54 protein-coding genes and 1 pseudogene are annotated in these 56,647 nt (G+C 63.0%); 29 read left to right on the forward strand and 26 right to left on the reverse strand.

Features of this window, described 5'->3' with window-relative positions:
- Positions 1-924: a ParA family protein gene (locus AC06G6_RS20230; RefSeq protein WP_479828910.1), complete on the forward strand. Its 924-nt coding sequence runs from the start codon at positions 1-3 to the stop codon at positions 922-924.
- Positions 921-1,304 carry a ParB family protein gene (locus AC06G6_RS20235; protein WP_479828912.1) on the forward strand — a complete coding sequence of 128 codons (384 nt, stop codon included), beginning with the start codon at positions 921-923 and terminating at the stop codon, positions 1,302-1,304. Before AC06G6_RS20230 ends, AC06G6_RS20235 begins: the two co-directional genes overlap by 4 nt.
- Before the next feature lie 213 nt (positions 1,305-1,517).
- Here AC06G6_RS20235 and AC06G6_RS20240 read toward each other — a convergent pair whose 3' ends face one another.
- On the reverse strand, positions 1,518-1,841 hold the full coding sequence (locus AC06G6_RS20240; protein ID WP_479828913.1) for a hypothetical protein: 324 nt from the start codon (positions 1,839-1,841) through the stop codon (positions 1,518-1,520).
- Entirely contained in the window at positions 1,842-1,976 is a 135-nt protein-coding gene (locus tag AC06G6_RS20245) for a hypothetical protein (RefSeq protein ID WP_479828914.1), read from the reverse strand.
- Between the two features lie 836 nt (positions 1,977-2,812).
- On the opposite strand from AC06G6_RS20245, the gene AC06G6_RS20250 reads away from it, so the two are divergent.
- Entirely contained in the window at positions 2,813-3,529 is a 717-nt protein-coding gene (locus AC06G6_RS20250) for an SOS response-associated peptidase (protein WP_479828915.1), read from the forward strand.
- Positions 3,530-3,558: 29 nt separating this feature from the next.
- Here the strand turns inward: AC06G6_RS20250 and AC06G6_RS20255 are convergent, their stop codons facing one another.
- From AC06G6_RS20255 to AC06G6_RS20275, 5 genes are read right to left on the reverse strand one after another with little or no spacing between them, the layout of a single operon-like run.
- Entirely contained in the window at positions 3,559-3,705 is a 147-nt protein-coding gene (locus AC06G6_RS20255) for a hypothetical protein (protein WP_479828916.1), read from the reverse strand.
- Between the two features lie 23 nt (positions 3,706-3,728).
- The gene (locus AC06G6_RS20260) at positions 3,729-4,001 is read right to left on the reverse strand and encodes a hypothetical protein (protein WP_479828917.1); all 273 of its coding nucleotides are present in this window, start codon (positions 3,999-4,001) and stop codon (positions 3,729-3,731) included.
- Between the two features lie 43 nt (positions 4,002-4,044).
- Complete coding sequence (locus AC06G6_RS20265; protein WP_479828918.1) at positions 4,045-4,419, reverse strand: hypothetical protein; 375 nt, start codon at positions 4,417-4,419, stop codon at positions 4,045-4,047.
- Positions 4,420-4,424: 5 nt separating this feature from the next.
- Complete coding sequence (locus AC06G6_RS20270; RefSeq protein ID WP_479828920.1) at positions 4,425-4,733, reverse strand: hypothetical protein; 309 nt, start codon at positions 4,731-4,733, stop codon at positions 4,425-4,427.
- The gene (locus AC06G6_RS20275; protein ID WP_479828921.1) at positions 4,714-5,046 is read right to left on the reverse strand and encodes a hypothetical protein; all 333 of its coding nucleotides are present in this window, start codon (positions 5,044-5,046) and stop codon (positions 4,714-4,716) included. Before AC06G6_RS20275 ends, AC06G6_RS20270 begins: the two co-directional genes overlap by 20 nt.
- Before the next feature lie 353 nt (positions 5,047-5,399).
- On the opposite strand from AC06G6_RS20275, the gene AC06G6_RS20280 reads away from it, so the two are divergent.
- Positions 5,400-5,666, forward strand: a complete 267-nt coding sequence (locus tag AC06G6_RS20280; RefSeq protein ID WP_479828922.1) for a hypothetical protein — start codon at positions 5,400-5,402, stop codon at positions 5,664-5,666.
- Here the strand turns inward: AC06G6_RS20280 and AC06G6_RS20285 are convergent.
- Complete coding sequence (locus tag AC06G6_RS20285) at positions 5,663-5,857, reverse strand: hypothetical protein (RefSeq protein WP_479828923.1); 195 nt, start codon at positions 5,855-5,857, stop codon at positions 5,663-5,665. The two genes, AC06G6_RS20280 and AC06G6_RS20285, sit on opposite strands and share 4 nt — an antisense overlap.
- An 848-nt stretch (positions 5,858-6,705) precedes the next feature.
- Between AC06G6_RS20285 and AC06G6_RS20290 the strand changes: the two genes are divergently transcribed.
- The 4 genes from AC06G6_RS20290 to AC06G6_RS20305 all read left to right on the forward strand — a co-directional run bounded on the left by AC06G6_RS20290 (position 6,706) and on the right by AC06G6_RS20305 (position 12,264).
- Positions 6,706-7,938: an IS110 family RNA-guided transposase gene (locus AC06G6_RS20290; RefSeq protein ID WP_479828924.1), complete on the forward strand. Its 1,233-nt coding sequence runs from the start codon at positions 6,706-6,708 to the stop codon at positions 7,936-7,938.
- A gap of 201 nt (positions 7,939-8,139) precedes the next feature.
- A complete protein-coding gene (locus tag AC06G6_RS20295; RefSeq protein ID WP_479828925.1) occupies positions 8,140-8,568 on the forward strand; it encodes a hypothetical protein in 429 nt (142 codons plus the stop codon).
- Positions 8,569-9,486: 918 nt separating this feature from the next.
- Positions 9,487-10,719 (forward strand): IS110 family RNA-guided transposase, encoded by a 1,233-nt coding sequence (locus tag AC06G6_RS20300; protein ID WP_479828924.1) that lies wholly within the window; start codon positions 9,487-9,489, stop codon positions 10,717-10,719.
- Between the two features lie 201 nt (positions 10,720-10,920).
- Entirely contained in the window at positions 10,921-12,264 is a 1,344-nt protein-coding gene (locus tag AC06G6_RS20305) for a ParB/RepB/Spo0J family partition protein (protein WP_479828926.1), read from the forward strand.
- A 253-nt stretch (positions 12,265-12,517) separates the two neighbouring features.
- Here the strand turns inward: AC06G6_RS20305 and AC06G6_RS20310 are convergent, their stop codons facing one another.
- Positions 12,518-13,843, reverse strand: coding sequence for an ISL3-like element ISPfr2 family transposase (locus AC06G6_RS20310; RefSeq protein WP_479828927.1), 1,326 nt, complete (start codon positions 13,841-13,843; stop codon positions 12,518-12,520).
- Between the two features lie 107 nt (positions 13,844-13,950).
- Positions 13,951-14,262, reverse strand: a complete 312-nt coding sequence (locus tag AC06G6_RS20315; protein WP_033107114.1) for a putative quinol monooxygenase — start codon at positions 14,260-14,262, stop codon at positions 13,951-13,953.
- A gap of 107 nt (positions 14,263-14,369) precedes the next feature.
- On the opposite strand from AC06G6_RS20315, the gene AC06G6_RS20320 reads away from it, so the two are divergent.
- Complete coding sequence (locus tag AC06G6_RS20320) at positions 14,370-15,311, forward strand: GlxA family transcriptional regulator (protein ID WP_087136509.1); 942 nt, start codon at positions 14,370-14,372, stop codon at positions 15,309-15,311.
- Between the two features lie 589 nt (positions 15,312-15,900).
- On the opposite strand, the gene AC06G6_RS20325 is transcribed toward AC06G6_RS20320, so the two are convergent.
- The 5 genes from AC06G6_RS20325 to AC06G6_RS20345 form a co-directional block, all read right to left on the reverse strand.
- On the reverse strand, positions 15,901-18,954 hold the full coding sequence (locus AC06G6_RS20325) for a restriction endonuclease (RefSeq protein ID WP_479828953.1): 3,054 nt from the start codon (positions 18,952-18,954) through the stop codon (positions 15,901-15,903).
- A gap of 14 nt (positions 18,955-18,968) precedes the next feature.
- The gene (locus AC06G6_RS20330) at positions 18,969-20,882 is read right to left on the reverse strand and encodes a site-specific DNA-methyltransferase (RefSeq protein WP_479828928.1); all 1,914 of its coding nucleotides are present in this window, start codon (positions 20,880-20,882) and stop codon (positions 18,969-18,971) included.
- Between the two features lie 97 nt (positions 20,883-20,979).
- On the reverse strand, positions 20,980-21,768 hold the full coding sequence (locus AC06G6_RS20335; RefSeq protein WP_479828929.1) for a DUF4391 domain-containing protein: 789 nt from the start codon (positions 21,766-21,768) through the stop codon (positions 20,980-20,982).
- Positions 21,765-25,022, reverse strand: coding sequence for a helicase-related protein (locus tag AC06G6_RS20340; protein WP_479828931.1), 3,258 nt, complete (start codon positions 25,020-25,022; stop codon positions 21,765-21,767). The genes AC06G6_RS20335 and AC06G6_RS20340 overlap by 4 nt, the downstream gene beginning before the upstream one ends.
- 350 nt (positions 25,023-25,372) lie before the next feature.
- Positions 25,373-25,945, reverse strand: a complete 573-nt coding sequence (locus AC06G6_RS20345) for a recombinase family protein (protein WP_479828933.1) — start codon at positions 25,943-25,945, stop codon at positions 25,373-25,375.
- Between the two features lie 294 nt (positions 25,946-26,239).
- On the opposite strand from AC06G6_RS20345, the gene AC06G6_RS20350 reads away from it, so the two are divergent.
- On the forward strand, positions 26,240-26,551 hold the full coding sequence (locus AC06G6_RS20350; RefSeq protein ID WP_479828935.1) for a thioredoxin family protein: 312 nt from the start codon (positions 26,240-26,242) through the stop codon (positions 26,549-26,551).
- Between the two features lie 182 nt (positions 26,552-26,733).
- Here the strand turns inward: AC06G6_RS20350 and AC06G6_RS20355 are convergent, their stop codons facing one another.
- The 5 genes from AC06G6_RS20355 to AC06G6_RS20375 form a co-directional block, all read right to left on the reverse strand.
- Complete coding sequence (locus AC06G6_RS20355; protein WP_479828937.1) at positions 26,734-28,206, reverse strand: multicopper oxidase family protein; 1,473 nt, start codon at positions 28,204-28,206, stop codon at positions 26,734-26,736.
- Positions 28,206-28,478 carry an SHOCT domain-containing protein gene (locus AC06G6_RS20360; protein WP_479828939.1) on the reverse strand — a complete coding sequence of 91 codons (273 nt, stop codon included), beginning with the start codon at positions 28,476-28,478 and terminating at the stop codon, positions 28,206-28,208. The genes AC06G6_RS20355 and AC06G6_RS20360 overlap by 1 nt, the downstream gene beginning before the upstream one ends.
- Before the next feature lie 207 nt (positions 28,479-28,685).
- Entirely contained in the window at positions 28,686-29,567 is an 882-nt protein-coding gene (locus AC06G6_RS20365; RefSeq protein WP_479828941.1) for a F510_1955 family glycosylhydrolase, read from the reverse strand.
- A gap of 83 nt (positions 29,568-29,650) precedes the next feature.
- Positions 29,651-30,295 (reverse strand): DUF305 domain-containing protein, encoded by a 645-nt coding sequence (locus AC06G6_RS20370; RefSeq protein WP_479828942.1) that lies wholly within the window; start codon positions 30,293-30,295, stop codon positions 29,651-29,653.
- Positions 30,296-30,423: 128 nt separating this feature from the next.
- Positions 30,424-30,900: a hypothetical protein gene (locus AC06G6_RS20375; protein ID WP_479828943.1), complete on the reverse strand. Its 477-nt coding sequence runs from the start codon at positions 30,898-30,900 to the stop codon at positions 30,424-30,426.
- A 205-nt stretch (positions 30,901-31,105) separates the two neighbouring features.
- On the opposite strand from AC06G6_RS20375, the gene AC06G6_RS20380 reads away from it, so the two are divergent.
- Together AC06G6_RS20380 and AC06G6_RS20385 are read left to right on the forward strand one after the other, a co-directional pair.
- Positions 31,106-31,558 carry a universal stress protein gene (locus AC06G6_RS20380; RefSeq protein ID WP_479828944.1) on the forward strand — a complete coding sequence of 151 codons (453 nt, stop codon included), beginning with the start codon at positions 31,106-31,108 and terminating at the stop codon, positions 31,556-31,558.
- Between the two features lie 49 nt (positions 31,559-31,607).
- Positions 31,608-32,066 (forward strand): hypothetical protein, encoded by a 459-nt coding sequence (locus AC06G6_RS20385; RefSeq protein WP_479828945.1) that lies wholly within the window; start codon positions 31,608-31,610, stop codon positions 32,064-32,066.
- A gap of 65 nt (positions 32,067-32,131) precedes the next feature.
- Here AC06G6_RS20385 and AC06G6_RS20390 read toward each other — a convergent pair whose 3' ends face one another.
- On the reverse strand, positions 32,132-32,467 hold the full coding sequence (locus AC06G6_RS20390; RefSeq protein WP_479828947.1) for a heavy-metal-associated domain-containing protein: 336 nt from the start codon (positions 32,465-32,467) through the stop codon (positions 32,132-32,134).
- A 737-nt stretch (positions 32,468-33,204) separates the two neighbouring features.
- Between AC06G6_RS20390 and AC06G6_RS20395 the strand changes: the two genes are divergently transcribed.
- From AC06G6_RS20395 to AC06G6_RS20430, 8 genes are all read left to right on the forward strand, one after another.
- On the forward strand, positions 33,205-35,775 hold the full coding sequence (locus AC06G6_RS20395; RefSeq protein WP_479828950.1) for a heavy metal translocating P-type ATPase: 2,571 nt from the start codon (positions 33,205-33,207) through the stop codon (positions 35,773-35,775).
- A gap of 12 nt (positions 35,776-35,787) precedes the next feature.
- Complete coding sequence (locus AC06G6_RS20400) at positions 35,788-37,146, forward strand: phenylacetate--CoA ligase family protein (protein WP_479828951.1); 1,359 nt, start codon at positions 35,788-35,790, stop codon at positions 37,144-37,146.
- A 316-nt stretch (positions 37,147-37,462) separates the two neighbouring features.
- Positions 37,463-38,737, forward strand: coding sequence for an MFS transporter (locus tag AC06G6_RS20405; protein ID WP_479828859.1), 1,275 nt, complete (start codon positions 37,463-37,465; stop codon positions 38,735-38,737).
- On the forward strand, positions 38,709-39,086 hold the full coding sequence (locus tag AC06G6_RS20410; protein ID WP_479828860.1) for an ArsR/SmtB family transcription factor: 378 nt from the start codon (positions 38,709-38,711) through the stop codon (positions 39,084-39,086). Before AC06G6_RS20405 ends, AC06G6_RS20410 begins: the two co-directional genes overlap by 29 nt.
- A gap of 90 nt (positions 39,087-39,176) precedes the next feature.
- Positions 39,177-39,833, forward strand: a complete 657-nt coding sequence (locus tag AC06G6_RS20415; RefSeq protein ID WP_479828861.1) for a hypothetical protein — start codon at positions 39,177-39,179, stop codon at positions 39,831-39,833.
- Positions 39,830-40,417: a recombinase family protein gene (locus AC06G6_RS20420; RefSeq protein ID WP_479828865.1), complete on the forward strand. Its 588-nt coding sequence runs from the start codon at positions 39,830-39,832 to the stop codon at positions 40,415-40,417. The genes AC06G6_RS20415 and AC06G6_RS20420 overlap by 4 nt, the downstream gene beginning before the upstream one ends.
- A 147-nt stretch (positions 40,418-40,564) precedes the next feature.
- The gene (locus AC06G6_RS20425) at positions 40,565-40,876 is read left to right on the forward strand and encodes a hypothetical protein (protein ID WP_479828867.1); all 312 of its coding nucleotides are present in this window, start codon (positions 40,565-40,567) and stop codon (positions 40,874-40,876) included.
- Between the two features lie 209 nt (positions 40,877-41,085).
- The gene (locus AC06G6_RS20430) at positions 41,086-45,981 is read left to right on the forward strand and encodes a helicase (protein WP_479828868.1); all 4,896 of its coding nucleotides are present in this window, start codon (positions 41,086-41,088) and stop codon (positions 45,979-45,981) included.
- A 105-nt stretch (positions 45,982-46,086) separates the two neighbouring features.
- On the opposite strand, the gene AC06G6_RS20435 is transcribed toward AC06G6_RS20430, so the two are convergent.
- Complete coding sequence (locus AC06G6_RS20435; protein ID WP_479828869.1) at positions 46,087-46,485, reverse strand: hypothetical protein; 399 nt, start codon at positions 46,483-46,485, stop codon at positions 46,087-46,089.
- A gap of 350 nt (positions 46,486-46,835) precedes the next feature.
- Here AC06G6_RS20435 and AC06G6_RS20440 point away from each other — a divergent pair, with 350 nt between their 5' ends.
- Both AC06G6_RS20440 and AC06G6_RS20445 read left to right on the forward strand, forming a co-directional pair.
- Positions 46,836-47,108, forward strand: a complete 273-nt coding sequence (locus tag AC06G6_RS20440) for a glutaredoxin family protein (protein WP_253033803.1) — start codon at positions 46,836-46,838, stop codon at positions 47,106-47,108.
- Between the two features lie 26 nt (positions 47,109-47,134).
- Positions 47,135-47,470: pseudogene (locus AC06G6_RS20445) on the forward strand (single-stranded DNA-binding protein); the annotation flags it as partial.
- A 177-nt stretch (positions 47,471-47,647) separates the two neighbouring features.
- Here AC06G6_RS20445 and AC06G6_RS20450 read toward each other — a convergent pair.
- From AC06G6_RS20450 to AC06G6_RS20460, 3 genes are all read right to left on the reverse strand, one after another.
- Complete coding sequence (locus AC06G6_RS20450; RefSeq protein WP_479828871.1) at positions 47,648-48,853, reverse strand: hypothetical protein; 1,206 nt, start codon at positions 48,851-48,853, stop codon at positions 47,648-47,650.
- Between the two features lie 509 nt (positions 48,854-49,362).
- A complete protein-coding gene (locus AC06G6_RS20455; RefSeq protein WP_479828873.1) occupies positions 49,363-49,683 on the reverse strand; it encodes a helix-turn-helix domain-containing protein in 321 nt (106 codons plus the stop codon).
- Positions 49,684-49,687: 4 nt separating this feature from the next.
- A complete protein-coding gene (locus AC06G6_RS20460; RefSeq protein WP_479828876.1) occupies positions 49,688-50,767 on the reverse strand; it encodes a tyrosine-type recombinase/integrase in 1,080 nt (359 codons plus the stop codon).
- Positions 50,768-51,235: 468 nt separating this feature from the next.
- On the opposite strand from AC06G6_RS20460, the gene AC06G6_RS20465 reads away from it, so the two are divergent.
- Genes AC06G6_RS20465 through AC06G6_RS20480 form a run of 4 tightly spaced genes read left to right on the forward strand, consistent with a single transcriptional unit; the run spans position 51,236 to position 52,459 of the window.
- On the forward strand, positions 51,236-51,424 hold the full coding sequence (locus tag AC06G6_RS20465) for a hypothetical protein (protein WP_479828879.1): 189 nt from the start codon (positions 51,236-51,238) through the stop codon (positions 51,422-51,424).
- Positions 51,425-51,457: 33 nt separating this feature from the next.
- Positions 51,458-51,913 carry a hypothetical protein gene (locus AC06G6_RS20470; RefSeq protein WP_479828880.1) on the forward strand — a complete coding sequence of 152 codons (456 nt, stop codon included), beginning with the start codon at positions 51,458-51,460 and terminating at the stop codon, positions 51,911-51,913.
- On the forward strand, positions 51,903-52,166 hold the full coding sequence (locus tag AC06G6_RS20475) for a ParB family protein (protein WP_479828881.1): 264 nt from the start codon (positions 51,903-51,905) through the stop codon (positions 52,164-52,166). The genes AC06G6_RS20470 and AC06G6_RS20475 overlap by 11 nt, the downstream gene beginning before the upstream one ends.
- 23 nt (positions 52,167-52,189) lie before the next feature.
- Positions 52,190-52,459, forward strand: coding sequence for a helix-turn-helix domain-containing protein (locus AC06G6_RS20480; RefSeq protein WP_479828882.1), 270 nt, complete (start codon positions 52,190-52,192; stop codon positions 52,457-52,459).
- 336 nt (positions 52,460-52,795) lie between these two features.
- On the opposite strand, the gene AC06G6_RS20485 is transcribed toward AC06G6_RS20480, so the two are convergent.
- Positions 52,796-53,095: a hypothetical protein gene (locus AC06G6_RS20485; RefSeq protein ID WP_479828884.1), complete on the reverse strand. Its 300-nt coding sequence runs from the start codon at positions 53,093-53,095 to the stop codon at positions 52,796-52,798.
- Between the two features lie 223 nt (positions 53,096-53,318).
- Here AC06G6_RS20485 and mobC point away from each other — a divergent pair, with 223 nt between their 5' ends.
- From mobC to AC06G6_RS20500, 3 genes are read left to right on the forward strand one after another with little or no spacing between them, the layout of a single operon-like run.
- Complete coding sequence (gene mobC, locus AC06G6_RS20490; RefSeq protein ID WP_479828885.1) at positions 53,319-53,711, forward strand: plasmid mobilization relaxosome protein MobC; 393 nt, start codon at positions 53,319-53,321, stop codon at positions 53,709-53,711.
- Between the two features lie 2 nt (positions 53,712-53,713).
- Positions 53,714-55,330, forward strand: a complete 1,617-nt coding sequence (locus AC06G6_RS20495; protein ID WP_479828887.1) for a relaxase/mobilization nuclease domain-containing protein — start codon at positions 53,714-53,716, stop codon at positions 55,328-55,330.
- 28 nt (positions 55,331-55,358) lie between these two features.
- The gene (locus AC06G6_RS20500; RefSeq protein ID WP_479828888.1) at positions 55,359-56,591 is read left to right on the forward strand and encodes a hypothetical protein; all 1,233 of its coding nucleotides are present in this window, start codon (positions 55,359-55,361) and stop codon (positions 56,589-56,591) included.
- The last annotated feature ends 56 nt before the right edge of the window (positions 56,592-56,647 follow it).

Below are 56,647 nucleotides of genomic sequence, written 5' to 3' on the forward strand. Positions count from 1 at the left end.
ATGACAGCAACAACAGCGTTTGACCGGACAGGCATGGACCGTATCTGCGGCTTCGTCAACGGCAAGGGCGGAGTACTCAAGACGACCCTGACGGCCAATGTAGGTGCTCTGCTCGCAGTGTCCGGGTGGAAAGTCCTGCTCGTAGATATGGACCCGCAGGGAAACCTGGGCCTAGATCTTGGTTACAGACACGGCACCCTGGACGACGACGGCAGCGCCCTTGCTCAAAGCCTGATGTTCGGGACTCGGCTGGCGCCACTCAAAGACATTCGCCCTAATCTAGACGTCGTTCCCGGGGGAGCGGAGCTTGACCAGGCAGCTGCCGGCCTTATCGCGCAAAGCAGTAAAGATGGCAGTAAGGCAAAGCTGGCCCTTGCCCGTTCGCTTGCACCGATCGCGGCCGAATACGACATCATCTTCATCGACTGCCCGCCCGGGAACGAACCCCTGCAGGTTGCAGCCCTCGGAGCGGCCTCGTACGTGGTGGTACCGACCAAGACGGACAAAGCTGGCCGCGAAGGACTCATCGGCGTCGCCAAGCGTCTGGACACGGTCATAGACGTCAACCCGAACCTGGACCTGCTCGGCGTCATCATCACTGCCACATCTTCGACCGCTACCAACGTTCACCGGACGACGCGGGATGCCATTGCAGAGACCTTCGGCACAGATGCCGTGCTATTCAACGGAATGGTGCGGCACGCGGAAGCTCCAGCCCAGGCAGCCCGCGATAGGGGAGTGCTGGTCCATGAGCTTGAAGAGCAGGTCAAGGCTGCCCCCAAATGGTACGAGGTCCTGAAGGGTACAGCCGAAGCCGGTCAGAGCCAGCCTCGGTCGGCCGCCAACGTGGCTGAAGACCTCTACCAGATCACCAATGAACTCGTTGCCCGCCTGGAAGCAGCCGAGGAAAGGAACGCATCATGACTGAAAGCAACCGCAAACCCATCGGCCTGCCGCCCCGTCGGAATGCAGACAACCTCGCCGTGCAGAACCTGATGAAGGCAAACAGGGACTCAGCGACCACCGGCAGCGACTCACCTGCGGCCTCCCCGGCACCGCGTCCTAACCCGCTGCCGGATACCGCCTCGAAACAGATCACGTTCTACATGGCCGCGGATGACCTAAAGCGCGCAAAGGCGGCCTACACCGGAACGAGCGGCCAGGAGATGGACCGGAGCTGGTCCGACTTCATTTCCCGTGCAGTCCTCATGGAAGTGGAACGACGCGAACGCCTCTACAACGAAGGAACCCGTTTCGAAGGTGGGACCCGGAAGCTTGCTCCGGGGCGAAAAATTCAGCTTTGACTGTCTTACTGTCTTTGACAGTAAAGCAGTCAAAACGCCAAGTGAAGAGGTCCAGCACAGAACGCCTCTCGCTTCGCTGATGGTGATTTCTGAAGCGTGCGCGGTCGGCCAAGGGCCGGAGCAACATCTAATTTGCTCCGGCCCTTGATCGAGCTCATATGCCGAGGCACCTAGCTCTCAACGGGCCAGCCGAGAGTGCCCCGTCGTATCGATTTAGCCCTTCAGCAGAGACTCTGGGACGTCCGAGTAGCCGGCCTGGTACCCTCCAAATCCAGCAAATCCTGGGTACCCAGGATAGCCAGCGTATCCGGGGTAGCCGGGGTAGCCGGGGTATCCCCGGTAATGCTGAAAGTCCCGTTTGAGCAGACGGTTCCTCACGGTAGTGCCAAGGTATTTTCCCTCTTTGTCGACGGCATCGCTGTCGCCCCAGGGGAACCAACCGATCCAGTTCCCGGTTTTGTCAAAGAGAAATCGGTCATTTTCGGTCCGGCGAAATGCGACGGGGTTACCCGCGCTGCTGAAGTAAAAAATGGCCATCTATTTGCCCTTGCCTTTTTGCGAGAGGGCACTTGCGGCGGCGGTCTTGGAGGCGGCGCTGGTGCGTCCGTCCCTAAGGACTTTGCTGGCCGCTGCCGCAGCTTTGCTGCTGGTTTGCTTTGTGTTCTTAGCCATGGAATTTTCCCTTGCTTGGTTCGTCTAGGTGGTAGGACCGTCAGCGTCGAGTGACCGCTGACGGTCCTGAACTGCCGGCGCCTAGCGCCTTACAGGGGAGATACGGATGGTCCGCTTAATGCGGATCCGTACTACGCGAGTAGCCACGGCTACTCTCCTTCCCGGGACCACCGAGCACAGGGAATGTTCCGCCAGCGTGGATTGACAGGCGGCAGACTCACTCGTAGTCTGTTGAGACGTTCCGACGAGATGGAAACGACACAAAACATACCTTGGACTTTGACGCAAGCTATTTGCCTGCGAGGAATTGGTCCCTATTTTTTTGTAAAAGAAGCGCATGATCGGTTGCACCCGATCGTGCGCTTCGTCGTTGTTGGTACATCATCTGGATGAACCATCAGGTTTAACACTACATGTAGTGCAAGAGCCCGATGTGGACCCCAACATGATGTATTACAAGTATGTCATTTAATGCACCGGCAGTCCACAGGCGGGGTGCCTCAAAATGTCCGGATTTCCGCCCTTTTGCCGGACGAAATCCACAGGCTGTGGAGTACCTTTGCACAATTAACTCCCCTGCGTGTCGCGCGGGAGACGGCGTGTCGCAAAGCACGTCGGGCGAATATAAAGACCTCATTTGATGGCGCGAGGAAAGAATTCCGGACCGAAACGCCTCACGGCAAGAACGAGGCGGCGACCCGTGGGCAGCCCAATTGCAGGGTCAGTGAAAGGACCTTTCCAAGCGGTGGGTATGGAGGTTGGGGACCGTCTACTGGATCTTCTCCCTCGAGTCCCCGGCAGTGGGACGAGTGGGGCCTGTCAGGCAGAATGGCCTCATGTGCGGCAGATACGTGATGTCCAAGGCGACCGGTGACCTTCTTAGCTACTTCGATGCCGAGGAGGTGGAGGGAAATCCGCCGCCGCCCAGCTGGAACGTGGCGCCCACTCAGGATGTGCCCATCGTGGCTGAACGTCTCGAAGAAGGGAGCATCGAGCGGCATCTGCTGGTGGCCCACTGGGGCCTGGTGCCGTCCTGGGCGAAAGACATCAAGATCGGCAACAAGCTGATCAACGCCCGCAGCGAGACCATCCTGGAGAAGCCGTCTTTCCGAAAAGCTGCTGTGAAGCGCCGGGCTATCGTCCCGGCCGACGGATACTTTGAATGGCAGAAGACCGAAGACGGAAAGAAGATCCCCAATTACCTGTACTCGGAGAACGAGCCCGTACTGGGATTTGCCGGGCTGTACGAATGGTGGGCGGATCCGTCTGTACCCGAAGATGACCCCGCACGGTGGATGCTCAGCTGCACTGTGCTGACCACGACCGCCCAGGACGCCCTGGGGCACGTCCATGACAGATCACCGGTCATCATCCCCACGGACAGATTCGCTGAATGGCTCAACCCGGACCTGACCGACAAGAACGACATCCAGCACCTGCTGGACTCCCTGCCCGAGCCGATCCTGACACCACGGATCGTCAGCACGAGGGTAAACAGCGTCCGGAACAACGGTCCTGAACTCATCGAGCCCGCCGCTTCAGTGGCCGAATAACCTCGGCCACGGCCGGAGACACCTAACCGTTAATGATCTGTGCGGATCACAAGGAGCTTGTGTCCCTCCGGGATTTTTCCGTTGAGGACTTCGCGGGCATCCTCATAGCTTTCGCCTTGGACGCTCACGCGCTCGTAGCTGCCGTCGGGGGCTTGGATCGTGCCGGTAATTTCCACCTGAACATTATGCCGGGCCGAACCTAAAAGCCCTCCAGCGCCTCGACCTCCGCGGCGTCTAGCAGGCCTGCGGCGTCTGCCCCGGTGGCCCGGGCCAGGTCGTCCAGGGACTTGAAGTGGACCCGGGCGAGGGTGATGGCCACCAGTTCGAGGTACGCGGTGCCGTTGCGCTGTTCGAGGTCGTCGAGGTAGTTCCGCATTCGCCCTTCCAGGGCGCCGGGGCCTTCGGATTCTTCGGCGGCGAGCCGCGTCAGCGTCAGAGCTGCCAGGTCCGGGCTGTCGTAGATGAGTCCCATGGACCCACGCCACGCACCCCGCCGGTCGCGTCAAGGGCCGGCCTTAGCGCCAGCGGTAGGCTTCGAGCGCCCGGAGCAGGGGAGTGGGGTCCTTCTTCAAGTGGTCGACCGGGCGGGTCCCCGCCAGAGCTCGGCACGGGGTGATCATCCAGAGGGTGAAGTAGTTGTGCGGGATGTCCAGCTCCATGGCTCTGCTGAAGAGTGCTGTGACGGTTGGCTGGAGCTGGCCGCCGGGGAGGAACTGGAAGCCCGGGCAGAAGGTCCCGTCGTCAATGAAGATGCGGACCAGATGGCGCATGCCCGGTTCCGGGTCTTCCATGAGCTGGGAGAGCCGGCGGTGCACCTGCGCGAGGGTCGGCAGCGTGAACTCGTTCCGGATCGCGGCCCAGGTCTGATCGCTGATCGTCTGAGCGGTCACCGGGCCTAGTCGCTGATGCTTTCCAGCACCCACTGGGTGGAGAGCGGATTCCGGCGCAGCATGAAAGTGCGCAGCGACGAGTTGGATCCCAGACGTACCTGCACTCTCCAATACTCGATGCTCACCAAGTCGCCGCTGCCGACGGCCGCGGTACGCCGGGTGGTCCACCAGGCGTCCCGGGTGAACCAGTGCACCGGATCGGCCGCCACGGCCCAGATCCGGTCGTCAAACCGGACGGCCAGGGGAGTGCCGGCCGGGGTGAACCGGACGTCAACGTCAACGTCCAGAGTTGTTTCATTCGCTACTGCTGTCACGGTTTACGCGCTCTCCCAAGTTCCTGTTCATCATTTCTTCCCGGCGGGTTACCGCCGAACTCCATACCCAGGTCCGGCGGGTCAGCGGCCCGTCGCACCACGTCACTTCGACGGCTTTTGTCGTCCAGGCGTACACCTCGCCGTCCACCAGCTCGGCGCAGTTCGGAAACCTGATCCACGCCTTCACCGGGATCCCGGGGAACCCATTTTTGGACGGGAAGTGCTCGAAATCGAGCTCTTCCATCGTCAGCCCAATCGGGGATGCGCGCCGCGCATACTGCGCCTGCAGCCTGCCCGCCTGATCCGGTCCCATACCACCACTTTAGAATATATGTTCGAATCGACACGCCAAGAAAAAGCGCAATCATGCCGAAGTGCATCTGATGCATGATCACGCAGATCTCATTATGCTTTGCGGCTATGACAGTCAGCGACCCGGGCGCCGTCGCGGGCCTCCGGCGGACGGGTTGAACGCCAGTGGGGACAGCCTGAGCCGTGCGGAGGGCTCCACCTGCCCCCCAATGGGCACAACCCGGACCCACCACCCAAGTTCCGCTCGATTCCACGCAGAAACCGGCCCTGCGCTTGCAGATCGGGCCTGTCGCGCCTGGGGGTGTTGACCGACGATCATGCGTCGGTAGCCCCGAGTGTGACAGCATCTATTGCATGGGCATTTTTGACGGGATCAGACGCGCATTTGGCGACCTCAGCGTGAAGTCCGACAAGGAACTTGGAGAAGAGCGTGAGGCGCTGCGGCAACGTTACGTCTCCCACCCAAAAATCGACAACGAGCTGCAACGGATCGACAACGAGAAGGACCGCTACGACAAAGAGCTGCGGCGTCGTGCAGACGAGGCATACGAGCGCGAGAACCCAAACCCACCAGCGCGCGTGCATCGCGAGCATGGCCGGTACCTACCGAACAAGGACTAGGCGTCTGCTGTAGGGAACTCCCGCAGCGTCGCCGCGGCAGCCCGGACTGCTGCCGGGTCCTCAGTCCAAGGCCGGCCGTTGCGGCCACAGGCATGGAAATTCGTCACGTCTGATGCCTCGGCGGCCATCGTCAGCTCCGCCCACGCGGCTTCGAGTTCCACGAGCTGTTCAGCTGTCAGCGGTTCCAACATCTCTGGATCACCCGCTGCTGGTGTGACGCCCGCAGCTGCCGGGCGTTTCCTGAAAAGACTCCATAAACCCATGTGCTGCCCCCATTGATCGAAATGACCCACCCAGAGGTGCTGCTCGGGGGAGAAGTACCTGCAACCGGCGGGGCTCGTCCACCCTAGCAAGGCCCTGGTTTCCGCTGCGCTCCAACCAGGTTGGGGCGTCCGCTGGCGCGGCCGGCTGTTGGGTCCAGTGTGTGCCGTCGCAGGGCTCCGGCCCGCCCTGGCCCTGTCTGTCTACGACGTCTTTTGGTTGCTGTCCTCCGGATTCTAGGCGTCCGCTCCACCCCGTCTAGCCCCTCCTTCGTCGGGGCCTGCGGTGCAGGAAATGTCCCTCCGGCGCTCCTAATTCGTTGTTAAGCGGCTTCTAGGGGCCAGATGGTTGGTCGCTCCGGGGCCGTCTTGGTGGGGTTCTGCGGTGGAGCCATCGGTGGTGACGCCTTCGGCGCTCTTGGATCTTGAATCCTCGACGCAGAGCGGCGCGTAACGGTGCAGATTAGCGCCGCAGGACCCCTGACCGGCCGGCAGATGCCCTCGGGTTCTGCCGGCCAGGTTCCGCCGCCCGCGTGGCAGCGGAACCACCGACTGCTGGCGTGGTACTTGGTTTCTCATGGTGGCGTGCAGGCTGCGGGATGACCCCTTCTTTCTCCGGGAGCTGTGGAGCTCTTGGTTAGACCGGGGCACCCGAAGTGGACTCGTTTCACGAACGGCTGGTGAGATGGCAGACCTTCGAGTCTTGGAATTAGGGCGCTGCGTGATCCGAACTGGCACACCCCGGGAACAGAACACGCCTTGACTGCGAGGAGTACAGATTGGACCTCTACTGCGGGATCGACTGGGCCGAAGGCCACCATGACATTGCCATCGTCAACAGCGCCGGCGAGCTGCTGGCCAAACGCAGGATCACCGACGACGCTGCAGGTTACCGGGCACTGATGGAGCTGCTCGCCGAACACGGGGACACACCCGAGGACCCTGTCCCGGTGGCGATCGAAACCAGCCATGGCCTCCTCGTTGCGGCTCTTCGCGCTGGCACCCGGAAGATTTACGCGGTCAATCCGCTCTCGGCGGCACGCTACCGCGACAGGCACGGGGTCTCGAAGAAGAAGTCCGATCCGGGGGATGCTCTGGTGCTGGCGAACATCCTTCGCACCGACGCCCATGCACATCGCCCTCTCCCTGCGGATACCGATCAGGCTAGGGCGATCACTGTCCTGGCCCGTGCCCAGCAGGATGCGGTCTGGGCGCGTCAGCAGACCGCCAACCAGCTCCGCTCCGTGCTGCGCCAGTTCTACCCGGCGCTCCTTCAAGCCGGCTCGGTATGGCAGAACGGGATCGCCCGCCCCGAAATCAGGGAACTTCTGCGCATCGCACCCACCCCGGGCGCCGCGGCACGGCTCAGCACCGCCCGGATCGAAGCAGCACTGCGCCGCGCGGGCCGCTCCCGTGGCATCGCCGCCCAGGCCCAGCGAATCAAGCTCATCCTTCGTGGTGACCACGCCCGCCAGCCCCAGGCCGTCGAAGACGCTATGGGCCAGCAGGTTTCCGGGCTTTTGCTCATTCTCGATGCTGCCTGCCAAGCCGTCGACCAGCTCAGCGTCGCGGTCGAGGAGGCCTTCCTGGCCCACCCCGACGCCCAAATCCTGCTCAGCTTCCCTGGGGTTGGCACACAGCTCGGTGCCCGGCTCTTGGCTGAAATCGGAGACGACAGGAACCGCTTCGCAGACGCCCGCGCCCTGAAGGCCTACGCCGGCTCCGCACCAATCACAAGAGCCTCGGGCAAGAAAAAGTTCGTCGGCCGCAGATTCGTCAAGAACGACCGCCTTAGCACCGCCGGGTATATGTGGGCGCTGTCCGCCCTTACCGGATCCCCGGGCGCCAGAGCCCACTACCAGCGCCGCCGCGCAGCTGGCGACTGGCATGCAGCGGCCCAGCGCAACCTCTTCAATCGCTTCCTCGGCCAACTCCACCACTGCCTCAACACCGGCACCCATTTCGATGAAGCTACAGCCTTCACCCTGCGGGCAGCAGACCTCGCCGCTTGACTTCTTAAACACGTGAGATGTCTGCGTCGCTGATTTCCTTGAGGGAATTTCCTCCCCCTTGCCCTGCGGGTAGACAGGGCTCCGTCGGCCGCCGAGCAAGCGAGCTTGCCAGCAACCAAAAAACAACGGGGGGAGAGGGGAAGCTGGCCGGTCACCTGAGCCGCCCCACCCGCCGGAATCCTCTGCAAAAGGAGCAACACCATGAACGCAATAACGACTAAGACGGTGACCACCCAGGACACCGGGGAGACCATCGACGGCGTGACCGTGCTGGGCGATTACCACGAGAACGGTGGCTACGACTGGATGGAACTCATCGGCGAACACGGCTGGGCCGTCATCCCCAGCTGGGGCAGTGACGGCTGGGACCTTGGCAACTGGCCCTACGTCATGGTCGCCGCGACCCGCACCGCGGACAGCATCGGGAACCTGTTCGGCGTCGCCACCTACTGCGAGGGTGACGTGAGCTGCACGTTCTACCGGACCAAGGCCCGCCAATGGGACGCGATCAGCGAACAGGCGTTCTTCCACTGGAGGAACGGACAGGCCCACGGCCCGGACGACCTGCCCGAAGCCGCCGCCGAACTGCCCAGCCGCTACCGGATGCCGTACATGGCCAACGTCGCCTAAACCGGTTTGAGGCCTTGCCGGGCGGGACCACCGCCCGGCAAGGTGCCGCCCTCCTCACCAAAGGACGGCCGGAAGGTTCGGGCGGTCCGCCGCCGGTGGTTGGCTGCCGCTGGTGGTCACCGCCGGCGGACCGCCATTTCGGTGAAGGCCGCCGGTGGAACAGCCAGCGGGCCGGCCAGGCTAATAGCGGGGCCGGCATGGGCGGATCCAGGGGAGACGAAGCCAGAGGCATGCTCGCAGGGCTCGCACCCATTGGGGCGTCCGCTGGCGCGGCCGGCTGTTGGGTCCAGGGTGCGCCGTCGCAGGGCTCCGGCCCGCCCTGGCCCTGTCTTGTCTACGACGTCTTTTGGTTGCTGTCCTTCGGATTCTAGGCGTCCGCTCCACCCCGTCTAGCCCCGATTCCGCAAGCTCCACCGGGGCCTGCGGTGCAGGAAATGTCCCTCCGGCGCTCCTAATTCGTTGTTAAGCGGCTTCTAGGGGCCAGATGGTTGGTCGCTCCGGGGCCGTCTTGGTGGGGTTCTGCGGTGGAGCCATCGGTGGTGACGCCTTCGGCGCTCTTGGATCTTGAATCCTCGACGCAGAGCGGCGCGTAACGGTGCAGATTAGCGCCGCAGGACCCCTGACCGGCCGGCAGATGCCCTCGGGTTCTGCCGGCCAGGTTCCGCCGCCCGCGTGGCAGCGGAACCACCGACTGCTGGCGTGGTACTTGGTTTCTCATGGTGGCGTGCAGGCTGCGGGATGACCCCTTCTTTCTCCGGGAGCTGTGGAGCTCTTGGTTAGACCGGGGCACCCGAAGTGGACTCGTTTCACGAACGGCTGGTGAGATGGCAGACCTTCGAGTCTTGGAATTAGGGCGCTGCGTGATCCGAACTGGCACACCCCGGGAACAGAACACGCCTTGACTGCGAGGAGTACAGATTGGACCTCTACTGCGGGATCGACTGGGCCGAAGGCCACCATGACATTGCCATCGTCAACAGCGCCGGCGAGCTGCTGGCCAAACGCAGGATCACCGACGACGCTGCAGGTTACCGGGCACTGATGGAGCTGCTCGCCGAACACGGGGACACACCCGAGGACCCTGTCCCGGTGGCGATCGAAACCAGCCATGGCCTCCTCGTTGCGGCTCTTCGCGCTGGCACCCGGAAGATTTACGCGGTCAATCCGCTCTCGGCGGCACGCTACCGCGACAGGCACGGGGTCTCGAAGAAGAAGTCCGATCCGGGGGATGCTCTGGTGCTGGCGAACATCCTTCGCACCGACGCCCATGCACATCGCCCTCTCCCTGCGGATACCGATCAGGCTAGGGCGATCACTGTCCTGGCCCGTGCCCAGCAGGATGCGGTCTGGGCGCGTCAGCAGACCGCCAACCAGCTCCGCTCCGTGCTGCGCCAGTTCTACCCGGCGCTCCTTCAAGCCGGCTCGGTATGGCAGAACGGGATCGCCCGCCCCGAAATCAGGGAACTTCTGCGCATCGCACCCACCCCGGGCGCCGCGGCACGGCTCAGCACCGCCCGGATCGAAGCAGCACTGCGCCGCGCGGGCCGCTCCCGTGGCATCGCCGCCCAGGCCCAGCGAATCAAGCTCATCCTTCGTGGTGACCACGCCCGCCAGCCCCAGGCCGTCGAAGACGCTATGGGCCAGCAGGTTTCCGGGCTTTTGCTCATTCTCGATGCTGCCTGCCAAGCCGTCGACCAGCTCAGCGTCGCGGTCGAGGAGGCCTTCCTGGCCCACCCCGACGCCCAAATCCTGCTCAGCTTCCCTGGGGTTGGCACACAGCTCGGTGCCCGGCTCTTGGCTGAAATCGGAGACGACAGGAACCGCTTCGCAGACGCCCGCGCCCTGAAGGCCTACGCCGGCTCCGCACCAATCACAAGAGCCTCGGGCAAGAAAAAGTTCGTCGGCCGCAGATTCGTCAAGAACGACCGCCTTAGCACCGCCGGGTATATGTGGGCGCTGTCCGCCCTTACCGGATCCCCGGGCGCCAGAGCCCACTACCAGCGCCGCCGCGCAGCTGGCGACTGGCATGCAGCGGCCCAGCGCAACCTCTTCAATCGCTTCCTCGGCCAACTCCACCACTGCCTCAACACCGGCACCCATTTCGATGAAGCTACAGCCTTCACCCTGCGGGCAGCAGACCTCGCCGCTTGACTTCTTAAACACGTGAGATGTCTGCGTCGCTGATTTCCTTGAGGGAATTTCCTGCCCCTTGCCCTGCGGGTAGACAGGGCTCCGTCGGCCGCCGAGCAAGCGAGCTTGCCAGCAACCAAAAAACAACGGGGGGAGAGGGGAAGCTGGCCGGTCACCTAAGCCGCCCCACCCACCGAAATCCTCTGCAAAAGGAGCAACACCATGAACACCACACCCACCCTCGAAATGCTCGACCCGGCCACCCTGACCGTGGACATCAACGTCCGCAAAGACGCCGCCCTGACCGCCGATTTCATTGCCAGCATCAAAGAGCACGGCGTGATGGAACCCGTCATCGCCCACCGCAAGGACGACGGCGTTGTGCACGTCCTGATGGGACAGCGCCGCACCCGCGCCGCCGTCGAAGCCGGACGCACCAGCATCCCGGTGATGATCATCGAGTCCCCCGAGGAAGCCGAACGGATCGTGACCCAGGTCGTGGAGAACATCCAGCGCGCCGAACTGACCGAAGCGGACGAGGCCGACGCCTACCACCAGCTGTCCCTGATCGGCGTCTCAGCCGCCGCGATCGCCAAGAAGACCGGGCGCACCAAGACCACCGTAGAAGGTGCGCTGAAAGCCAAGTCCTCGAACGCCGGAGCCGCCGCCCTGGGCAAGGGCTACACCATCGACGAAGCGCTCATCATGGCCGAATTTGAAGGGAACCAGGACGCCACGGAGGAGTTAGAGTCCGTCATCGCGGACGAACCCGATCAGCTCCTGCACGTCGCGCAGATGCTCCGGGACCGCCGCGACCGCGCCGCAGCCCTCGCCGAACTCATCGCCGAGCTCGAGGCGCAGGGCAAGACCATCGTGGAGGACGCCGGGCACTACGCGAACGAAGAGAACCTGTACGTCTCGGCCGCGAAGCGGGCCGACGGGGAACCGGCCACCGACGAGGACGCCAACGCCTACCTGATCAGCACCGACTACCGGGGCCAGCGCAACGCCAACCCGGTCATCACCGGCTGGAAGGACCTGGGCTTCACCCCGAAGTACGAACGCTACGACGGCGGCACCCAGGCCCAGAAAGGCCCGATGACCGAGGAACAGAAAGCCGAGCGGAAGACCCTGATCGCGAATAACCGCGAGATGGAGAGCGCAACGAAGGTCAGGCGCGAATTCGTGAAGACCCTGCTTTCCCGGAAGACCGCGCCGAAGGGCTGGCAGTACTTCACCGTCCACGCCATCACCCACGACCCCGAAACCGCCAGCGGCTACGACGGCAAGGTCGCCACCGAGATGATCGGGGCCAAGACCGGAGAGGACACCGACCGGTGGGGCTGGAACCCGTTGCGGGACCACACCGCCAAGACCACCGCCCGGCCCGAGTTCTCCCTCATCGCCCTGATCTGCGCAGGGTATGAAAAGACCATCCAGAAAGACTCCTGGCGGAGTGCCGAGAAGCGGCACTTCCACTACCTGAACCAGCTCACCATCTGGGGTTACACGGCCAGCGCCGTGGAAAAAATCATCATCGACAAGCACACCACCGACACCGAGTAACCGGACAGTGAACCGGGCGGCTGACCCCAAGGCGGCCGCCCGGCCACCCACCCCGTGAGGGCCAGGAACCTTCCGGAGGTCGGGCGGTCCGCCGCCCAGGGGTATCCACAGCAGCCACTCACCAGCGACGGACCGCCATTAACCGCGACAAGGTGACCCGCAGACTTTCCGCCCGCGGACCAGGAACAACGAGGTCCCCGGCCGTGGCAGCACCACAAACCCTTCAGCTAAGCTGAACCACATATTTCCTGGCTCATCCCAATCGGGGGTGTAGGAGTTGGGGTCCGAAGCCGCCGGTCTCGAGCAGGCTTCGGGCGATGTAGTTGGTCAGGTTGCGGAACCCGAGTGCGGAGCCGCGCAGGTGTTCGAGCCGTCCGTTGAGTGCCTCGGTCGGCCCGTTGCTGGTGCCGGGTCGTTCGAAGTAGGCGAGCACGTCGGCGGCTCGCTTCTTCAGGGTCCGGCCCAGGGTGGTGAGCTCGGTGAGCACCTTGGGGACGCCGGCGCTGAGGTCGGTGATCAGCTTCTCCATGAGCTCGCGGCCACGTTGCCGGTCCTCGTGGCGATAGGCGGCGATCATCCGCTGGTAGACACCCCAGGTCGCCTCGACCTCGACGTGAGCGTCATCAACGAACAGCGCGCGTAGCCTGTCGCTCTGCTTGTCGGTGAGCAGGTCCGAGCCGGTGTGCAGCGTGCGCCGCGACTTGTAGAGCGGATCGTCCCTGAACCCACGGTGCCCGTGGATCGCGAGTTGGACCCGGCGCCGGCACCTGTCGAGGGCGTCACCGGCCAGGCGCACGACGTGGAAGGGATCCATCACCGTGACCGCGTCCGGGATCTCCTCCGCAGCGGCGGTCTTGAACCCGGTGAAGCCGTCCATCGCGACCACCTCGACCGCGTCACGGAAGGCGTCGTCGCGGTCGGCGAGCCAGGCCTTGAACGCCGCCTTCGACCGGCCCTCGACCATGTCCAGCAGCCTTGCTGGGCCGGCGCCATCGCGGACCGGGGTGAGGTCGATGATCACGGTGACGTACTTGTCGCCACGCCTGGTGTGGCGCCAGACGTGCTCATCGACGCCAATCACCTTCACGCCCTCGAACCGCGTGGGGTCGTTGATCAGCAGCCGCTTGCCTTCGGCCAGGACCGCGTTGTTGGCGGTGTCCCACGCGACCCCGAGTCCCTCGGCGACACGGGCGACGGTGAGGTGTGCGACCACGATCCCTTCCAGCGCCCACCGCAGCCCGGTGCGCGAGAGCTTCGCGCGTGGCTCCGCCGCGGCGCTGGTGTCTTGGCGCCACACGTGTCCGCAGTCTGCACAGCGGTAGCGGCGCACTACAACTTCCAGCACGGTCGGTCGCCAGCCCAGCGGCTCGTGGGCCAACCGCCGGATCACGGTGTCACGAGCGGCGCCTTCGCTGCCGCACCGTCGGCACCACTGATCTGGTTCCACCACGCGGCACGCGAGGACCGCACGATCCGGTTCAAGTCGTTGCCCGATCACGCTCAGACCGAGGCCGTCGAGTCGAGCGAAGGCGGTCAGGTCAGGGCGGCCGAAGCCGGGCGGCGGGGTAGCGTCGGGCACGTCGAGGTCTTTCCGATGGATGGCGTAGGAACCTCCATCGTCGGGAGACCTCGACGTCTATCTGCGGACCGACTCGGCGGGGCGCGATCGTCTCGTGCGTTGGCGGACTACGGGAGCTTGGACGCGAGGACGTCGGCCGCCAGGATCTCGGGTGCTGCGCCGAGGAGGTGCTGGTTGGCCATCAGGGCTGCGACGATGGCGCCGTTGGCGTGGGCGTCGCGAGCGGCTTCGTCGGGGAATGCATCGAAGATCCAGAAGGTGTCGGCGTGGGTCCTGACCGCGAACCAGACAATCGTTCCTACTTCTTCGTTGGCGAGTGCGACAGCGCCGGCGAGCAGATCGGCGACCGCGTCGTGCTGTCCATCGGCCGCGACGATCTTGGCGACGAAGGCATACGGAAGTGATGCGGGTGTGGACATGAGGGACTCTCCTTGACGTCGGGGTTCTTCGTGGGACGAGTTCAGCGTATGACGAGCGAGGGCCGGTGGGAAGTGGCGTATACGGCAGTATTGCTATTGTTTACGTCATGCGTATCGGACTGATCGCGATCGACGGCTGCTTCGGTTCGGCTATCGCGTCGATCATCGACATCGTGCGGGTGGCCGACGGAGCCCGCGGCGACGTCGACCCGCGGATCGACCCGATCGAACTCGCCATCCTCGGACCGAAACGGCGAGTGACCACGACGGCATCGATGACCCTGTCGGTGGACCACCCGCTGCCGGAGTCCGGAGAGTTCGACGTGGTCGTCGTCCCTGCGCTTGGAACCCTCACGGCCGCCGCGACCCACGACGCCCTCCAGAGTCGAGATGCTCGTTCGGTCATCGCCTCACTCGGGCGCCTCGACGACGCGACCACCCGGATCGCCGCGGCGTGCACCGGCGTGTTCGCCGTCGCCGAGACAGGACGGATGCATCATCGGCGGGCGACGACCAGCTGGTTCCTGGGGCCGGAGTTCCGGAAGCGCTATCCGACCGTCGCCCTCGATCTCGACACCATGGTCGTGGTCGACGGGAACCTCGTCACCGCCGGCGCCGCCTTCGCCCACATCGACCTCGCGCTCTCACTCGTGCGATCGATCAGCCCCGACCTGGCCCAACATGTCGCCAAGCTCCTCATCATCGACGAGCGCCCGTCGCAGGCGGCTTTCGTCGCCTACGAACATCTCCGGCACGAGGACCCGATCGTCGTCGAGTTCGAACGCTTCGTGCGCGCCCGCCTGGACGAACCGTTCAACGTCGCCTTCGTCGCGCAGTCGCTCGGCACCAGCCGGCGCACCCTCGAACGACGAGTCCGTGCGGCGCTCAACCTCACTCCGCTCGGCTTCGTCCAACGGCTTCGCACCGAACGAGCTCGACACCTCTCAGCAACCACGGACCTCACCTCCGCCGAGATCGCGCTACGGGTCGGCTACGCAAACGCCGAGACTCTGCGCTCCCTCCTGCGCAGGGAGCGACGCCGTTCCTGACCTATCGCCATGCCTGTAGCTTGTGTCCTAGCGCTCGGTTGGAACCACCTCTCAGCACGTCGCGTCGACGCTCCTGCGTCGCCCCTGGACTACCCACTCGACACGCCCGCAGCACAGCCCATGTGACGTGCCCCGGCTTCCCGGACGGTCGGGGTTGGGTGGCTGTGATGTCGCTGCGTTCTCGTCGAGAGGGTCAGCAGACCCGATCAGAGCCGATTGGGATGAGCCGCGAAGGCGGTTAGGTCAGGGCGGCCGAAGCCGGCCGGCGGGGTAGCGTCGGGCACGTCGAGGTCTTTCGGATGGATGGCGTAGGAACCTCCATCGTCGGGAGACCTCGACGTCTATCTGCGGACCGACGCGCCCGGCCGACCTACACCTTCATCTGGGAAGAGCCTATTTCCTTTGCAGAGGGAAACCAGGAAGGGCCGGCATCGCCGGCCCTTCCGCTTGTTGGAACCCAGCCACGCCATGGTTCTCCGGCCTCTCGGCCCCTTGTGACGGCCCGGTTCGCCTCGAGTTACCGATGATCCTCGGAAACGCTACAACGCCGATTCGCGAAATTCGACGTCAGAAAGAACATTTGGCGCCGCTAGGACTCACCCCAAGCAGCTTGGAACGTCGGCATGTCTTTCGCTACTGCGTAGTGGACGAAGTCGACTGGTCCGACGCCTTCGTTGATGGCCTCGAAGTGCTTCTTAGCGGCTTGGATCTTGCCGGCCTCCGCACTACGCAGATCGTCGGTGTCGACGGTGCTTTTTGTCTCTGTGACGAAATAGAGCTTCTTTTCGTCGCCACGATCAACGAGTACAGCCCAGTCTGGGTTGTAGGATCCCAAAGGTGTTGGGATCTTGAACCAGGATGGCAGTTTGGCGTAGACCTTAACTTCTTCCTTCTGCTCGAGCCCAGGCAGGTTCTTGGCGGGATCGCCGAACACGAAGTTACGCTCGGTTAAGGAATCAAAAAGTAGATTCTCAAAGACCGACTTATTCAAGGGCAGAGCCGCGCCGGTGTCCTCATCGGTTGCAATGTTACGCATGAGGTAACCGGATAATTCCTCATTAAGGAACAACTCCTGGCTGTATGCCTCACCATCAGGGAGCTTGTGGTACCTGACACCATCCAACACCGCGAACTTTTTGGCCCTGTTGATGATGTCTGATGCTTGCTCAACAAAGGACTGCGGATTCATGACAAACTTGTCCAGTTGGCCGGATTCCAGCAGGATTCCACTAATGGTCTTGCGTGTCAGGCTCGTTCGGTTCTGAAGCTCCGTCAAGATATCGGGGAGCGACTCGGAATCCGTGAACTCTACGTCTTGGGCCTCTCCGTCGCTGATGAGTGATCCGTGCAGGCCCCCTTCGTCAATTCCCGTCACCCGGTGCTTGCCCCAAGATGCGCTGCGCTTTTTAACCTGCAGCTTCGTTTGTAGCCCTTGAATGCACTTGGATTTCAAGTCTTCAACATCAAAATCGAGGCGGTAGGTGGTCTTGCCGCTGATGCGCTTCCAAAGTTCCTGGAATTCCGGGCTGTCCAGGATGGCACGCTTTGGCTTGATCACCCGGTGGTCGCCCTTAGGCACCACATTGAGACGCCCGGCCGCGCGCTTAAGAATCTCAAAGATCTGCGGAGCTGCTGCCGTAAACTCGGGCGGCAATACCAAGGTTCCGTCTTTCAGTGTCGTTCGAAGAGAGTCGTTGACGTCTCCGGACGGCTTGATGTACTGCTGCTCCTTGAGCAGAGTCCACAACTTCGCGGAGGCGGCGGCTCCGAGGTTTTGGAGTTCGCCGGCTTCGTCGTGGAAATTGATGGCAGAGAACGCATCCTTGGCGACGTGCCCAAACTTCACACCAAGATCGTTTTCCATCTCTTTTTGAAGCCCGTCGGCGAAGTCCGCGTAGCTTTCGTCTGCGATGACCGTCAGACGGTTGACCTCGAAGCCACGGACACGGTTACCGTGCTGGTCGACGGCGAGGCGCAGACCGCGACCGATGGTCTGGCGGCGCTGGGCATCCGTTCCCATGGCCCGCAGTGTGCAAATCTGGAACACATTGGGGTTATCCCAGCCTTCGCGCAATGCGGAGTGGGAGAAGATGAAACGCAATTTCGTATCGAAGGATGTCAGGCTTTCCTTGTCTTTCATGATCAACCTGTAGGCCTCTTCAGCCGCGTCCCGGCCGGCCTGGTTGTTCTCAGACGTATCAACCGCACGTTTCTTCTTATCGATGGAGAAGTAGCCCTCATGGGCGGAACGTGCCTCTTGGGCAACGTCCAGCCCTTCAAAGAGGTGCGCGTATTTGGGCGTCTTGGCCAACTTCACGAATGCGTCTTCGAACATCGTTGCGTAAAGACCAGGCGCCGGGTCGCCATTAGCATCGTAAGCACGATATTTCGCTACTTCATCGATGAAAAACAGGCTTAGGACCTTGACGTCGGTCCCGTTAGTCCTGAAGGAGCGTTCTTTTTCGAAATGCTCTTCAATGGTCCTGGAGATCTTCAACCGGGCGGTTTCTTTGTCCGAGAGCTCGGCACCGGTCGATTGGCCAAGATAGAGGGGATCGTCGAGGGTGCTGACGTCGATCCGCTCTTCGCCGTCCTGCCTGTAAATGTTAAGGATCTTCATGTTGGCGTAGACGGGGCGCTCGGTCGTTTGTTCAAGATCGTCACCACTGCTGACCCAAACAGGCTTTCGGACCGATGAGCCGCCGACCTTCACATCCAGTTCAAGCTGCGCCTGCATCCTGTCCGATTTTATTCCGACGTTCAGGAGCTTGATGTAAGGAAGCGTCCGGTGACCCTCGACCGTCAGCGAGGCGACCTCGATCTGCTTGACGAGCTCCTCCCGATAAGCATCGATGGCGTCCAAGCGATACACCATGTTGGACTTGTCATTCTTCGGATGTGTCGCCGAGTATCGAAAGGTGGCAATCGCGTTGAAATCTTCCAGAGCCTTGCGGCCGGCACCCTTGGCCCCACCATAGACGCTCTGCGGTTCGTCAACAATGACAACGGGGTTGGTGGCCCTGATGAGATCAATGGCCTGTTCGCCGCCCAGCTTTTCGCTGGCCTCACGGATCTTGTTGGTTGTCTTGTTGATCGCGGCCACCGTCACGAGCATGATCTGAATCTGCGAGGAAACCGCGAAGTTGCGTACCTCACCTAGCCGGGACGAGTCGTACTGAAAGTACTCAAACGGGGTGTTGGAGTACAAGCGACCGAAGTGTTCCTTGAGCATTTCGAGGCTCTTGTGAACACCTTCTTTGATAGCAACCGAGGGTACAACGATGATGAATTTGGTGAACCCGTAATGTCGGTTGAGTTCAAAAATGGTTCGCAGGTAGACGTAGGTCTTGCCTGTTCCGGTCTCCATTTCCACGGTGTACGTCCGGGAACCGAGCGCGGTTTCCAAGCTGAGCCCGTTTGCCTGTTGCACCGATTGAAGATTGGTCAACAAGTCGGACTCGTGCAGCCGCAGACGGTTACCGTAACCGAGGCCGGTATCGTCGCCAAAGATGTTCAGCTGACTCTGATGGGTAGCCTGGACGGTGAACTCAGACCGCATCACGTCCTGACCGCGAAACAGCCCGACCGCAGCTTTGACGGCCTCGTGCTGGTACTTCAAGTCGTCTTCGAAATGAAATTTCATTGTCATTGTCGATCTCAGATCGTTCTAAGTGCGGGGAAGCCGGCCTGATCCAAAGTTGCTGCGAAATTCAGTTTGGCCACGTCATCGACAAAGCATGAATCATTGAGGATTACGGTGACGTCACGCACGTTGCTCTGTCCCAACTGGGCGCTCCAGTCAGCAATTTCTGTGGCCAGAACCGGCGCCTCAGTCTTCGACACTTCGTCACTTAGGCATACAAACAGCGATCCATGACCAACGGAATGAACTTCGTGTCGACCGATCATCCGAGTATGGACTGAGGTCGTCAGCTTCAGTCCAAATTTCAGGAGAATCTCTGTCAAGACGGCTTGGTGGCCGCGACCAGACTGGAGGTTCTCAACAGAGGCCAACAGATCCTCTTCGATTGATTCAGGTTGCCCAGCCCATTGTTGGATATTACTTCTAGCCAAACTATAAGATCGAAATCCTAAGTCCAATCCGTTCGTTTCGTATTCCTTACGCGCGCGGCTGAGTCGCTCACGGGTGAGTTCACTGATATTCTCCGGTCGACCTAGAGATCGACAGAAGTCTGCGGCCGTCTTCTGTTCAGGCGATGAGGAAGACAAAATTTCCGGAATTTGAACCAAAATGAAACTACGTTTGATCCCGTCCTGCTGACACTGCTGCCAAAGCGCATGTCCTGTCGTTCCACTGCCAGCAAAAAAATCTAGGACGATGTCGCCATCATTGGCGACTTGCTCGATCATTGACTGGATCAGGGCAACGGGCTTAGGAAAGGTAAAAATGCGATTGCTAAAGAGTTTATCAATATCAGCGGTCCCATTCCGTGTGAAGATTCCATCCCCAACGATGCTCGAAAATCCAGGAAACTCAGCACCTAAGTCCTGCAGAAATGACTTCCTCCTGGGCCGTCCCTCTTCAGACTTTGGCCATAGAACGCGTCCTTCGGAGATAAGACGCCCCATGGTGGAAGAGTCATACCGCCAGCCCATTTCCGGGCATCCGTAATTGATTTGCGTCGATGGATCTACCAGGTCATAGTGGAGATTCGGACGGCGATCTACAGTCGCGAGACCGACCATATTGGCACTCGTCCACGGACCCCGATCATCTCCATCCGGATTGCTATAACCGGAGGTATCGCGGGTAGCTCCCCGAATCTTGCTGCCATAGCAGACAATATACTCGTGGTCGACGGATAGTCCGTTAGTTGTTCTGTTGTCTTTGTTCTGCCGACTTTTCCAGACTAGGACGCCAATGAAAGCTTCTTCACCGAAGACTTCATCGGCAATTAGGCGAAGTCTGGGAAGCTCTCGATCATCAACGCTGATCATGATCACGCCGTCTTTTTTAAGGAGATTTCGAGCGAGACGAAGGCGTGGATATATCATCGACATCCAGTTCGAATGAAACCGTCCTGATGCCTCACCAACTGCAACCAGGCGCTCACCGGTGGAATCTATTTGGCCTGTTACTCGCTGGTAGTGGTTCAGGCTGTCGGTGTAAGAGTCAGCGTATACAAAGTCGTTTCCGGTGTTATAGGGCGGATCGATGTAGATCATCTTCACCTTGCCCGCGTAGCTCTTCTGCAGGAGTTTGAGGACCTCAAGATTATCGCCTTCAATGAAGATATTCTCGGTGGTATCCCAGTCGACGGACTTGTCCTCCTCAGGCAGCAAGGTCCCAGTTGACGGTGTCAGTGCAGCTTGACGGGCCTTCTTCTTGCCAGGCCAGTTGAGGCCGTACTTTTCTGTGGAGTCGTCAATCGCCTCGCCCAGGAGTTGGTGCAGCACCTCAACGTCGACGCCGCTCTCCGTCACGGCGTCCGGGAACAACTCGCGGATCCGGTCGATGTTGTTTGCGACGATGTCGGCAGACTGGGAGAGTGGGTCTCCGACCAGGACCGGTATAACGGTGCCGGCGGTCGAAGTCGTCTGCTGTGTCATGAGTTCCTCTGGGATCGATCGTGTATTTTTGTTGGCGGGAAAGGTCTGCGACCAGCTTATCGATGGCCTGTGACAGCGTTGGCCTGAGTCCGAGGGTTCACCCGAACTTGTCCTTGGCCTGCTGAATTCGCCCCCGGAGGGCGTGGATGTGGGTGTTCAAGGCAACCCGGTCCGACATTTGCTTTTCTTTGCGGAGTCGATTCTGCAAGATTTGTATCTGCTCGCTGATCGAGCGCTGCTCCTGCACGAGGGCAGGCAGCGAGTCGTCTGCACCGGTGCGCAGGATCTGCCCTGGACTTACGTCCCAGATACCCGCGAGTTGTAGTGCAAGGATCCTGCTTTCCCAAGATCGGTACAAACCTTCGAGATGCGGCGTGCGCTGTGCCCCAATTCCGAGCAGGCCGGGCTCGGATAGAAGTTCCTGTGCTGAGATTGTGGTGATGCGGTCTAATACGACCCGGGAACTGTCTGCGGCGCTGATGTGTTTCGGGGCCAAGGAAAGATAGATGCCGTCGTGAGTGAATGCCAACACTACGGTGGGATTCGGGATGGCACGGTGGAGTACTTCTACAAATCGCTGGGCGCTGGACTGTCTTGCACCGTCCGAGAACGCGACGTCTAAGACGTGGATTTCTGCGTAGTCTCGCTCGAGCTCGTCTGTGGTCCGCCCTTGAAACCCTGGAATTCCGGACGAGTAGGGTTCCACAACTGCGATCGCGGTGACGCTCTGGACATCATTCTGTAGCGTCTTGCGGTCACCTGCCGTCAGATCTGCATGTTCGGTGAGCGCAGCCTTGGCAATGCGTTGGGATACGTTACATGCGTCAGGTAGCTGAAAAAGTTCTCTAACGAGGCTTGTAGAAGTCGGCCCCGTCAGCTCGCTCACAACTGAGCCGTTGTCACCGGCAGGATGGCTAGCCAGCCGATGACTTCGAAGTCTTTGAGACCCACAACCTGAGTGGAAGAGCCGATCTGCGTAGCTCCGCGGGAGAACAAGGACGCAGATTTCTTCTCTTGGGCCGTCCCACTAATGGCGTTCACCGCGATGGCCAGAAGCTTCTGGTAGTGTCCCATGTCCTGCCCGTGGCGTGTCTGCTTGTAGAAGCCCGTGAGAATATCGTCCAGGTCGGAATCGCCGAGGGCATGCGAACGAAGAACATCCAAGGCAAGCTTCGGCTCCTCCGGATGTTTCATCATCTGACCGGCATCGGAAACATAGGCAAGGTAGTAGGGGGCCAGAGGGTAGCTCTTGGACGGTGTGGCCTCTGATCCGGTGTTTTTGAGGACAAAGATGGCGCCCGGTTCCAGACCATCGGCGGCCAGTTTGGCATCGAGCCGGGTGACAGCAAAGAGCCCCAAAGGTTTGCCCAGCAACGCAGCCTTCACCTCATCTGGCTGGCTGGATATGTCCATCCGGAAGTCACTAAGCGTGAGGTCGGTGATGCTGAGTCCGCCGGAGAGATCTTCGAGATCCAGAGCCTGTCCCTGGAGCTGTTCGAGCTGCTGGCGGCGGTATTCCAGGTCATTCATGACGCTTCCCTCTTCGTCCACCAGGAGGTTCTCCTCTCCTGTTGCGGAGACGTCCAGGAGAACCATGCGTCCGCTGACGCGGGCTTCGAGCTGGATGTATTCGTCCAGTGCCATGTTGGGCCAGAAATTGATTAGCTGTACGGAATCGTTGGTTGACCCGAGCCGGTCTACCCGGCCGAATCGCTGAATGATGCGGACTGGGTTCCAGTGGATGTCGTAGTTAACTACAGTGTCGCAGTCTTGGAGGTTTTGGCCTTCGGAGATCGTGTCTGTTGCGATGAGGATGTCGATCTCTGCACCCTCGGCTTCTCCGGACTTTCTTCGGTCCTTAGACCGGGGAGAGAAGTTGATCAGGATCGAGTTGGTGTCCTTCCGGCAGCCAGGAAGGGTGGTCTGGTTGCCGCTGCCGGTAACTTGTGCTGAGTGAAGTTTAAGGTCATTGAGGGCCCAGCCATGGATGTGCTTGTAGAGGTACTCGGCAGTGTCGCTGAAAGCTGTGAACACGATGATCTTGTGGTTGCCGCCGTTGGCGGTGCTGGACGCTTTGGCGCTGATAATTTGCTTTAGTTCGTGGAGCTTCTCGTCCCGGGCGGGCGTTACTTGGCGGGAGGATTCCAGGAGCATTTTGAGTTCCGCGGCGTCTTCTCCGAGGTCCTGGCGCCAACGAACTAAATCCATGTCCTCAAGGAGAACCTTGATTTTAGTGCCGACGACGGCGTCGTCGAACATCGGGTCGTCAAAATCCAGATGATCATAGTCAGCATCGTCGAAGGACTCGAGGGAGACGCTGAGGCTCTTGTTCTCCTCATATTTGGTGATCTTTCCGATAAGGCTTTCGACTTGCCGGTGAAGGGTCTCGATAGTCTCGCTGAAAGAATGGATCGAGCTTTCCATGCGCTTGAGTAGGTTGACGCGCATGAGGTTGACGAGGCTGGATTCGCGGTCGCTTTGCTTGAAGACTTTGGAATCGCTGCCGGCCACCGTCTGGTCGTAGAGCTTCTCGTAGTGCGGCCTTTTTGAGTGGAGCACGTATGCCAAGGGTGAGTAGCCCGAGAGGTGAAGCAGCCCGATCTGCTTGTTGATGTGTTTAAGGGCAGGATAAGACCCTTGTAGATCGACGTCTGGCTTGATGTTCTTCGGGGTCAGCCGGGTCGGGAACTTACCGACTTCCGCGGTGCCATAGTACTTTTCTATGTGCTTCCGGGAACGTGCGATGGTCAGGAGATCCAGCAGTCGGACATAGTCAAGTCCCAGGGCGCCGACGAGATCTTTGGCGTTGCGGCTTTCCGAGGGCTTATCCAGCCACGCATTGAACTGACGTTGGGCTCTCTGAAGGGTTTGATCGATGCTGCGGATACCCGCAGTGGCCAGTGCATCGTCTCGACCTTCGGTGGCGAACAGCACCTGATTGCGGAGGTCAGTCATTTTGGTGTTGACTGGCGTCGCGGAAAGCATGAGGACCTTGGTTTTGACGCCGGTCTGGAAGACATCCTGCATCAGCCGCTGGTAGCGGGTAATCCGGTCTTTCACGGGTGGGTTGTTGCGGAAGTTATGTGACTCGTCGATCACTACGAGGTCATAGTTTTCCCAGTTGATGGTTGCGAGGTTAATGCTGCCCGTGTAGCCACTGGTCCGGTTCAGGTCTGTGTGGTGAAGGACGTCGTAGTTGAAGCGATCCTCAAGAAGTGCATTCCGGCGGTCATTCTGCGTATAGATCGTCCAATTTTCCCTCAGACGTTTAGGGGCTAGGACCAGGACGCGGTCATTGCGGAGTTCGTAGTACTTGATGACTGCCAGTGCCTCAAACGTCTTACCCAGGCCGACGCTGTCTGCAATGATGCAGCCGTTGTAGCGTTCCAGCTTCTCGATCGCGCCGAGCACCCCGTCGCGCTGAAACTTGTAGAGCATGTTCCACACTGCGGAGTCGTAGAACCCTGTGTCCTTCTTGATGATGCTGTTTGCGTCAGTTTCATGGAGGAAGTCCTGAAATACTCGCTGCAAGGACAAAAGGTAAATCGACTCGGGGGTATTTGCGGCGTAAAGCTCCTCGAGCTTGGAGAGAAGTTCGTCCTTTGCTGGGCTGGAGTAGTCCGACGACTCCCACAACTCATTGAACTGTTCCAAGAACTCCCCGACAATGTACCCTTCGTCCGCGGTGATCATGGACAGGTTATCGCTCGGTACGACGCCCAAGGATTCAGCGGTGAACGGGGCGCCACGCATCGCAAACGGCCGTGTCTCGTTGTCCGTAAGGATCCACGTTTCCCCGGTGGAGGCCCTCAGGCTTTTGATCTCCGCGGTGTCCCGGAGCCACGCTGCACAGGCCCTGGCAACGGAGGCTTGCGTGAGTTTGTTGCGCAGAAGCGTTTCAAAGGGTGTGCCGTGGACCCCGATGGGAGGCTGCGCAGCAGCGTTATTGAACTGAAAGCCCGTGATGGGCGGCTCGGTGAGGAGGAACCGGGCTTGGCGTACCTCAGCAAGCTCCTTTTGGAGAGCTTCGAAGGCGTAGATGGAGAACAATCCAGAAAGCACAGAAACCGTGTCCCCTGTCTGCAGCTTCGACTTGAGGACCTCTACCGCGCGGCCCTTCCCCCTGTTGTTAATCAGCACTAAGCCAGAGTACCGGTTGGCCAGGAACGACGATTCTGGTTCACCTCATCGAAGACAGGATGCGAACGACCGCCATCTGAAACTGTGGCTGTTAGCAGAGGACTCTGCGCCGAACCGGTGGGGATGCTCACCCGTAGCGGAATGGTGCACGTCAAAAACGACCCTTTGTGCCCAGGCAGGCGGCGACGCCTGAACCTCTCCTTTTGTCAGTTTCAGAAGTCGTCTGCACTGGATCCCGCGGAAGTACGGGGCGAGTGCAGAGGACTGTTGACATCGGGTTGTCAGAAGTCCCGTGCACGGTCATCCAAATCTTCAGAAGTCCCGTGCACCAACAGCAGCAGTTAAGGAGTTCAATCCTTGGCGGTCTGCGTTGCCGGGACCCAGCGGTAGAGGGTAGGTACAGAGACGCCGAGGTTTTTGGCGACTTCCTTGGGCGGCGTGCCCTCGCTGAGGAGCTTTCGTGCGGAGCGGATTTTGGAATCCGTCATGATGCGTTGGCGGCCGCCGACCCTGCCTTGCTCCCTCGCCGCCCGCAGGCCGGCCTGGGTACGTTCGACCATGAGCTCCCGCTCCATCTGGGCCAGGGAGGCCATAACGTTGAAGAAGAAGCGCCCGGATGCGGTCGTGGTGTCGATTGCGTCGGTCAGGCTGATAAAACCAATGCCGCTGTCGCTTAACCCGCCGGCGAAGTCCAGCAGATCCTTCACGCTCCGCCCGAGACGGTCCAGCTTCCATACGACGAGGGTGTCACCGTTGCGTAGTTGGTCCAGTGCCTGGGCGAGTCCGGGTCGCGTGGCTTTGGTTCCGCTGATGGTGTCTTCATAGATGCGGTCGCATCCTGCAGCCCGCAGCGCATCGCGCTGGAGGTCAAGGTTCTGGTCCCGTGTGGATACTCTGGCGTATCCGATGCGGTGAGTAGTCATGTGGGGCGGTTCTCTTTCTCAAAACTCGATCCAGCCTTCTAGCTCGACTGTACAGTTTCGAGAACTATTTGTGAGAACAAGGGCCGATGGGTGGCGACTGTCGCCGCAAGGGTGTTTTCCCACAGAACGGCGCCGGTGTGCAGCTTGGGCTGCAGGCACCACCATTCTCGAATCAGCCTGTTCTTGAAATCCTTCGTTTGCGAGAACGACGACGCGCCGTTGCAGCAGCGAAGCGACTCGTGCAACTCGGTCTCTCCTTACCGCATCACGCAGCCGGGCGGGGACAATACATGCATGCGACTAGAACTGCTCCATATTGATGAGTGTCCCAATTCGGTCAAAGCGTACGAGCGACTTGAAGCAGCTCTGACCGCCTTGGGCCGTACCGATGTCGAAGTTCACATGCGCCTTCTAAAGTCCGTAACAGATATTGAGGGCACCGGATTTGCGGGTTCACCGACGATCACTGTCAACGGATCCGATATCTTCCCGGATGGAGCATCCGCCCGCGATTTGGCCTGCCGTATCTACATGACGCCCAATGGCTATGCCGGCCTGCCCACGATTGACCAGCTAACGGAGGCTTTAAGGACTAGTGGACTCTAACTCCGCCACCTGCTCGTGCTGCGGCAGAGTGATGCAGCGTCGGAAATTGCATGTCCTTGGGTCTAGGCCTTCCTACATATGCCGGCGGTGTGGCCTGTGGGTTGCCATCCGGTTCCGACCGGACAGCCCCGGACGACACTGAATACGGCGCTGCACGTACCTGGGTAGTCACTCCACACCTCTTACCGGACTTCGATAGCGCCCATCATGCCGAGGTCTTCGTGGTCAAGGATGTGGCAGTGGTAGGCCGAGCGGCCGCGGAAGTCCTTGAATGCCACCCTGACTTTCACGCGCCCGTTTGCGGGTACGTTCACCACGTCCTTCCAAATGGCCTTGTTCGTCCCTTGGCCGTTTTCCTCGATGATTTGCATCGGCCAGACGTGCAGGTGAAAGGGGTGGTCCATGGGACTGGTGTTGGTCAGCGTCCATTCCTCCACATTCCCGGCCGCTACCGTGGTGTCTGTTCTGGCCTCGTTGAACTCCCTGCCATTGATGGTGAAACGCATCATGCCCCCGTCCCCGCCCATCCCCATGCCCATGCCGGCGGCCAGGACGATCTGCCGGTGTGCCGCGACGGCGGCAGACCGAAGGTCTCCCAGCCCCCTCTGGGTGGGCACGGCCGCCAGGGCTGCGACCGGTTCGCCGGCCACGCGAAGGGTGGCCAGCGCGGCGCCGTCCGGCTGGTCTGCATTGTTGCGCGCTCCGGACCCCGGTCCCATCATTCCCGGCATGCCTCCCCGGTTCTGGTAGAGCGCGCGCAGCACGGAGTCCCCGGCCGTGGTGGTCACGAGGAGGTCCGCCCGGTTTCCGGGCGTCAGGAGAAGTTCATCCACTGTCTCGGGTGTCGGGAAGCGGCCGGAGTCCATGCCGAGGAGCTGCAGCTGCTGTCCGTCGAGCCGTAGACGGAGGTAGCGGGACACGCACGTGTTGATGATGCGCCACCGTTCGCGTTGTCCTGGGCGGGCACTGAATTGCGGGTTGCTTTGACCGTTGACCAGGATCAGTTCACCCTCCCGGCCCATCATTCGTTCCATCGCCGGGACTTCCGGGATGTTCCCCAGGCCGTCCAGGGTGGTGTCCGAAATGACCAGTACCCGCTCCGCACTTGCCTCGATGGGTTCAGGGTCCTCTACGATGATCGCTCCGAAGAGCCCGGCGAAGATCTGATCGGCCACCATGCCGTGGTGGTGGGGGTGATACCAGTACACGCCGGGTGGATGGTCCCCGGGAAGTTTGTATTCGTAGTCGAAGGTGCTGCCAGGTTCGACCGAGACGAAGACGTTGTCCCCGTTGCCCTCGGGGGAAACGTGGAGGCCGTGCACGTGCAGGTTGGTGGCCTGGGTCAGCTTGTTGACGAGCCCGATCTTCAGGACGTCACCGGCGCGTACGCGAAGTGTCGGGCCGGGGATGCCGCCGTTGTAGCCAAGGGCTGCGGCCTGCCGGCCTGCCAGCAGAATCTGTCCGGGCGCGGCTTCGAGCCGCACCTGCAGCTGGCCGTTGGTGCTTCGTTCCTCCGGAGGCTGGGTCAGGTCGCTTCCCGTAACGGGAGTCTGCTGCGACGACAGGGTCCAGATCATCCCGGCACCGCCGGCTGCTGTCCCCGCAATGCCGAGCCCGCCCAGCAGTACCGCCTGGCGGCGGCTGATGGGCTTCACTATGGTCCCTCACCGAGCACTTTGAGTTGCTCGCGGTATTGGTCTGCGGTGAGTTCTCCTCTCGCAAAGCGCTCGTCGAGGATCTGGCGGGCCCTGCTTCCTCCGGCGGGCGGCGGCCCGCCTGGCCCCGGGGGGCCTGGAGGGCCGTATCCATTACGGACGCCGCCGCCGAAGACTCTTACCGCCAGCAACACCAGCAGCGCGATCCCAATGAGCAGCAGAAGGGCCCAGAGCCACATCCATCCCATGCCTTGTCCGTAACCCCACATCATGATTTGTGCCTTTCGTTTCCAGAATTACTTCCGACTCTTCGCGCGGCCTCGGCTGACAGGTAGAGTCCGAGGTCCCGGTCCACCCGGGCCTGTGTTTTACGCATCCGCACCCCCGCCGGCGGAAGGTCGGCTGGTACCCAGACCGATGAAGTCAGGGGGTAGAACAGGCTGCTTCACCCCGGTGGCCGACCTCGGCGCAGCGTGCGGTCAGGAAGCGTCGGCGGGCCCGAACGTGACTCCGCCGTCGGTGGAGACCACGAGCCCGCTGGCCGTGGCGACCCAGATCGATGGGTTTGCCTCCGCGCCCTTCACTGCCGCCACAGCCTGGACCGTGTCGTCGATTTTGCCCTTCCGGGTCCAGGTCGCGCCGGCATCTGCCGAGGTGTGGACGGTCCCGTCGGGTTCGATTCCGACCGCCTCGGCGGGGCTGGCGAAAGCGGCGAACTGAACCACTGGTCCGGACTCCACCGTGGTCCAGGTCTTACCGCCATCCGTTGAGCGGCGGATCCCCTGTGGGGTGGTTGCCAGGACAGTGTCGCTGGTGGGGTTCCCGGCAAGGACGGCCGGGACGAAATCCACGGCCGCCGTGTTCCAGGTTTTCCCGTCCGGGCTGGTGCGCAGTGCGCCGTCGAAGCCGACGATCCCGGATTTGGTCGCGGTGAGCGCGTGGAAGTCGGACTCGCCCTGACGGGAGAGCTTTTCCCAGGTTTTACCGGCGTCGGTGGATCTGATCAGCCCGAGCGGGTCGGCCAGGTCGGAGCCCTCCCCGGGGTGTCCGGAAGCGTAGAGGACGCCGTGATCGGTGCCGCCGGTGAAACCCATCAGGTCATTGGTGGCGCCGATTTTGGCAGCGGGCTGCTTCGTGATGTCGAACAGGCCATCGTGGGTGGCCAGGAGCACCTGGCCGGTTGTGCTGACGCTCAGCCCGTGAACATGGGCATCCGGCAGGGGGCTGCTGCCGTTGCTGATTGCGGGGGAAGAGCCCGCCGGTACGGAAGACGGGCTGCATGCTGACAGGGCAAGGACGAGGCCTGCGCCGGCTGCCAGAACAGCTGTGGCGCGGACCCGGGGACGGGAGGGATTGGACATGGTGGCTCCAGGGATTCAGGTGGGGCATGGCATGGCAGGGGATGGGCGCCGGCCCGCGACGGGCCGGCGCCTAAGGGCACCGGTCAGAGGGTGGCCAGCAGCTCCTGCATTTCCTTGATTTCAGCTTCCTGGGCGGTCACGATGTCTTTGCTGAGTTGAATCGCTTCGGCATTCTTACCCTGGGACATTTCGGTCTGCGCCATCATGACGGCGCCCTGGTGGTGGACAACCATCTGCGTCAGGAAGAGCCTGGCCGCTTCGGTGCCCTGCGCGGCCTCGAGCTGCTTCATGTCGCCCGCGCCCATCATGCCGTCCATGGTGTGGCCGGCACCCATGGTCGCGGATTCGTTCCAGGTCTTGAGCCAGCCGGTCATCGTTTCGATCTCCGGTGCCTGGGCTGCTTTGATCCGTGTGGCCAGGTCGGTGACCGATGCGGGGATGTCCTTCTTCTGGAGCATCATCTCGCTCATTTCCACGGCCTGTTCGTGGTGCGGAATCATTCCCTGGGCGAACATGGTGTCGGCCTCGTTGTGTTCGGTAGCAGCGGCCGGGGCACTGCTGGACATCATCCCCGGGCCCATTCCCGGCATCGAACTGGCGGAGGAAGCCGGGCTGCTGGACGCGGGAGACGTGGCAGACGGTGCAGTGGGGCCGGTTGAGCAGCCCGCGAGGGCGAGTGCCGCTGCGATGGCGGTCGCGGAAAGGGGCAGAAACTTCGTGTTCATCATGGCTGTTTAAGTCCTTCAAGACATCAGGGGGCGCGTGAGCGCCAGGGGTGTGCATCGGTGATGCGCCCGGCTCAGAAGTGAGTCAGGCAGGGGCGGGCGCCGGTCTGGTCACAGCGCGGGGCCCTGTTTTACGTTCGGCTGATGCAGAGCTCGCCTGGCGAGGGGCTGCCGGGGAGATAGGACCACAGCCCGCTGATCGCGCTCTGCGTCCCTGTGTTGGTGTTACTGGCGATGACCCCGGTGCCCGGCAGCGGTGCGGCCAGAGAGGCCGTCTTCGCCGACGGGGTGCAGGCGGCGGTCATGGACTGCATGCTGGTGCAGTTATTCGAGTCCGTGCACTGCACAGTCCGGGCACCCGCTTCGTCCTGTGCTGCCGGCGTTTCCGGGGCGGAGGATGGTCCGGGAGGATGAACTCCGGTGTGGCCGGCGGGGGATGAGTCGTGATGGGCGCTGTCGGTTGCTGCCGCCGTGGCCGGGGAGTGCGTGGCATGGGTGGCGGTCATGACGTGCATGCCGAATATCCCGGCGATGAGGGCCAGGACCGCGGTAAGCAGGCCCGCACGGCGGAGGAACCGGATCGCGAAGGCGTGTGCCGGTGCGGTCATGACGGTCCTCCCTTCCTGTGGCGAGCTATCTGTTTCAAGGCTACCGGCCCTGTGGCAGGGCACTTACCGGTACAACGATCCTGTAAGGGACTTTGTTTCTGTCGCCGGCCGGTGGACGGGGTCGGGACGTTCGATCTTGCGGGTAAAACCCTGCGGGGACCACACTAAGGGCAACAGTTGCGGGACTTGGCGGAGGGCGGCGCTCATGGGCGGCGGCGGTGTATTCAGTATCGTGGTCGGGGTCGACGGTTCTGCCCCGTCGCGGCTCGCCATGGAATGGGCAATCACGGAGGCCCGGCTGCGCAACGGCCAGGTCAGGGCCGTGACCGCCTGGGAGTTCCCGCCCGTCACCGTCGGCATGGAAGGCCTGGTCTGGGACCCGGACGTCTTCCCTCAGACCGCACGCGAGCTCCAGAACGAGGCCCTGAAGCGCGTGGACAGCGAAGGCGTGACGGTGACCGGGGACGTCGTCCAGGGAAACGCGGCCGCCGTGCTCCTGCAGGCCGCCGGGAACGCTGACCTGCTGATTGTGGGTTCCCGCGGTCTCGGAGGATTCACCGGATTGCTGCTCGGCTCCGTGTCCACCCAGGTCCTCCATCACGCCCCCTGCCCGGTGCTCGTGGTCCGGAACCGGTCCCGGACCGCAGGCGAGGGATGAGTTACCCGTTGGCCCGCAAGGGGAACCCCTTCGGCGAAAGCAGCGGGCCGTGACCGGTGACCACTCCTCCCACCGGCATCCGCCGGCCGTCCCCGACGGCGGGACCGCTCCGGGGCGGACCGTCCGGGGCAGGCTCCACGGCCTGTGGCACACGGTGGTCGGAGCGGTGGGCCTGATCATGGGCCTCCTTCCACACGTCCTGCACCACATCGGACTGCTCGCCGGAACGGCCCTCGTGGCCGGATCCGGCGGCACCGCACTGTTCGGGGCACTCGGGCTTCTGGCATCCATTCCCATGCTGGTCCGCCTCTACCACCGGTTCGGCAGCTGGGTCGCACCAGCACTGGGACTACTGGTATTCGCCGCCATGTTCTCCCTGTCCGCGTTTGTCATCGGCCCGGCCATCAGCGGCACGGGAGCGGACATGACCCCGGGCCCGGGCCCGGTACTCACGCCGGGCCCGGTACCCACCCCGGGCCACACCAGCGGGCACACCGGAGGGCACTGAACGCCGTGGAAGCCCCCTTGGACACCCGGGAATCCAGGCCTTCACCTGCCAAGGACGTGGAAAGGCTACTTCGCGACGGTCAGGACGTAGCCGGAGGAGCGCACGGCCTCAGCCAGCGCCTCCTGGTCGGCGGTGCCGGTGACCCTGAGCCGCGACGTGCCGCCCGGGACCAGGTCAACCGTTGCCAGCTCGACGCCGGAGACCCCGGATACGGCGTTTTCGACGGTCTGGACGCAGTGTCCGCAGGTCAGCCCTTCCAGGGTGTACTGCGAGCCGGGAGCCTGAACCGCCGCTGCCGGAGCGGCATTCTGCGTTTCGTCAGCGGGGGAGCAGCAGCTGCAGCCGTGCTGCGCAGTGGAGGCCAGGGGCAGCTGGGTTCGTGTTTCGGTTGTTCCACACATGTCAGTTTTCCTTCGGAGCGAGGGATAAAGGGGGCTGTTGTGGTTGAACGGCTGTGGCGGCCTGGGGCCCGGACAAACCTCGTCACTGACAACACTCAAAAGATACCCCCTGGGGGTATGGGCCGCAAGAGCCTTCAGTATCCCTGCTATCCCTTTTCCTCGGAGGGCAGCGGTCCTGGCGTGGTTCAAAGGAGCCGCGGGCTCCCGGTTGAACCCTGAGGCCAGGCTCGCGCCCGTCATCTGGTTTAGAGTCCCGCGGGTCCTCCCGGGGACAGTGGCCGCCTGACCCGCAGCCCGCGGGGCCGGGGCAGGGGGATAAAAGACTCTGATGCGGCAGGCCGGGCGGGTTGATAATGAGCGGCAAGGGCACTCGTGCGCCTGCGCGCCGTCAGGAGGCAGCAATGGGCGCCCTGGGCAACATCCTGATGGGGCGCCAGGAGCGCTGAACGTCATCCGCCGCCATGGCAGGGCAGAAGCATTGACGCATACCCCTAGGGGGTATATGTTCGGCTTAACCGGAAAACGACGTCGCGGGCGGAAGCCCATACGCAATGAAGGTCCGGCTACGGGTGGAAAGAGCCCGGCGCCCTCCCCGGATTCCCTCATTTGCCAAAGGACTCACCTTGCCTTCCGACCCCAGCCCCGCACCCGATCACCAACCGGCACCGGCCACCAGGCGCAGCCGGCCTGCTGATCCGGCCGTCCCGCCGGGCAGCACCTGCGCTGAAGGAGGAGCGGTGCCCAAGCTTCTGAAACGCACCGTCGTGGAAGTCCGCGGCCTCCAATGGGCCACCTCAAAGGCGGTTGTGGAACACGTCCTGCTGCAGCGGCCCGGAGTCGCTGCCGTGGACGCGAATCCGGTCGCCCAGACCGCGACCGTGAGCTTTGACCCGTCCGTTACCTCCGTGGAACAGATCTCCGGGTGGATCCGGGACTGCGGATACCACTGCCGGGGCGAAGCGGTCCCCGACCACATCTGCTACCCGATGGACGAGACAGGACCCAGACCCGGGACGGAGCATGACACCGCCGGCAGGGCCGGCCATCCGCCGTCCGGACACGTCCACCCGGGTGCAGCACATCCAATGGAACATATACACCCGACGCAGCCTGATCACCAGGGAATGCACCCGGTCCGGGCGCCGGAAACGGCGGAACCCCACCCCGGGCATGCCCACCCCGCAGCGGACAGTCATGCCGGCCACGGCCCGGCCCCGCACGGCGCGATGCCCCGCACCCCGCAGGACACGATGGGCCACGGCGGACACCACGGCGGAATGTCGATGGATGACATGGTCAAGGACATGCGCAACCGGTTCCTGGTCGCAGCGATCCTGTCAGTAGGCGTGACGCTCTGGTCCCCGATGGGCCGGGACATGCTCGGCTTCACCGCGCCCACCCCCTTCGGGCTCCGTGACGACGTCATGGCCCTGATCCTGTCCCTTCCCGTCATCTTCTACTCGGCATGGATCTTCTTCGACGGCGCCTACCGGGCACTCAAAGCCCGCACCCTGGACATGATGGTCCTGGTCGCGATCGCCGTGGGTACCGGGTGGCTTTACAGCGTCTGGGTCACCTTCACCGGCGGCGGTGAGGTGTTCTATGAAGCGGCCACTGTCCTGACATCCTTCGTGCTGCTGGGTCACTGGTTCGAGATGCGCGCACGCGGCGGGGCGAACGAGGCCATCCGCACGCTGCTGGAGCTGGCCCCGCCGGTCGCGGTCGTCATTCGCGACGGCGAGACGGTCGAGATCCCCACCTCAGAGGTCCAGACCGGGGACCTGCTGCTGGTCAGGCCGGGATCGAAAATCCCGGTTGACGGGGAGGTTGAGGACGGCCAGTCAGAGGTCGATGAGTCCATGGTCACGGGCGAGAGCCTTCCGGTGACTAAGACCATCGGCTCGGAGGTCATCGGCGCCTCGATCAACACCACCGGCACGATGCGGGTCCGGGCCACCAAGGTCGGCGCCGACACGGCCCTGGCGCAGATCGTGGCCCTCGTTCAGGAAGCCCAGAACTCCAAGGCACCGGGTCAGCGGCTGGCCGACAGGGCCGCGTTTTGGCTGGTCCTGGTCGCCCTGATCGGCGGGACCCTGACGTTCGCCGCCTGGCTCGCCCTCGGCGCCGGCGTCCAGACGGCCCTGCTGTTCGCGATCACCGTTGTGGTGATCACCTGCCCCGATGCCCTCGGGCTCGCCACGCCGACGGCCATCATGGTCGGCACCGGCCTCGGCGCCAAACGTGGCGTCCTGTTCAAGAACGCCACTGCCCTGGAAGTCTCTGCCCGGATCGACACCGTCGTGATGGACAAGACCGGGACCCTGACCAAGGGCGAACCGGAAGTCACCGACGTCGTCGTGGAGGGAATCGGCGAAAACGAACTTCTGGCCCTGGTCGCCGCGGTGGAGCAGGAATCCGAACACCCGCTTGCTGCGGCTGTGGTCCGGCACGCCCGCGAACACGGTGCACCCGTCCTGGCGGCTTCGGATTTCCTCAATGTTCCCGGGCACGGGGCCGGCGCTTCCGTGGACGGGCGCCGGGTGCTGGTCGGCAACCGCAGACTCATGGCCAACGAAGGCATCGACCTGGGCCCGCTGGCCGCCGTGCGCGATGAACTTGCCGACACCGGACGGACCGCCGTCCTCGTCGCTGTCGACGGCAAGGCCGCCGCGGTGATTGCTTTGGCCGACGCCGCGAGGGAAACCGCGGCCGCGGCGGTCGCGGCCCTGCACGAGGCCGGGATCGAGGTCGTTATGCTCACCGGAGACAACGAAGCGACCGCCCGGCGGATCGCCGGCCAACTGGGCATTGACACCGTCATCGCCGAGGTGCTCCCGGGAGACAAATCGGCCAAGGTGGCCCAGCTGCAACAGGCGGGGAAGAAAGTCGCCATGGTCGGCGACGGCGTCAACGACGCCCCGGCCCTGGCCCAGGCCGACCTCGGCATCGCGATCGGCGCCGGCACCGACGTGGCCATCGAAACGGCCGACGTCGTCCTGATGCGCTCGGACCCGCTGGATGTGCCCATCGCCCTGCGGATCGGCAAAGGCACCCTGCGGAAGATGCGCCAGAACCTGGGCTGGGCCGTGGGATACAACGCGATAGCCCTGCCCATCGCGGCAGGGGTCTTCGCTTTCGCCGGCCTTGTCCTCAGCCCGGAGATTGCGGCCCTGTCGATGTCCGGGTCCAGCTTCCTGGTCGCCGTCAACGCCCTGCTGCTCAAGAGGCTCAGGCTGCCCCGGCCGGAAACACCCGAGGCCACCACCGCGCATGCTGACCGGCCGCTGGCCCCGGCCGGTAACCGCTAGGCGACCGCGGCCATGGACCTCCGCCTCATCTCCCGTGTGTTGTTCCTGCGGGCCGCATGGCGGAGGCGGGACCACTGGGACGCAGCCCAAATCACTGCCCACCAGGACCATGCCCTGCGGGAGCTGCGCCGCGCAACGTACGCCGGCTCGGAGTTCTACCGGCGCCATCACGCCGGCCTGCACGATGCCCCTCTGGGCCAGCTGCCGTCCGTGACGAAAGCGGACCTGATGGCCCACTTCGACGAGGCCGTCACCACACCGGACCTGAGGCTGGCGGATCTGGAGAACCACCTTCTGTCCCTGACGCAGAGCGGGGGAGACCCGGGGCGGCCGTGGAAGGGCCGGTGGTGGGCGGCGGCGACGGCCGGCACCACCGGCCAGCGCGGGACCTTCATCTGGAACCGCACCGAATGGGGCACGATCCTGGCCTCCTACGCCCGAGCCAACGATTGGGCAGGGATCTCCGCCGGCCTGACCCGTCCCCTGAAAATGGCATTGGTGAGCTCCCGCGTCCCCACACACCAGTCCGCAGTCGTCGGTGCATCGCTGCGCTCCGGGCTCGTCCCCAGCCTTCGCCTGGACGTCACGGCGCCCTTGGATGAGACGGTCGCCGCGCTGAACAGGTTCCAGCCCAGGGTCCTCGTCGGCTACGCCTCAGCACTGAAACCACTGGCGGCAGAGCAGCGGGCCGGCCTGCGCATCGCCCCCCAGGGCGTGATGTCCGCCTCCGAAGTGCTCAGCCCACACACCGCATCGGAACTGGAGACGGCATGGGGAAGCGCCCCCTTGGATGTCTACGCCGCCACCGAAACGGCCGGGATAGCCTCCCCCTGCACCTACCGGAACCGCCACGTCTACGAGGACCTGCTGATCATCGAACCCGTGGACCAGAACGGAAACCCCGTGTCCCCGGGAACGACCGGGGCGAAGCTGTTGGTCACCGTCCTGTTCTCCCGCACGCTGCCGCTGATCCGCTACGAAATGTCCGACACCGTGAGACTGGGCGGACGGGGCTGCCCCTGTGGACGCTCCTTTACTTTGATGGAGGACATCGAAGGGCGGATCGAAGACGTCCTGCAGCTGCCAGGCAAGGCAGGGAAGGTAAATGTCCATCCGATCGTGTTCCATCACGTCCTCGACCAGGCCGCCAACTCGGGGTGGCAGATCATTCAGGAGGCCGCAGGGCTACGGGTCCTCGTGGTGGGCCTCGCTCCTGGAGCCTCGATCCAAGGGGTTTCGACTGCCGTAGCCGGCGCGCTCAAAGAAGTCGGTGTAGTAGACACCCCGGTGGACGTACACGTTGTTGAACGCGTCGAACGCACCGCTTTGGGGAAAGCACCCTTCGTGCTGGGTCTAAAGGGCCGGCGATGACAAGTTGGTCCTCCTGAAGCAAACCCCCGAGCGGGCCATTCGGCCAGGCGTCTGGCGGGGCCCGGCCAGGTCCCTGGAGACGATGACCATCCAAACGGTGAAGTCGTTGTGCCAAATCTCCAGTTCCATCGCCTTCCGAAAGGCTCCATGACCGTCCGGTGGCGTTGACGGAATTGCCCAGGTTCGAGTGCAGGCGACTCCTGACACGGAAGCGTTGGAAGTCGTCTGCACAAACCTGCAACCCAAACGCAGGTGTCCACGAAAGAGGTAGCATTAGTGCATAGACATGCACGTATGCACTTAAGGGGTTTGGTTGATGTTGTCAGTTCTGCGAAATGTCACGTACCGGCGGCTGTTTGCCGCGCAGATCGTGGCGCTGATTGGTACCGGTCTGCTGACGGTGGCGCTGGGCCTTCTGGCCTATGACCTGGCCGGCAGCAACGCCGGCGCGGTGCTCGGGACTGCCCTGACGATCAAGATGCTCGCTTATGTGGGTCTCGCCCCGGTGATCAACGCATTGGTCACGCGGTGGCCAAAGAAGCGGGTCCTGATCGGTGCTGACCTGATCCGGGCCGCCATGGCGCTCTCCCTGCCCTTCATTACCGATGTCTGGCAGATCTACATCGTGATCTTCCTGCTCCAGTCCGCGTCTGCGACGTTCACCCCGGCGTTCCAGTCCCTAATTCCCACCATCCTGAAAGATGAGAAGGACTACACCCGGGCGCTGTCCCTGTCCCGGCTCGCCTATGACATGGAAGCCCTGGTCAGCCCCGCCATCGCGGCACTGCTGCTGACCGCGCTCAGCTACAACAACCTCTTCCTCGGCACCGTGGGAGGGTTCCTGTTCTCGGCCTTCATGGTCGCCATTACCGTGCTGCCGAAAGTCCCGGCAGCGAGTGGGCAACAGACTTCGCTGTGGCACCGGACCACCCTGGGTGCCAGGATCTTCTGGCGGAACCGGCGCCTACGCTCCCTGCTGGCCCTGAACTTGGTTGTGGCCGCGCCGACGGCGTTAGTCCTGGTCAACACCGTCGTTTACGTCCGTGACGTCCTGCACCGGCCCAACACAGACCTTGCTCTGGCGTTGGCCTGCTTTGGCGTCGGTTCCATGATCGTGGCCCTGTCCGCCCCGCGGGTCCTGGACCGGTTCGGGGACCGGCCCGTGATGCTCACCGGCGCCGCCGTGATCCCGTTCGTTCTGGCCGGAGCGGCCGCCCTGACGCTGCTGGGCGTCCCGGGCATGGGCTGGTGGCTGCTGCTGAGCCTGTGGTTCCTGCTCGGCGCCGCGAACTCCACCATTCTCACGCCCTCGTCCCGGCTGCTCCGGGACGCCTCCACCGAGGAGACCCGCCCGTACGTCTTCACGGCCCAGTTCTCCCTCTCCCACGCCTGCTACATCCTGACCTATCCACTGGCCGGCTGGGTCGGGGCGGTCGCTGGTTTGGGCTGGGCCGCGCTGGCGCTGACAATTATTGCGATGATAGGCAGTGTAGGAGCATTCCTGTCCTGGCCCCGGCACACCTCCGGGGTCGGCCAGCGACCGGCAGAGAAGGAGCAGAGCGATGAGCAGCCAGTCCCACAGCGCATCTAGCCCCGCCCCTGACGCAGCTTCGCTGGTACACCCGGTCACGCCGGGACCGCAACTGCTGGAAACAGCTGCCGGAACGCTGCGGATGCTCGCCGAGCCGACCCGGCTGAACCTCCTCTGGCAGCTCACCGAGGGCCCGAAGACGGTCACGGAGCTTACAGTCGCGGTCGGAGCGCCCCGGACTGTGACGAGCCAGCATCTGGCCAAACTCCGGCTTAGCGGCCTTGTGGACACCCGTAAAGATGGCCGCCACGTTATCTATTCCCTCCGTGACGGGCACCTCGTGAGGCTTATCCGCGAGACCATCAACCACGCAGATCACCGGATTACTGGCGAACCCACCCACGGCTGACCGGCCTAGGTTCGAGTGCACGCCACTTCTGACATCGGTGCAGACGACTTCTGAAAATGACACCTCTCGACAGCTCTTTGATCGGCTAAGGTGAGTCAGAACTCGATTACGAAAACAAACTTAGTCAAAACTGGCGCTCTACCGTTTTTGACGACCTTAGGGGGAGACCTGGACGCCGTAGAAGTGGTGAAGGTGACGGGGGCTGTGATTGCAGCGCTGGGCGTGGTGGCCACATTCTTTTGGAAGGTCTTTGAGAACAATCAGGAGATACGTGCCCACAGTTTTGCTACTAGGGCGTTTGCCCTAGCAAAGACCATTGGCGAGCAGTACGAGCAGGGAGACCTGTCAGGGAGAGTTGCACAGGTGGAGGAGGCTGCCACTCTCCGCCTCCGCCTCCTGGCTTCCGGTAACAAGGCAACCGAGCGATATCTCGAGTTGCTGCAGTCACGCCCCCGGAAAGTTCCTTGGGGTAAGCGGAAGATTCATTGGGTCGACGCATTGATGTATGCCTCCATATTTGTCCTGCTGGGCGGAGCTGTATGGAGCATCCCTAAGGTCATCCACAATCTTGGAAGCACATGGGAGGTTGCCTTGTTGTTCCTGGGTTGGTCCTTCGTATTGCTCGGATTCGGGATGGCAGGTGCCGTAATCAGTGTCGTGTTTCAAAGGTGGGTCAGAAAACGCAAAGCCTTGCCGAACGAAGACCTGCTAGAGGAATTCGAACGCTCACGTTCAGGGGCGTCATGACGCCGGCTCTCATAGGTTATGCGCGGGTAAGTACGACCGAGCAGTCAGTAGACCTGCAAGTGGACGCACTGCATGCGGCCGGGTGCTTTCGCATCTGGACGGACTACGCATCGGGTGCCACCCAGGAGCGGCCCCAGTGGCAGGACTGTCTGGATCATCTGCAGCCGGGCAACATCCTGGTGGTCAATGACCTATCGCGGCTGGGACGCAGCACGGCCGACTTGGCGGGCATTGTGAAGACGCTGGCGGACCGGCATATTGGCTTCCGGTCGCTGACTGAGACCTGGCTGGACACCACGACTTCTCAGGGCGTGCTGATGTTCCACTTCTTTTCGGCCATCGCCGAGTACGAACGGAACCGGCTGCGCGAGCGGACTATGGCTGGCCTCGCCGCCGCCAGGGCCAGGGGACGTGTGGGCGGCCGGCCCACGAAAATGACACCCGACAAGGCTGACACAGCGCACCGGATGCGCGGCCAAAAGCGCACGATCCGCGACATCGCCAAGACCATCGAGGTCAGCGAGGCCACCGTCGTTCGTGAGCTCGCACGGCAACGGAAGAGCCTGCAGGCACCGCAGGAGTAGGGGTGCGGCTGTTAATCCATCGGTGCCTTCGCTAGCGTGGAGGCAAACGGAGGGGGACGGCGCACATGGCACCGAGGAAATCTAAGAACCACATTGAGGGCCAGATGAGTCTGGAGTCCTTGTGGGCCGAACCGGAAGAGGTAGTCAATGAACGAGCACGGCAGACACGCCATGGAAACCATGAAGAAGCACGATCCGGAGAGCTTCGCGCAGATAGCGGACCCCGAGACACACTTTTCGACCTTGGGGGAGGAGATTCAGCAGGCGATCTGGGATCTCAGCGAGGAACTGACACCGACCAGGGGTTCGGAACCGCCGATGGAGTACATCGGGCTGGCGAACATGGCCAAGCTCCGGGCACGCGAGATGGTGTACCAGGAGATGATCTACGCCAGCCTTCCCGCGGAGCCGGAGGAGATGGAGCCGACCTACGGGGCCCAGGAGGACGAGGAGAACTAGAGGCCAAACCTCAGCCGGAGCCGGCAGCGGTTGCGGCGGCCGGACGGTTCCGCCCAGCATCCCAGGCCGACCTTGCCCCATCAGGACAGAAAGCCCGCTTCGCAGCAAACGTAGGAGCAATCCGCATCGTCCGGGAGCTGGAGGACCAGCAGAGGCCGGCCACCGAGGCAGAACAGCGTTCCCTGGCGCGATGGTCCAGCTGGGGAGCGGTGCCCCAGCTGTTCGATAAGACCGAATGGGCGGCCGAGCGCGCCCAGCTGCAGGAAGTCCTGAGCGAACGCGAGTATGCCGCAGCGTCGCGGACCACGACGAACGCGTATTACACCGACGCCGCCCTGGTAAAGGAAATCTGGTCCGCCGTCGACCGGCTCGGCTTCACCGGGGGAGAGGTGCTGGAACCCGGATCCGGCGCGGGAACGTTCATTGGTTTGGCCCCGGAGGGCGCCCGGATGACCGGCGTGGAGCTTGATCCGCTGACCGCCTCTATTTCCCGGGGCCTGTATCCCGACGCGACGATCCGCAGCGAGTCCTTCGCGGACACCCCGATCAAGACCAATTCCTTTGACCTTGCCGTCGGCAACGTCCCGTTCAGCAAGAACACGCTTTACGACAAGACCCACAATGCCGACTCCCGGCACTCCATGCACAACCACTTCATCCTCAAGAGCCTGGCCGCGGTGAAGCCCGGCGGCTACGTCGCCGTGCTGACCTCCAGCTTCACCCTGGACGCAACCAACCCCACCTCGAGGCGGGAGATGAGTGCAATGGCGGATCTGGTGGGCGCCGTGCGCCTGCCCACCGGCGCCCACCGGCGAGCTGCCGGCACTGAAGCACTCACTGATCTGCTGCTGCTGCGCAAGCGCGAGCCGGGCCGGGAGCCTGCCAACACGGACTGGGAAACTGTCGGGCCCGTCATCATCGACGGCCGCGACGTGAAGGTCAACAACTACTTTGACCTGAACCCGCAAAACGTCCTCGGGCAGATCACCGTTGGGAACGGCATGTACGGCGAGGCAACCGTCAGCGTCAAAGCCGACGACCTCGCCGCCGTCCCGCAGCTGCTCGCCCAGCGGCTCGACGCCGTTGTCCAGGAAGCACTGGACCGCGGCCTGAACCACGCCCCTGCCGAGCCTGCCCCGGGGAAAACCCCAGCCGCACTCCTGCCGGCCACGGGGCAGGAATGGGACGGCACCATCACCGCCCAACAAGACGGAACCTTCACCGTTGCCCGTGCAGGGGAACAGGTTCCGTTCCCGGTACCCAAAGCGCACGCTGCGGAGCTTAGCGACCTGTTGGGGATGCGGGACGGCGCACGCGCCCTGCTGGAGATGGAAGCTTCCGACAGCGAAGACACCCCGGCGATGTCGGCTCAACGAACCGCCCTGGCTGACCAGTACACGGCATATGCCGCCAAATATGGACCGCTCAACCGCTTCACGGAATCTGTCCGCACGGACAAAGAAACGGGCGAAGACATCATCACCCGCCGTGCAGCACCCGCCGTGCGGATCCTGCGCCAGACGGACCCCTTCGGAACTCTGCCGCCGGCCCTGGAGAAGTTCAACGAGGAGACGCAGACCGCGACACCCGCGGCTCTGCTTCAGCATCGGCAGGTAGTGGCCCGCAAGCCACTCATGGGTGCGGACACCGTTGACGAAGCCCTTGCCATCGCCCTGGACACCTACGGTGCCCCGGAACTGGAACAGATCGCGGACCTGCTGGGCGTCACGGAAGAGGAAGCCCGCGAGCAGTTGGGCACGCTCGTGTTCGATGACCCGGAAACCGGCAAGCTCGTCACCGCACCGGAATACCTGTCCGGGAATGTCCGGACCAAGCTCGAAGCTGCCCGCGCTGCGGCGGCCGAGGACGACCGCTTGAGTGTGAACGTTACCGCGCTGGAGGAAGTCCAGCCGCCGCGGGTCGGCATGGAAGACGTCGAGGCGCGCATCGGTGCGGTCTGGATTTCCCCCGAGGAACACCAACGCTTCGTCCAGGACATCCTGGCCGATCCCAACGCCAGCGTGACCAGCGTCGGCAGCGGCATCTGGCGGGTCAAAGCCAACCGTGGGACAGTCCGTTCCACGAACGAGTGGGGGACGGGCCGCCGGCCCGCCCCGGACCTGCTGCAAAGCATCCTGGAACAAAAGAGCATTCAGGTCGAGGACAAGAACGAGGACGGCAAACCGGTCGCCAACCTCGAAGAAACCGAGGCGGCCCAGGAAAAGGCCGAGGCCCTGCAGGAACGCTTCGCCGAGTGGGTCTGGGAAGACCCCGAACGTGCCAGCCGGCTCATTGACGAATACAACCGCCGCTTCAACTCCCTGGCCCTGCGCGACTACACCAAGGAAGGGGGCCGGCTGACCCTTCCGGGGCTGGCTAAGACCTTCACCCCGCATCCGCACCAGCGCACTGCCGTGGCGCGCATCATCTCCGAACCGGCCGTGGGCCTCTTCCATGAAGTCGGTGCCGGCAAGACCGCCGAAATGGTGATTGGAGCGATGGAACTCAAACGCCTGGGCATGGCCTCCAAGCCCATGGTTGTCGTCCCGAACCACATGCTGGAGCAGTTCACCCGCGAGTGGCTGGAACTGTACCCGCAGGCCCGCCTGCTCTCGGCAGGGTCCGATGACATCAAGACCAACAGCGGAGACCTGGCCGCGCGCCGGCAGTTCGTCGCCCGCGCCGCGGCGAACGACTGGGACGGAATCATCATGACCCAGCAGGCCTTCAAGAGCATCGGCGTGAAAGCCGAAACCATTGAGGCCTACCAGGAGTCGATCATCGCCGACGTCCGGCAGACCATCGTCAACGCCCAGGCCGAGGGCGAAGACCGGACCACGGTGAAGAAGCTTGAAACAAAGCTCCAGGCCGAAGAAGAACGCATGAAGAAGCTCATGGACACCGCGCCGGACCTTGGACTGACATTCGAGGACACCGGGGTGGACTACCTGTTCGTGGATGAAGCCCACGACTACAAGAACCTGCGCACGGTCACCAACATCAAGGGCGCAGAAATCGCGGGCTCCATCCGGGCCACCGACATGCACCTGAAGCTCGAATACCTGCGCAGCACCCACGGGGAACGCGTCGTCACGATGGCGACCGGCACACCGATTGCCAACTCCATCACCGAAGCCCACGTCATGCAGCGCTACCTGCGCCCGGACCTGCTCCAGGCTGCCGGCGTGGAGAACTTCGACGTCTGGGGAGCGACATTCGGGGAAACCGTCACCGCCATCGAGATGGACGCCGGAGGCCGGCTGAAGAACAAGCCGCGCTTCGCGAAATTCAAGAACGTCCCCGAGATGCTGCGGTCCTTCCACGTCTTCGCCGACGTGAAGCTCGCCGAAGACCTGACCTACCTCGAAAAGCCGGACCTCGCCCGCCGGCCCGGCGACGGGGAACGGCAGCCGGAACTGGTGCTGATCCCGCAACCGCCCGAACTGGCCGAATACATGAAGGGCCTCGCGGACCGGCTGGATTCCCTCTCCGGCTGGGCTGAGAAGGGCGCGGACAACGCCCTCTCCGTCTACAACGACGGCCGCAAAGCCGCACTGGACCTGCGCATGGTCGGCATCGAACCAGAATCCGGGACGAAGCTGGACCACGTGGTCGCCAAGACCCTGAAAGTCTGGGAGGAGAACCGGGAGAACGAGTACGAAACCAGCTTCGAATCGGGGATCCCTTCAGCGAACAAGGGTGCGCTGCAGATCATCTTCTGCGACCTCAGCACACCTTCGAAGAACACCGGACCCGACGGCAAACCGGTCTGGACCGCCTACCAGCAGATCAAGGACCAGCTCGTTGCCGGCGGCATCCAGGCAGAGCAGATCCGGTTCATCCAAGACGCGCCCAAGCCCGAGCAGAAAGCCCAGCTATTCGCCCAATGCCGCACCGGCGAAGTAGCCGTGCTGATCGGCTCCACCGCCATGATGGGGACCGGCGCCAACGTCCAGCTCCGCGCCAAAGCGATCCACCACGTCACGTGTCCCTGGCGGCCGGCTGACCTGACCCAGCGCGACGGGCGCATCATCCGTCAACGGAACGCCAACGCGGAGGTCCACAACTTCCAGTACGCCACCGTCGGCAGCTACGACAGTGCCGCCTGGGATGGGATCCAGCGCAAGGCCACCATGATCCAGCAGGTTCTCCGCGGACGCCTCGACATCCGCGAGATCGAGGACGTTGGAGACCTTGCCCTCAACGCCGCACAGATTAAGGCAGCTACCAGCGGCAACCCGCTGGTGATGGAGAAGATCGAGGCCGACGCCGCCCGGACCAAACTCGAACGGCTCAAACGAGCCCACGAGAAAGGACAGAGCACCCTCTCCTGGACACGGGCCGCGGCCGAAACCAGCATCACCAAAGCCGAAAGCAAGCTGCCCGCACTGCAGGCAGCTCTCCCGCGCATCACCCCGACCGCAGGGGATGCCTTCACCGCGACCATCGACGGCAAGAGCTACACCAAACGCCCGGAGGCCGTCGCGGCCATCTCTGAATGGGTTCGTACCCACACGCCGGAGTACGGAAACTACTACCGCCAAAAGCAGGACCACGGCACCATGGCCACCCTCGGCGGCCACGAGCTGCAGGTCCGAAACGCGGCCGACGACTCCCGGCTCGGTTCTTACCAGGACCTCGCTGTCACCCTCAAAGACGTGCCCGCACCACCGCTTGTCTTTACCCGACTGGAGCTGCTGGAAGGAAGCGCCGGCATCATCACCCGGCTGGAAAACAAAGTGGCCGGGCTTCCCGATTACGAAGCCCAGCTGCGCCAAACCATCACGGAAAAACAGGCGGTGCTTGCCGACGTCGAGAGCCAGGCCGGGAAACCGTTCAAGTACGAGGCCAAACTTGTCACCGCCCGCGCGAAGTGCGCGGAACTGGATGGGAAGCTTAGGGCCTCCATTGAGCCACCGAAGCAGAACTCCGCCGACGCGCCTGTCGTTGCGGATGTCGTCGATCCTGCATTGGCACGATTTCGGAAGCTCCACGACGCCAGCTTCCCCACAGCCCCCAGCCCCAGCCGTCCATCACCGGCATCAACCCAGGCGCCTTCAACCAAACACCCACACCACGAGAGAATCGGAGGGCTGGAACGATAGATCATCCGTCCCTCAGGAACTCGGCTGGAATGACTCCGGAAGCTCCACGGCGGCCGGGGTAAGTTCCGGGCGAACGCGCTGGAAACGCAGGGAGGTCTTTCCCGGCTAGACGGCGGATTCTTCCAAGGCGTGCGGAACTGGCAGCCGACTCAGCCATTCCCTGGCGTCATCCATAGAGGTGAAGTATCCGTGCGGGCACTCCTGTTCCCGCAGCAAAGCCGCAGCCATCACTCGGTCGACCACCGTGGCGCCGACCAGGGCCACGGCGGAAACAAAGCGCAGCCCCAACAGCGTCTCTCTCGCCCCCGGACTCATGCAAACGTCCACGACCTCGACGAGGATGGGCTGCAGACCGGCGGCTCCGGTCACGCCCTGGACGGCCGTGACGACGGCTTCAGCGTCAGCTGCGGACACCGCAGAGCCCGGCGTCCACCTCAGATGGAAGGTGCCCTCCGTATCCACGCTCAAGGATGCGTTTGTGCAGGTCAGCGCGATTTCCAACATGATTTTTTCCCCCAGTGTTTCGATGAGGGTAGCGGATCCCGTGGCATAAAAGTGATTTACTGAACAATCTTTTGGCCGGGACGCCGAAGCGAGAACACAAGGGGCTTTCCGGGGCATCCGCAGTCATGCCTGCATCGCCTCCACCGCAGCTCTATTCCGCGGACTGTGCAGGGGCGGCTAAACGCCCGAAGGTGACGGTCCCACCACCGTGATGCCTACCAAAGACGCATGTAAAAACCCCTAGAAATCAAGGCGCAACCCCTATTCATTCAGTTGAATGATTGTTAGAATTGAGGTAGCAAGCCAGCCAGTCGAACCTAACTAACGTGATACGAAACAGAGGACTGAAAATGACTCTCACCATCTACACCAAGCCCGCCGGATGCTTTGGCTGCACCAAGACCAAGCAGATATTCGCAGCAGCCGGCATCGACTTCCACGAGGTGGACGTCACCAGCAACCCGGCCGCCTTCGAGTACATCACCGAAGAGCTCGGCTACTCCCAGGTCCCGGTCGTCGTCTACGACAAGGACGGCACCGAGAACCACTGGTCCGGTCTGAACCCGGGCGGGATCGAGCAGATCATCACCATCGAATCCGCCGGCCGCGTCCGCGAAGCCTAGAAACCATCACAGGAAGAAGGCATCCCATGTCAGGCGATACCAGCATCACAGTGATCGGGAACCTCACTGCCGACCCGGAGCTGCGGTTCACCCCATCCGGTTCGGCCGTCGCGAATTTCACCATCGCTTCCACGCCCAGGGCGTTCGATTCCCAGCGGAAAGAATGGGTGGACGGGGAGACGTTGTTCCTGCGGGCGAGCGTCTGGCGAGAGGCGGCCGAGCACGTCGCGGAATCCCTGACCAAAGGCACGCGCGTGATCGCAGCGGGGCTGTTGAGGTCACGCAGCTATGAGACGAAGGCGGGGGAGAAGCGCACCGTGATCGAACTCGAAGTTGAGGAGATCGGCCCGTCCCTGCGGTACGTTGCCGTTAGCCGTGGGTTCACGAAATCTGAAGCCCCCTCCGGCGTGAACTCAAGCGTCGAGGCTTCGGCGTAGGGCTGGGGGTGCGTGGGTTCGCGAAGTTTGCGTCCCTCGGGGAACAGTTGGTGGTCGTTTCATTTGACGGGACTGCACTTGAGCGCATCCCGTGCGACGGGCTCAGGCGTTGGCCAGGTCTGGGTGGGTCAGGACAGCGGAGTAGCGACTGGCGCCGGCGATGCTGAGACCGAACATGTCGCAGAGGCGTCGTATGTCGCCGCCGCTGGCGTGTAGTTCGTGGAGGATCCGGTCTTCGCGGGCTTCCTGGGCGGTCATGCCCATGGAGGTGGTGATCCACTGATAGCCCACGGCAGAGGTATCGAGGGCGGTGTGTCGGCTGATGAAAACGTGGGGGTTCCTGGTGATAGGCCAGCGCTGTTCGCGGTAGGTCAGCCACGTGCCCAGGCGGTCCTGGACTGGTTGGGCGAGCAAGATGGTGCGCCCCTCGAGGTGGAGGCGGCCGTCGTGGATGTCGGTCAGGTGCAGCTTCCGCAGTTGGCCGGATCGCAGTCCGTGGAAAGCGACGATCGCAGTGAGGGCCGCCCGCGCGGGGTCTGCGGAGTTGAACGCTTCGCGGAGCACGGACGAGTCCACAGGCATGGGTTGGCGGGTTTCGTGGGTGCCGGTGCGTATCGGGCCGATCGGGTTGAAGAAGATGACGCGGTGGCTTTTGAGGACACGGAACAGGCATCGGAGCCCCTGCCCCATCCTGGCGCGCGGATTTCCGGAGCCGGGGAGGACATCCTGGACGTCGTCGGTGGTGAGTTCCCGGAGAGTGGTGTGTCCGGACGCTGCCCAGGAACGCAAGGCGGGCAGGGACCAGCGCAGGTACAGCCGGGCAGTTTGTTCCGACCGGGGTTTGCTGCGGGGAGGGGTACTGCTGCCGTTGATCATGACCGTGTACCAGCGGCTGAGCTCGATCCTCATCTGCTCGGGCAGTTCAGCGACGGCGGTGCTGAACCACTTGTCCACGGTGGGTTCGCGGTCGTCCTCGAGCAGGCCAGCCGCCGCGCAAACCTCCAGGAGGCGCAACGAGGTTCCGATTTGCTGCAGATCAATAATGTCGCTGGCCCGCAGTGGTGCACCCGGTGTGTCCTGCAGGCCGAGGGCAATGGCGAGTCCGCGCCGGGCTCGTTTGGTCGCGGTCAGGCTCCACCCGTGCGTCTTGGCGTAGTCGATGAGGAACTCATCCAGGAAGGCCGCCATCGCCGGTTCCGCGGGCGTCGGGAATCCGCAGGTTCGTCCGTTCTCAAGATCGCGGGTTGCCGGGAACAACACGAGCTGGCGGTGCGGCACGGCTGTGAATGTCGGTGCCGGGCTGGTCACTGGTTCTTTGGGGCGGTGCCGTCGGGTGCCGCGGCGCTGTCCTGCGCTGACGTGGCGGAGGTTGGCGAGGAACAGTTGCTGGCCGAAACGGTTGGCCGCCAGCAAATCAGTGCCGCTTTTCCGGCCTCCAGCGGCGAGGAATTGGTGCCAACAGAGCCGGCACCCCTGATCGTCGTTGACTGCAACCAGCACGCCGCAGGCCCTGCAGGTTCCCTCAGCGTATTTCGCTCGCCAGGCCCTGCAGGCTTCGCAGAGCCACTGGTGTGTCCGCCCGACGCCCCAGGCCTGGCAGTCCCTGCACGCCTCTACCCGTTGAGGGGCGCTGCGATGACAGAGGTCGCACAGGCCCGCGGAGTAGTAGCCGTCTGTTCGTCCGCATCGCCTGCAGGGTGGCGGGACGAATGGACCCCCGGGCAGGCAGTCGTGGCAGAACCTTGTCCGGCGCGGATGGCTCCACGCGACCGGTCGCAGACCGCAGGCGCTGCATGGGCGCGGGGGATTGGATCCTCTCACGCCGGTGGCTTGGAACGGTTACGCCCAAGCCGGGGAATGACCGCGGGAACGGCTCCGACAGATGATGCTTCGGCCAGCTTCGGGCGCGCTGCTGCGACCTTCTCTGGCTCGCAGATCAGCAGCTCCGTGGGGGAGCAGTTGAGCACCGCGCAGATGACATCGAGGTCTTCGAGGCGGATCGTGGTTGGTGTTCCGGTCCAGAGCCCGGACATTTTGCCCGTGCTGATTTCGAGGCCGGCATCGGCAAGCTGGCGACGGAGTTCTGTTGATTTCCAGATCCCTCGCTCAGCGGCGACCATTCGTAGATTCCAACGCATAGTCTCATTCTCCTGTCAGTCGGGCGGCGACGCGTTCGTTCGCGACCGCCCAGGCATGGTCGACGTGGTCCGCATGGACGTGGATGTACCGGGTGGTGGTCGACAGCCATTCATGTCCCAGCAATTCCTGGACCGCCTTCAGGTCCAGGCCCCGGGCATAGAGGGAAGACGCGCAGTAATGCCGCAGCCCATGGGGACTCAGCCGTCCCTTCCAGGACGGCAACCACCTCGCCACCGCGCTGGCCAGACCGGCGCGCAGAGCATCGTCACCGACCCGGGCGCAGCCTCCCGTATGCCGGTCGTGCCGCTCGCTTGGAAACAGGGGCGCATCAGGGTCCAGATAGTCGTCACCGAACTGGTGACGAACGTCCGTCAGCCACCATTCCAGCAGTGCATCCACGGAATTGATCGCGGGAACGAGGCGGGGTTTGGCGCCGCGGCCGCGGCTGCCTTTCCCGAAGCGGACGTGAAGCTTGCCGTGCTCTCCAAGGTCGGGGCGCCAGTCCTTAATGTCGAGCATCAGTGTCTCGTTGATCCGAAGCCCGGCACGGCGCCACAACGAGGCGGCAAGGTAGTCACGGGCCGCTGGCAGGTACTTCCTTGCCTCGGGAAGTGCGTCACGCCACCGGGTGAAGAGAGCCTCAACTTCCGGATCGCTTGGCGGGATCCGGGTTGCTGGGAACGAGGAGCTGGCGGGGCGATTGAATTCGTCAATCGGCTGGGTGAGAACGTATCCGGTCAGTGCATGGATATCGCCTTGATATCGGGCGATCAGGAAGTCGAAGAACCTGGCCAGCGTGCCGGCTTTGCTTTCCCTCGTGGCCCTCGCCTGCTGCCGTTCCTGACGCAGATGCGACAAGAACCTGTCGGCATCGGACGGCGAAGCTGTCCAGAGGGGTTGTCCCAGGAATCGGGCGAACTCGAAGATCACCGAACGCTCGGTCCTGACGAATTGATCAGTGACACCTGCCCCGATTTGTGCCAGCGAAAACTGATCGGCGAGCTCCTGTTCAAAGTCCTCCTCGTCCTGCTCGGAACGCAGAGACCGGCTGAATCCGATGGATCGGACGGCAGCAAGCACCATCACGCACCTCCGGGTTCAGCAATACTTCGCACCGATCATGAATATCACGGAATCTTCAGGAATTATGAAAATATTTCAGACATCAACTTCGGAGGCAAAATGCATAGTTTCGGCGAATATCCGCGCGGAACAGGGGATCCTGCGCCTGGGCACGAACTCACGGGATTCGAGACAGCGACAGTCCACAGGACCCAGGGCAGCCCGCACGATGCCGCGCAAGGCGGAGCCGGACAGGAAGAACCGCACCCGGCCGACAGCCTGAGTATCAGCAGCCGGGAATACGCCGACGATGACCCATGGTTCGGTATCGACGCCAACCCCGCCGGACACATCAGCGTCCGCCCCCAGGACCCCGAACCAGCGCACTGACCCACCGTCAGGGCCACTGGATATGCTGACCCCGACGGACCCCACACACCCAGCCAGCAGCGGACGCCCCCGAGGCGCCGAAGACGAACGGAAAAGACCATGGACGAGTTGCCCACCTTCGATGACATCCGCGCCAACGCATTCGCACTCCTGGGCGACGTGGAGGATGAACTTCGCTCCGACTGGCGATCCGGTGCCGGACCCACTCATGAGCAGGAGGAGGCCCTGCAGGAAGCACGCCGGGCCATCCGCGAGGCCAAGGCCGCGCTCGACAAAGCCGGACGCTAACCCCTTATTTTTCAACCAGAGGAAACGACGAACATGACGCATGAAGATGACCTCCGGAGCTGGGCAAAAGGCTCCTACACTTCCGAGGCCGGAACTGAGCTGCTGCTACGCGCCTTCGGCGGCCGCTACGCAGCCGTCGGCAACCCCTGGATCCACACCAGCGACACCCCGGCAGGCCCGCACCAGGTGAACGCATGGATTGATTTCGAAGCCCTCGGAGAGCACGCCAACAACGGACCCTACTCCGGCGGCGAACGGCGATTCCTGCTGCTCGCGGCATCCCTGGCAGAGGACGTCCCTGTCGTCCTGAGCGAAGTCATTCCTGGCTTGGACCGGCAAAACCTTGATCTGGTGCTCGCCGCCATTGCCCACGCCGGCGGCAGCCACCAGCACTCAAATATCCGGACGAACGACGACGGCAGCATGACGCTGAACCCCGGCTACCTCGACAGTCTCCACCCGTGGCCCCGGAGCCTTCGTGCCGTCTAAAAAGATCGCCGCTTTCACCCCCTACTTCACGGAAGACGAGGCCGGCCGGGTCCGGGCAGCGTTCCTGGCCGCCGGGCCGTTGGAGGGTGATGCAAGCGTGTCGGACTTCATCGTTCGTGCGACGATGCGCGAAGTGAAACGCCTGGAACGCAAACACAACCAAGGCAGGCAATGGGAACCGGCTCCGGCCGGATCCCTCCGCCGCGGACAGCGCACCAGGGACGAGCTGCAACACCGGACCGAGGTGGACTGAGAATGCCGAAACGGACTGAGAACGTGAACGAGGAATCTGCGCCGACGACGGGCCCGGTGTTCCCCAGGATGCTGTCCCTGGAGCAAGTCCAGGAGATTCTGAACGTCAAAAGTGCACTGGTCTATTCACTCGTTCGCAGCGGTGAGCTTCCCGCCGGGCAGTTTGGTGGACGTGGTGTGTGGAGGGTCCGGGAAAGTGACCTCGCGGCGTACATCGAGGCAGCGTTCGCGAAGACAGCCGAGCGCATCGCAGCCGGTCAGATCAAGGATGACGACGTCGCCGCGGAAGACTAAAGGAATACAGATACGACGAAGGCCGGCACCTCGAATAGGTGCCGGCCTTCGTCGTATCTGCCCACCGGGGCCGCTTGGGGTCTAGGGCTGAAAAGAGCCAGCCGGAGCGCCCTGTCGACGTCGGAAGCGGCGTGTCTTGGTCCATGGGAAACGTGGCCGTTGGTGACCGGCCAGTGTCGAGGCTGTGCACGGCCGCCGGTCCCGTTGGTGAGGTGCGAGTCCGAGGTTCCCTGGCGGTTGTGTGCAGCCGGTCAGCTGGGTCCCGTCGTCCCCGTGTGTGCGGGAAAAGCAGCGAAGCGATTGGGCTTTTGCCGTGCCCATGGGGGCGAGGGGCTACTACTCAGGGCCTCCGGCAACCGGTATGGACTCCTGCGCGGTCTTCCGGCCACGCGGACGCCCGCCGGCCTTCTTGGCCGGAGCGTCCAGACCGAAGCCCCGGAGGTCCGATTCGGTCCAGTCTGCGCGCAATGCTGCCTGATAGTCCTTGGCGTATTTCTGCTCTGCTGTGGCAAGTAGCTGGGCAGCTTCCTGGACCTCAACACCGCTGGCAGCGGCCCTCTTCACGGCGTTGACTTTGGTGTCTCTGGCGGCGTCGATTTTCGCGGCGGCCTTAGCGGCAATGTCGTTGATATCCATACCCAAACCCTACCGGCCAGGACCGACACCCCAAAGCAGGTTTTCAGCGACCAAGTGCGAAAGGCGAAAAGACCATCAAAGAAGACCGTCCGGAGCAAGCTATACACTTACACGGGTGTAAGTGGCTTGCCGCGCTCGACACTGGCGGTCGAGTGCGGCACACTGGTCAGTGTGGTCCCCGTTTCCGGGGTCGCTGCGCTGGGCCGTTGAAGGGATGGATTGAATGTCGGATGAGGGAACCACTCACCGTTTCAATCTGTCGCGCCGACGCCGGGAGAACACTCCCGCCGGCAGCAAGAAGCGCCGTGACCTGTGGGTCACTGTTGAAGAGGAAGCCGCGCTCGTCGCGAGGGCTGAGCGGGAGAAAGTCACCGTCCCAAACCTGCTGCTTACATCGGCATTGTCCGAGACCCAGGAAACGACTACCGAACGGCGTGCCGCCATCGCGGAACTGATGTCGCTGCACAATCTGCTGGCCCGTTCTTCCAACAACATCAACCAGCTCGCACGCCAGGCCAACGCCACGAGCGAGTTCCCCGCCGAGGCGCACCAAGCCCTGAAACATATCCGCTCCGTTGCCATGCGCATCGACGACGCCATAGACGGGCTGATGTAGGGATGATTCCGAACATCACCCGCGGTTCGCGCATGGGCGGGCTCATGGTTTACCTGGCTTCCACGGATGCCAACAAGACCAAGAACGCACACTCTGATCCGCACCTGGTAGCCGGTGACGCTGCAATCATGGCGTGGTACGACGACGGTGTCCTGGACCGTGAAGATGCTCTGGCAATCGCCAAGCATCTGGACCGTCCGCACAAGGCTTATGGCGTATCGGTTCAGATCAAGGACATGCAGTGGGACGCGGCCAAGAAAGAGCGCGTCCACGTCGGATACAAGGACGCCAGCGTGTGGCACTGCTCGCTGAGCCTGCGCGCCGAAGAAGGCGCCCTGACGGATCAGCAGTGGGGCGATATCGCGAATGATTTCGTGGACTCCATGGGTTTCACCGAAACCAGCGGCAAGGCGCGCTGCCGGTGGGTCGCGGTCAACCACGGCACGAGTGAGAACGGCAACCACCACATCCACTTGGCCGTCTCCCTGGTCCGCGAAGACGGCACCAAGGCATCCACCCACGGCGACTACAAGAGGGCTCAGGAATCGTGCCGTGAGCTGGAAGTTAAGTACGGGCTGGAACAGCTCTCCACCGTGCACGCCACCCGAGGTTACGACCGGGCCGAGAAGGCCACCGCTGTCCGGGACGAGCGGGAAATGCACCGCTCGTCTTTGGCCCGGAAAGTCCGCGCCAGCGCCAGCTCCTCGGCGACCGAAGGTGAGTTCGTCCGGCGCGCCCGCGACACCGGAATGCTGGTTCGTCCGCGCTATGCGAAGAACACCACCGACGTCATCGTCGGGTACTCCGTGGCCGAACGCCCGAAGCAGGGTGAACGTCCTATCTGGTTCGGCGGCGGCACCCTCGCCTCCGACCTGAAGCTCGGTGCTTTGCGTGAAGAGTGGATGGACTCACCGCACCTGGCAACCGAGGCCGCAGCGGAGTGGAACGCAGCCGCCCGCAACAGGCGCACCGTGTCCAGGACCGGCCCCGAGAACGGAACACCCCCGGCGGAAATGTGGGTCGAGTACACCCGGAACGCGACCGCACTCGTTGAGCAGCTGCGCACACTGCCCCGGGATGATCACGCCACCTGGGCGAAAGCAGCGCGAGAGGTGTCCGGCGCATTCGCGGCATGGTCCCACCGGCTCGAACCGACGCCGGGTCCGCTGGCGGCCACCGCCGCCGAGCTGTCCCGCGCCGCCCAGCTCCGGGCACCACGGCAGCACAGCAAGCCTGTCGCTCTGCCGTCCATTGCCGGCACTGCCATGTTGTTCATGGCCGCGTCCAGCAAGAGCAAGACCGCCGCACAAGCGGCGCTCATGCTGCAGCTGGTGAACACTGCCTTCGCCATCCACGAAATGCACCAACAGTCCGGACGCACCCGTGAAGCGCAGCGGCTCCGGGCCGTCGTCACAGAGCAGCTGAAACCGTTCGCGGCCACCATGCCCCGCCCGGTCTCCGTCGGTGCCCCGGAACAGGCAGCGGCAACGAACTCCGTAGAACTTGGACTGCGCGGCATGGCGCCCATCCGTCCAGGGTCAGCGGTACCGATCACACCAACGCCGGCCAAAACCCACCAGCACACGGGCCGGGAGTCCGGCCCCGTGCTGGACCGATAACGACCACCACCAACTGCAAGGGAGCACGATGAGTGAATCTGACGGAATGGACGAATTGCTGGACGGCGGAATGCGGCAGTCCCTCATGATCGCCTCCCGCATTGCCGAGACACTGGCCCGTCGCCGACAGGAGTCCCAACGGCAGCAGGAACACCAGGATGCCCAGGCAGCGCACGAAGCGCAGGCCCGCCTCACGGCAGACCGCAGCGCAGCGCGTGCGGCGCTGGCACAGGTAAATAAGGACCAGTGGTGGGACAAGGCCCAGCCCCACGACATCGCCACGGCGCACGCCATCGCTGAAGGCTGGAAAGACCACGATCCGACTGCCCTCGCGGCCTCGGAGAAGATCCGGCAGGAAGTCTTCACGCGCTACGGCATCGACACCCGCGAGGCCGGCAAGGACTCTGGATACCTGGTGTCAGATATTCAGAATGCCGCGACGGACAAGGCCCGGCAGGACGCACTGGAACGCAGCCAGGAAGAGACACGCACTGCGGCCACCGAACATGAGAAGGCCATGGGCCTGCTCGCTGCCGCCCGCGCCGAAGAACTCCGCGCGCAGGCCGTGACGCTGGCCCCGGAAATGGAACGCCACCAGGTGCCGGCCGAATACCTTGCCAACCCCGAGCTGGCCCAGGCGCTGCAGACCGCCCACTCGGCGAAGACCCCTGCAGCAGTGGCGGCCGCGGACGCCACGGTGCAGGAACGCCTGTTCCTCATCGGCAAGGACGGCATCAACGGTCCCGACATCGACCAGCTCCGCAAAGAAACCACCTCGAACGTCAACGGCGCCGCAGATTCGCACTTCGAGGATCCCGCGTTCGTGAAAGCAGCCAAGGACATGCACGAAGCAAAACTCCTGGCAGAGGGAGGCTTCACAGGGTCCGAAAGGACGCCCGTGGAACAGCGGTACGAGCAAGCCGAAAAGGAACTCTTCGCCCGCATGGAAAGCGTCGGCCGCGAGATCGAGAACCGCGTCACCGGCAACCTCAGCCGCCGGTTCAAAGACCAGGGGCTCAAAACGGAAAGCACGTCAGCAAGCGACTACGGCTCAGCGGAACGCCACGAAGCTTTCGCCGCATCCCTGGCAACCACCGGAGCCAATGAAACCCAAGTCCGAGGACGCGCCGCCGCAGAACGCAGCGAGGGCACACACCCCAGCGCAGCCGTCACCATGGGCAAGGGCGCAGCAAAGGCCAAGAAGACCCGCTCAGGGGCAGCAGTCGGCGCGGAGAGGGCCAAGAGCGGTCCCGCTAGGTAGCGACGAAATATGAAAGGGAGAACCCCGATGGGGTTCTCCCTTTCATATGAGGTTCT

It is taken from the genome of Arthrobacter sp. CJL-S3, assembly GCF_056711635.1.

Excerpts from the sequence above, each read along its gene's own strand:
- AC06G6_RS20245 (WP_479828914.1), bottom strand. The coding sequence starts at position 1,976 with ATGGCTAAGAACACAAAGCAAACCAGCAGCAAAGCTGCGGCAGCGGCC.
- mobC (WP_479828885.1), top strand. The coding sequence starts at position 53,319 with ATGTCGGATGAGGGAACCACTCACCGTTTCAATCTGTCGCGCCGACGC.
- AC06G6_RS20350 (WP_479828935.1), top strand. The coding sequence starts at position 26,240 with ATGCGACTAGAACTGCTCCATATTGATGAGTGTCCCAATTCGGTCAAA.
- AC06G6_RS20390 (WP_479828947.1), bottom strand. The coding sequence starts at position 32,467 with ATGTGTGGAACAACCGAAACACGAACCCAGCTGCCCCTGGCCTCCACT.
- AC06G6_RS20440 (WP_253033803.1), top strand. The coding sequence starts at position 46,836 with ATGACTCTCACCATCTACACCAAGCCCGCCGGATGCTTTGGCTGCACC.
- AC06G6_RS20495 (WP_479828887.1), top strand. The coding sequence starts at position 53,714 with ATGATTCCGAACATCACCCGCGGTTCGCGCATGGGCGGGCTCATGGTT.
- AC06G6_RS20410 (WP_479828860.1), top strand. The coding sequence starts at position 38,709 with ATGAGCAGCCAGTCCCACAGCGCATCTAGCCCCGCCCCTGACGCAGCT.
- AC06G6_RS20485 (WP_479828884.1), bottom strand. The coding sequence starts at position 53,095 with ATGGATATCAACGACATTGCCGCTAAGGCCGCCGCGAAAATCGACGCC.
- AC06G6_RS20455 (WP_479828873.1), bottom strand. The coding sequence starts at position 49,683 with ATGCGTTGGAATCTACGAATGGTCGCCGCTGAGCGAGGGATCTGGAAA.
- AC06G6_RS20425 (WP_479828867.1), top strand. The coding sequence starts at position 40,565 with ATGAACGAGCACGGCAGACACGCCATGGAAACCATGAAGAAGCACGAT.
- AC06G6_RS20230 (WP_479828910.1), top strand. The coding sequence starts at position 1 with ATGACAGCAACAACAGCGTTTGACCGGACAGGCATGGACCGTATCTGC.
- AC06G6_RS20435 (WP_479828869.1), bottom strand. The coding sequence starts at position 46,485 with ATGTTGGAAATCGCGCTGACCTGCACAAACGCATCCTTGAGCGTGGAT.
- AC06G6_RS20365 (WP_479828941.1), bottom strand. The coding sequence starts at position 29,567 with ATGTCCAATCCCTCCCGTCCCCGGGTCCGCGCCACAGCTGTTCTGGCA.
- AC06G6_RS20280 (WP_479828922.1), top strand. The coding sequence starts at position 5,400 with ATGGGCATTTTTGACGGGATCAGACGCGCATTTGGCGACCTCAGCGTG.
- AC06G6_RS20360 (WP_479828939.1), bottom strand. The coding sequence starts at position 28,478 with ATGATGTGGGGTTACGGACAAGGCATGGGATGGATGTGGCTCTGGGCC.
- AC06G6_RS20235 (WP_479828912.1), top strand. The coding sequence starts at position 921 with ATGACTGAAAGCAACCGCAAACCCATCGGCCTGCCGCCCCGTCGGAAT.
- AC06G6_RS20470 (WP_479828880.1), top strand. The coding sequence starts at position 51,458 with ATGACGCATGAAGATGACCTCCGGAGCTGGGCAAAAGGCTCCTACACT.
- AC06G6_RS20400 (WP_479828951.1), top strand. The coding sequence starts at position 35,788 with ATGGACCTCCGCCTCATCTCCCGTGTGTTGTTCCTGCGGGCCGCATGG.
- AC06G6_RS20375 (WP_479828943.1), bottom strand. The coding sequence starts at position 30,900 with ATGACCGCACCGGCACACGCCTTCGCGATCCGGTTCCTCCGCCGTGCG.
- AC06G6_RS20275 (WP_479828921.1), bottom strand. The coding sequence starts at position 5,046 with ATGGGACCGGATCAGGCGGGCAGGCTGCAGGCGCAGTATGCGCGGCGC.
- AC06G6_RS20315 (WP_033107114.1), bottom strand. The coding sequence starts at position 14,262 with ATGTCCACACCCGCATCACTTCCGTATGCCTTCGTCGCCAAGATCGTC.
- AC06G6_RS20250 (WP_479828915.1), top strand. The coding sequence starts at position 2,813 with ATGTGCGGCAGATACGTGATGTCCAAGGCGACCGGTGACCTTCTTAGC.
- AC06G6_RS20320 (WP_087136509.1), top strand. The coding sequence starts at position 14,370 with ATGCGTATCGGACTGATCGCGATCGACGGCTGCTTCGGTTCGGCTATC.
- AC06G6_RS20330 (WP_479828928.1), bottom strand. The coding sequence starts at position 20,882 with ATGACACAGCAGACGACTTCGACCGCCGGCACCGTTATACCGGTCCTG.
- AC06G6_RS20260 (WP_479828917.1), bottom strand. The coding sequence starts at position 4,001 with ATGGGACTCATCTACGACAGCCCGGACCTGGCAGCTCTGACGCTGACG.
- AC06G6_RS20420 (WP_479828865.1), top strand. The coding sequence starts at position 39,830 with ATGACGCCGGCTCTCATAGGTTATGCGCGGGTAAGTACGACCGAGCAG.
- AC06G6_RS20305 (WP_479828926.1), top strand. The coding sequence starts at position 10,921 with ATGAACACCACACCCACCCTCGAAATGCTCGACCCGGCCACCCTGACC.
- AC06G6_RS20370 (WP_479828942.1), bottom strand. The coding sequence starts at position 30,295 with ATGATGAACACGAAGTTTCTGCCCCTTTCCGCGACCGCCATCGCAGCG.
- AC06G6_RS20500 (WP_479828888.1), top strand. The coding sequence starts at position 55,359 with ATGAGTGAATCTGACGGAATGGACGAATTGCTGGACGGCGGAATGCGG.
- AC06G6_RS20460 (WP_479828876.1), bottom strand. The coding sequence starts at position 50,767 with ATGGTGCTTGCTGCCGTCCGATCCATCGGATTCAGCCGGTCTCTGCGT.
- AC06G6_RS20465 (WP_479828879.1), top strand. The coding sequence starts at position 51,236 with ATGGACGAGTTGCCCACCTTCGATGACATCCGCGCCAACGCATTCGCA.
- AC06G6_RS20380 (WP_479828944.1), top strand. The coding sequence starts at position 31,106 with ATGGGCGGCGGCGGTGTATTCAGTATCGTGGTCGGGGTCGACGGTTCT.
- AC06G6_RS20240 (WP_479828913.1), bottom strand. The coding sequence starts at position 1,841 with ATGGCCATTTTTTACTTCAGCAGCGCGGGTAACCCCGTCGCATTTCGC.
- AC06G6_RS20295 (WP_479828925.1), top strand. The coding sequence starts at position 8,140 with ATGAACGCAATAACGACTAAGACGGTGACCACCCAGGACACCGGGGAG.
- AC06G6_RS20405 (WP_479828859.1), top strand. The coding sequence starts at position 37,463 with ATGTTGTCAGTTCTGCGAAATGTCACGTACCGGCGGCTGTTTGCCGCG.
- AC06G6_RS20325 (WP_479828953.1), bottom strand. The coding sequence starts at position 18,954 with ATGAAATTTCATTTCGAAGACGACTTGAAGTACCAGCACGAGGCCGTC.
- AC06G6_RS20345 (WP_479828933.1), bottom strand. The coding sequence starts at position 25,945 with ATGACTACTCACCGCATCGGATACGCCAGAGTATCCACACGGGACCAG.
- AC06G6_RS20285 (WP_479828923.1), bottom strand. The coding sequence starts at position 5,857 with ATGTTGGAACCGCTGACAGCTGAACAGCTCGTGGAACTCGAAGCCGCG.